The organism is Arthrobacter castelli DSM 16402 (assembly GCF_000430705.1).
Classification (GTDB): domain Bacteria; phylum Actinomycetota; class Actinomycetes; order Actinomycetales; family Micrococcaceae; genus Arthrobacter_C; species Arthrobacter_C castelli.
Window position 1 is genome coordinate 1 of the sequence record NZ_AUMN01000021.1, and the last position, 57,671, is coordinate 57,671.

56 protein-coding genes and 1 pseudogene (1 of these 57 running past the window's edge) are annotated in these 57,671 nt (G+C 60.3%); 32 read left to right on the forward strand and 25 right to left on the reverse strand.

The window, feature by feature from the left end; translation table 11 throughout:
• Positions 1-236: helix-turn-helix domain-containing protein (locus tag H535_RS26410; protein WP_155838764.1), on the reverse strand; the 236-nt coding region annotated here is incomplete at its 3' end.
• A 415-nt stretch (positions 237-651) separates the two neighbouring features.
• Between H535_RS26410 and H535_RS26415 the strand changes: the two genes are divergently transcribed.
• The 8 genes from H535_RS26415 (at position 652) to H535_RS0117855 (ending at position 13,573) form a co-directional block, all read left to right on the forward strand.
• Positions 652-1,674, forward strand: a complete 1,023-nt coding sequence (locus tag H535_RS26415) for a CBASS cGAMP-activated phospholipase (RefSeq protein ID WP_081416786.1) — start codon at positions 652-654, stop codon at positions 1,672-1,674.
• Positions 1,674-2,684 (forward strand): SMODS domain-containing nucleotidyltransferase, encoded by a 1,011-nt coding sequence (locus tag H535_RS0117815; RefSeq protein ID WP_026820617.1) that lies wholly within the window; start codon positions 1,674-1,676, stop codon positions 2,682-2,684. The genes H535_RS26415 and H535_RS0117815 overlap by 1 nt, the downstream gene beginning before the upstream one ends.
• Before the next feature lie 4 nt (positions 2,685-2,688).
• Positions 2,689-4,650: a ThiF family adenylyltransferase gene (locus H535_RS26420; protein ID WP_051299496.1), complete on the forward strand. Its 1,962-nt coding sequence runs from the start codon at positions 2,689-2,691 to the stop codon at positions 4,648-4,650.
• 88 nt (positions 4,651-4,738) lie between these two features.
• Positions 4,739-7,933 (forward strand): type I restriction endonuclease subunit R, encoded by a 3,195-nt coding sequence (locus H535_RS0117825; RefSeq protein ID WP_026820618.1) that lies wholly within the window; start codon positions 4,739-4,741, stop codon positions 7,931-7,933.
• Between the two features lie 21 nt (positions 7,934-7,954).
• Positions 7,955-9,721: an ATP-dependent nuclease gene (locus tag H535_RS26425; protein ID WP_211236628.1), complete on the forward strand. Its 1,767-nt coding sequence runs from the start codon at positions 7,955-7,957 to the stop codon at positions 9,719-9,721.
• On the forward strand, positions 9,705-11,456 hold the full coding sequence (locus H535_RS28620; RefSeq protein WP_162144909.1) for a UvrD-helicase domain-containing protein: 1,752 nt from the start codon (positions 9,705-9,707) through the stop codon (positions 11,454-11,456). Before H535_RS26425 ends, H535_RS28620 begins: the two co-directional genes overlap by 17 nt.
• A 358-nt stretch (positions 11,457-11,814) precedes the next feature.
• Positions 11,815-12,480, forward strand: coding sequence for an SDR family NAD(P)-dependent oxidoreductase (locus H535_RS0117850; RefSeq protein WP_026820620.1), 666 nt, complete (start codon positions 11,815-11,817; stop codon positions 12,478-12,480).
• A gap of 46 nt (positions 12,481-12,526) precedes the next feature.
• On the forward strand, positions 12,527-13,573 hold the full coding sequence (locus H535_RS0117855; RefSeq protein ID WP_026820621.1) for an NAD(P)-dependent alcohol dehydrogenase: 1,047 nt from the start codon (positions 12,527-12,529) through the stop codon (positions 13,571-13,573).
• Positions 13,574-13,642: 69 nt separating this feature from the next.
• On the opposite strand, the gene H535_RS0117860 is transcribed toward H535_RS0117855, so the two are convergent.
• Genes H535_RS0117860 through H535_RS0117875 form a run of 4 tightly spaced genes read right to left on the reverse strand, consistent with a single transcriptional unit; the run spans position 13,643 to position 18,385 of the window.
• Positions 13,643-14,872, reverse strand: coding sequence for a hypothetical protein (locus tag H535_RS0117860; protein WP_026820622.1), 1,230 nt, complete (start codon positions 14,870-14,872; stop codon positions 13,643-13,645).
• A gap of 55 nt (positions 14,873-14,927) precedes the next feature.
• Positions 14,928-16,121, reverse strand: a complete 1,194-nt coding sequence (locus H535_RS0117865) for a M20 metallopeptidase family protein (RefSeq protein ID WP_026820623.1) — start codon at positions 16,119-16,121, stop codon at positions 14,928-14,930.
• Positions 16,122-16,156: 35 nt separating this feature from the next.
• A complete protein-coding gene (locus tag H535_RS0117870) occupies positions 16,157-17,401 on the reverse strand; it encodes a Zn-dependent hydrolase (RefSeq protein ID WP_026820624.1) in 1,245 nt (414 codons plus the stop codon).
• A 30-nt stretch (positions 17,402-17,431) separates the two neighbouring features.
• Positions 17,432-18,385 carry a threonine/serine dehydratase gene (locus H535_RS0117875; RefSeq protein ID WP_026820625.1) on the reverse strand — a complete coding sequence of 318 codons (954 nt, stop codon included), beginning with the start codon at positions 18,383-18,385 and terminating at the stop codon, positions 17,432-17,434.
• Positions 18,386-18,582: 197 nt separating this feature from the next.
• Between H535_RS0117875 and H535_RS0117880 the strand changes: the two genes are divergently transcribed.
• The 6 genes from H535_RS0117880 (at position 18,583) to H535_RS26445 (ending at position 23,418) form a co-directional block, all read left to right on the forward strand.
• Positions 18,583-19,866 carry a Fic family protein gene (locus tag H535_RS0117880; protein ID WP_026820626.1) on the forward strand — a complete coding sequence of 428 codons (1,284 nt, stop codon included), beginning with the start codon at positions 18,583-18,585 and terminating at the stop codon, positions 19,864-19,866.
• A 301-nt stretch (positions 19,867-20,167) separates the two neighbouring features.
• The gene (locus H535_RS30095; protein ID WP_245580371.1) at positions 20,168-20,635 is read left to right on the forward strand and encodes a DUF1016 N-terminal domain-containing protein; all 468 of its coding nucleotides are present in this window, start codon (positions 20,168-20,170) and stop codon (positions 20,633-20,635) included.
• Entirely contained in the window at positions 20,628-21,077 is a 450-nt protein-coding gene (locus H535_RS30100; protein ID WP_245580372.1) for a PDDEXK nuclease domain-containing protein, read from the forward strand. The genes H535_RS30095 and H535_RS30100 overlap by 8 nt, the downstream gene beginning before the upstream one ends.
• Positions 21,078-21,199: 122 nt before the next feature.
• Positions 21,200-21,634 (forward strand): YciI family protein, encoded by a 435-nt coding sequence (locus tag H535_RS26440; protein WP_035770118.1) that lies wholly within the window; start codon positions 21,200-21,202, stop codon positions 21,632-21,634.
• 2 nt (positions 21,635-21,636) lie between these two features.
• Entirely contained in the window at positions 21,637-22,776 is a 1,140-nt protein-coding gene (locus H535_RS0117895; RefSeq protein ID WP_026820627.1) for an RNA polymerase sigma factor, read from the forward strand.
• Between the two features lie 66 nt (positions 22,777-22,842).
• Entirely contained in the window at positions 22,843-23,418 is a 576-nt protein-coding gene (locus tag H535_RS26445; protein ID WP_162144910.1) for a helix-turn-helix transcriptional regulator, read from the forward strand.
• Positions 23,419-23,482: 64 nt separating this feature from the next.
• On the opposite strand, the gene H535_RS0117905 is transcribed toward H535_RS26445, so the two are convergent.
• Entirely contained in the window at positions 23,483-24,556 is a 1,074-nt protein-coding gene (locus H535_RS0117905; RefSeq protein ID WP_026820628.1) for an aldo/keto reductase, read from the reverse strand.
• A gap of 91 nt (positions 24,557-24,647) precedes the next feature.
• On the opposite strand from H535_RS0117905, the gene H535_RS0117910 reads away from it, so the two are divergent.
• The 4 genes from H535_RS0117910 (at position 24,648) to H535_RS28625 (ending at position 28,089) form a co-directional block, all read left to right on the forward strand.
• Entirely contained in the window at positions 24,648-25,442 is a 795-nt protein-coding gene (locus H535_RS0117910; protein WP_026820629.1) for an alpha/beta fold hydrolase, read from the forward strand.
• A gap of 744 nt (positions 25,443-26,186) precedes the next feature.
• Positions 26,187-27,173 (forward strand): type IV toxin-antitoxin system AbiEi family antitoxin domain-containing protein, encoded by a 987-nt coding sequence (locus H535_RS27985; protein WP_051299498.1) that lies wholly within the window; start codon positions 26,187-26,189, stop codon positions 27,171-27,173.
• Positions 27,170-27,577 (forward strand): hypothetical protein, encoded by a 408-nt coding sequence (locus H535_RS30110; RefSeq protein ID WP_051299499.1) that lies wholly within the window; start codon positions 27,170-27,172, stop codon positions 27,575-27,577. Before H535_RS27985 ends, H535_RS30110 begins: the two co-directional genes overlap by 4 nt.
• Positions 27,466-28,089: a nucleotidyl transferase AbiEii/AbiGii toxin family protein gene (locus H535_RS28625; RefSeq protein ID WP_245580373.1), complete on the forward strand. Its 624-nt coding sequence runs from the start codon at positions 27,466-27,468 to the stop codon at positions 28,087-28,089. Before H535_RS30110 ends, H535_RS28625 begins: the two co-directional genes overlap by 112 nt.
• Before the next feature lie 575 nt (positions 28,090-28,664).
• Here the strand turns inward: H535_RS28625 and H535_RS0117925 are convergent.
• The gene (locus tag H535_RS0117925; protein ID WP_026820630.1) at positions 28,665-29,048 is read right to left on the reverse strand and encodes a hypothetical protein; all 384 of its coding nucleotides are present in this window, start codon (positions 29,046-29,048) and stop codon (positions 28,665-28,667) included.
• Positions 29,049-29,558: 510 nt separating this feature from the next.
• Here H535_RS0117925 and H535_RS0117930 point away from each other — a divergent pair.
• Entirely contained in the window at positions 29,559-30,266 is a 708-nt protein-coding gene (locus H535_RS0117930) for a PASTA domain-containing protein (RefSeq protein WP_026820631.1), read from the forward strand.
• Positions 30,267-30,300: 34 nt separating this feature from the next.
• On the opposite strand, the gene H535_RS0117935 is transcribed toward H535_RS0117930, so the two are convergent.
• The 4 genes from H535_RS0117935 to H535_RS26460 form a co-directional block, all read right to left on the reverse strand.
• Positions 30,301-31,206 carry an AAA family ATPase gene (locus H535_RS0117935; protein ID WP_026820632.1) on the reverse strand — a complete coding sequence of 302 codons (906 nt, stop codon included), beginning with the start codon at positions 31,204-31,206 and terminating at the stop codon, positions 30,301-30,303.
• Positions 31,193-32,635 carry a Mu transposase C-terminal domain-containing protein gene (locus H535_RS0117940; protein ID WP_035770120.1) on the reverse strand — a complete coding sequence of 481 codons (1,443 nt, stop codon included), beginning with the start codon at positions 32,633-32,635 and terminating at the stop codon, positions 31,193-31,195. The genes H535_RS0117935 and H535_RS0117940 overlap by 14 nt, the downstream gene beginning before the upstream one ends.
• Before the next feature lie 5 nt (positions 32,636-32,640).
• Complete coding sequence (locus H535_RS0117945; protein WP_026820634.1) at positions 32,641-33,279, reverse strand: recombinase family protein; 639 nt, start codon at positions 33,277-33,279, stop codon at positions 32,641-32,643.
• 292 nt (positions 33,280-33,571) lie between these two features.
• Complete coding sequence (locus H535_RS26460; protein WP_051299501.1) at positions 33,572-34,510, reverse strand: NAD-dependent epimerase/dehydratase family protein; 939 nt, start codon at positions 34,508-34,510, stop codon at positions 33,572-33,574.
• 82 nt (positions 34,511-34,592) lie between these two features.
• On the opposite strand from H535_RS26460, the gene H535_RS26465 reads away from it, so the two are divergent.
• Positions 34,593-35,189, forward strand: coding sequence for a ScbR family autoregulator-binding transcription factor (locus H535_RS26465; protein ID WP_035770109.1), 597 nt, complete (start codon positions 34,593-34,595; stop codon positions 35,187-35,189).
• 1 nt (position 35,190) lies between these two features.
• Here H535_RS26465 and H535_RS28630 read toward each other — a convergent pair whose 3' ends face one another.
• From H535_RS28630 to H535_RS26470, 6 genes and pseudogenes are all read right to left on the reverse strand, one after another.
• Positions 35,191-36,138: a ScbA/BarX family gamma-butyrolactone biosynthesis protein gene (locus H535_RS28630; RefSeq protein WP_081416788.1), complete on the reverse strand. Its 948-nt coding sequence runs from the start codon at positions 36,136-36,138 to the stop codon at positions 35,191-35,193.
• 241 nt (positions 36,139-36,379) lie between these two features.
• A complete protein-coding gene (locus H535_RS0117960) occupies positions 36,380-37,018 on the reverse strand; it encodes an ABC transporter ATP-binding protein (RefSeq protein WP_026820635.1) in 639 nt (212 codons plus the stop codon).
• Position 37,019: 1 nt separating this feature from the next.
• The gene (locus tag H535_RS0117965) at positions 37,020-38,519 is read right to left on the reverse strand and encodes a hypothetical protein (protein ID WP_026820636.1); all 1,500 of its coding nucleotides are present in this window, start codon (positions 38,517-38,519) and stop codon (positions 37,020-37,022) included.
• A 14-nt stretch (positions 38,520-38,533) separates the two neighbouring features.
• On the reverse strand, positions 38,534-39,346 hold the full coding sequence (locus tag H535_RS0117970) for a hypothetical protein (RefSeq protein WP_026820637.1): 813 nt from the start codon (positions 39,344-39,346) through the stop codon (positions 38,534-38,536).
• A gap of 108 nt (positions 39,347-39,454) precedes the next feature.
• A complete protein-coding gene (locus H535_RS0117975; protein ID WP_035770112.1) occupies positions 39,455-39,847 on the reverse strand; it encodes a hypothetical protein in 393 nt (130 codons plus the stop codon).
• A gap of 237 nt (positions 39,848-40,084) precedes the next feature.
• A pseudogene (locus H535_RS26470) lies at positions 40,085-40,383 on the reverse strand (IS110 family transposase); the annotation flags it as partial.
• Positions 40,384-41,167: 784 nt separating this feature from the next.
• On the opposite strand from H535_RS26470, the gene H535_RS29140 reads away from it, so the two are divergent.
• Both H535_RS29140 and H535_RS30435 read left to right on the forward strand, forming a co-directional pair.
• A complete protein-coding gene (locus H535_RS29140) occupies positions 41,168-42,481 on the forward strand; it encodes a hypothetical protein (RefSeq protein WP_155838767.1) in 1,314 nt (437 codons plus the stop codon).
• A gap of 546 nt (positions 42,482-43,027) precedes the next feature.
• On the forward strand, positions 43,028-43,825 hold the full coding sequence (locus H535_RS30435; RefSeq protein ID WP_081416789.1) for a S1 family peptidase: 798 nt from the start codon (positions 43,028-43,030) through the stop codon (positions 43,823-43,825).
• Here H535_RS30435 and H535_RS29145 read toward each other — a convergent pair.
• On the reverse strand, positions 43,778-44,194 hold the full coding sequence (locus tag H535_RS29145; protein WP_155838768.1) for an NADPH-dependent FMN reductase: 417 nt from the start codon (positions 44,192-44,194) through the stop codon (positions 43,778-43,780). The two genes, H535_RS30435 and H535_RS29145, sit on opposite strands and share 48 nt — an antisense overlap.
• A 279-nt stretch (positions 44,195-44,473) precedes the next feature.
• Here H535_RS29145 and H535_RS0117985 point away from each other — a divergent pair, with 279 nt between their 5' ends.
• The 8 genes from H535_RS0117985 (at position 44,474) to H535_RS0118020 (ending at position 48,046) form a co-directional block, all read left to right on the forward strand.
• Positions 44,474-45,310 (forward strand): sigma-70 family RNA polymerase sigma factor, encoded by an 837-nt coding sequence (locus H535_RS0117985; protein ID WP_026820639.1) that lies wholly within the window; start codon positions 44,474-44,476, stop codon positions 45,308-45,310.
• Between the two features lie 76 nt (positions 45,311-45,386).
• Positions 45,387-45,716 (forward strand): ArsR/SmtB family transcription factor, encoded by a 330-nt coding sequence (locus H535_RS0117990; RefSeq protein WP_026820640.1) that lies wholly within the window; start codon positions 45,387-45,389, stop codon positions 45,714-45,716.
• Positions 45,709-46,137, forward strand: a complete 429-nt coding sequence (locus H535_RS0117995) for an SRPBCC family protein (protein WP_026820641.1) — start codon at positions 45,709-45,711, stop codon at positions 46,135-46,137. Before H535_RS0117990 ends, H535_RS0117995 begins: the two co-directional genes overlap by 8 nt.
• 38 nt (positions 46,138-46,175) lie before the next feature.
• On the forward strand, positions 46,176-46,577 hold the full coding sequence (locus H535_RS26475; protein ID WP_051299503.1) for a nuclear transport factor 2 family protein: 402 nt from the start codon (positions 46,176-46,178) through the stop codon (positions 46,575-46,577).
• A complete protein-coding gene (locus H535_RS29150) occupies positions 46,561-46,716 on the forward strand; it encodes a hypothetical protein (RefSeq protein ID WP_155838769.1) in 156 nt (51 codons plus the stop codon). The genes H535_RS26475 and H535_RS29150 overlap by 17 nt, the downstream gene beginning before the upstream one ends.
• Before the next feature lie 139 nt (positions 46,717-46,855).
• Complete coding sequence (locus tag H535_RS0118010; protein WP_026820642.1) at positions 46,856-47,092, forward strand: DUF1059 domain-containing protein; 237 nt, start codon at positions 46,856-46,858, stop codon at positions 47,090-47,092.
• 59 nt (positions 47,093-47,151) lie between these two features.
• Positions 47,152-47,457: a YdeI/OmpD-associated family protein gene (locus H535_RS26480; RefSeq protein ID WP_051299504.1), complete on the forward strand. Its 306-nt coding sequence runs from the start codon at positions 47,152-47,154 to the stop codon at positions 47,455-47,457.
• A gap of 157 nt (positions 47,458-47,614) precedes the next feature.
• Positions 47,615-48,046 carry a PACE efflux transporter gene (locus H535_RS0118020; RefSeq protein WP_035770124.1) on the forward strand — a complete coding sequence of 144 codons (432 nt, stop codon included), beginning with the start codon at positions 47,615-47,617 and terminating at the stop codon, positions 48,044-48,046.
• Positions 48,047-48,259: 213 nt separating this feature from the next.
• Here the strand turns inward: H535_RS0118020 and H535_RS0118025 are convergent, their stop codons facing one another.
• From H535_RS0118025 to H535_RS0118045, 5 genes are all read right to left on the reverse strand, one after another.
• A complete protein-coding gene (locus tag H535_RS0118025; RefSeq protein ID WP_026820644.1) occupies positions 48,260-48,892 on the reverse strand; it encodes a DUF3800 domain-containing protein in 633 nt (210 codons plus the stop codon).
• Positions 48,893-49,069: 177 nt separating this feature from the next.
• Positions 49,070-50,368 carry a DUF6880 family protein gene (locus H535_RS0118030; RefSeq protein ID WP_155838770.1) on the reverse strand — a complete coding sequence of 433 codons (1,299 nt, stop codon included), beginning with the start codon at positions 50,366-50,368 and terminating at the stop codon, positions 49,070-49,072.
• A gap of 111 nt (positions 50,369-50,479) precedes the next feature.
• The gene (locus H535_RS0118035; protein WP_051299506.1) at positions 50,480-51,181 is read right to left on the reverse strand and encodes a YqjF family protein; all 702 of its coding nucleotides are present in this window, start codon (positions 51,179-51,181) and stop codon (positions 50,480-50,482) included.
• Between the two features lie 64 nt (positions 51,182-51,245).
• Positions 51,246-52,625: an FAD-binding oxidoreductase gene (locus H535_RS0118040; RefSeq protein WP_026820647.1), complete on the reverse strand. Its 1,380-nt coding sequence runs from the start codon at positions 52,623-52,625 to the stop codon at positions 51,246-51,248.
• Between the two features lie 168 nt (positions 52,626-52,793).
• The gene (locus tag H535_RS0118045; protein ID WP_035770113.1) at positions 52,794-53,366 is read right to left on the reverse strand and encodes a helix-turn-helix domain-containing protein; all 573 of its coding nucleotides are present in this window, start codon (positions 53,364-53,366) and stop codon (positions 52,794-52,796) included.
• 153 nt (positions 53,367-53,519) lie between these two features.
• Between H535_RS0118045 and H535_RS26485 the strand changes: the two genes are divergently transcribed.
• Positions 53,520-54,701: an aminotransferase gene (locus tag H535_RS26485; protein WP_051299507.1), complete on the forward strand. Its 1,182-nt coding sequence runs from the start codon at positions 53,520-53,522 to the stop codon at positions 54,699-54,701.
• Between the two features lie 43 nt (positions 54,702-54,744).
• On the opposite strand, the gene H535_RS0118055 is transcribed toward H535_RS26485, so the two are convergent.
• Positions 54,745-55,890, reverse strand: coding sequence for a M14 family zinc carboxypeptidase (locus tag H535_RS0118055; protein ID WP_026820649.1), 1,146 nt, complete (start codon positions 55,888-55,890; stop codon positions 54,745-54,747).
• Between the two features lie 207 nt (positions 55,891-56,097).
• Here H535_RS0118055 and H535_RS26490 point away from each other — a divergent pair, with 207 nt between their 5' ends.
• Positions 56,098-57,306, forward strand: a complete 1,209-nt coding sequence (locus H535_RS26490) for an MFS transporter (protein WP_035770127.1) — start codon at positions 56,098-56,100, stop codon at positions 57,304-57,306.
• A gap of 64 nt (positions 57,307-57,370) precedes the next feature.
• Here the strand turns inward: H535_RS26490 and H535_RS26495 are convergent, their stop codons facing one another.
• Positions 57,371-57,671, reverse strand: the final stretch of a protein-coding gene (locus H535_RS26495; protein ID WP_051299508.1) for an MDR family MFS transporter. Its footprint extends 1,205 nt past the window's final position; the window shows 301 of its 1,506 coding nt (coding positions 1,206-1,506); its start codon lies off the right edge, out of view — the gene reads right to left on this strand; it ends in the stop codon at positions 57,371-57,373.

The following is a 57,671-nucleotide window of genomic DNA, read 5'->3' on the forward strand; positions in this document are numbered from 1 at the left end:
ACCTTGCCCCAGTGCTTGAGCCCATCTGCGTCGAACGCGTCCCGCCAGGCACGCACCGTCATCGCGGAGACACCGTGTTCACGGGCGATGGTGCGGTTACCGACACCCTCGGCGGCCGCAAGGAGGACTCCGGCGCGGACCACCTCGCGGTGCGCGGCCGTGCTCGATCGGGCGACCCGCGTGAGGACTTCGCGGTCGGCCGGGGACATCATCAGAGGGGTTGCTGGAGCGGACATACTCCATTCTATCAACTCACGCTCTAACTATTTGCGTGACACACCACTAGTAAAGTTCGAGCTACGGAGCGAAATTGACTGAGCCAGGCCTTTCAATGTTGCAGGCGTCGTCTGCAACATTGCCATGGGGCCACGTTCTGCTTATGGAAAGGCTCTCTGATTCTAGGACCGGGCACTGGGGCGCGATATCCGCAATCACAGATGGCTGCTCTCACAGCGGAAAGTGGCCATTGGGAGTGAGCATGCACACAACCTCGAGAACCCGCAAGGTCGGCGGCAACCGCCACACTAGCTGCGCTGCGCATCGGTTCCCGGCAGATATGCTGGGCAGCAAGACTATCCCGCTGTCGACCCGCGCTAGGTATATCCGTAACAGAGGCTACAGTCCGGGCGGGGACGACGCTAGGAGAAGCTCGTGATAGGCCGGTACTCCTCCAAGGGACCGACTCCTCAGCCATTCGAGGGCGACCGCTTCCAGATCCTATCGCTCGATGGCGGTGGAGCGAAAGCGCTGTTCAGTGCCAGCATCCTCGCTCGTTTCGAGGAGGACCATGGCGTACGAGTCGTCGACCGCTTCGATCTCATCACCGGTACCTCTGCCGGCGGCATCGTGGCGCTGGGTCTTGGGGCAGGGCTATCGCCGGCTGAAATCGCCGATCACTATCTCGAACTAGTCGCCAAGGTCTTCCGCCGCAGCAAACAGCGCAAGTGGCGGCTCGGCCGTCTAGCACGTCCCGGCTACTCGGGCGATGCTCTCCGCGAAGTACTGACCGAAGTGTTTGGTGATCGCTTGCTCGGAGAGAGTAGAAAGCGACTCCTTGTGCCCTCGTGGGATGTTCAGAGCGGTGAGGTCCACATCTTCAAGACACCTCACAGCGATCGGCTAACCCGCGACTGGAACCTCAAGATGGTGGACGTCGCCCTCGCGACATCGGCGGCACCTGCCTATTTCCCGGCAGCGACAGTCGACTCAGCGCGTCTCATCGATGGTGGCGTCTTCGCCAACAATCCGTCCGTCTTCGCCATTGGCGAGGCCAAGAGCATGCTCGGGGTGCCTCTCGACGTGGTCAGGGTCCTCAACATCGGAACGATGTCGCCCTTCACCGATCACTCTGACCGACTCGACAACGCGGGGCTCGGGCGATGGGCCTCGGCCGCCGTGCCCACGATCCTCACCGCAAGTAGCACCAGCAGCACCGGGCTCGCCCAGCATCTAATCGGGTTCGATAACTTTGTCCGCATGGACGCCGCCGTCCCACCAGGCTTGTTCGCACTCGATCGCATCGACGCCGCCAAGGTAGCCGGCTACGCCGCCAGCGTGAGTCGCAATCTCGGTCCTGAGTACGCCGCAAAGTTCATCGACCACACCGCAGCGCCATATTCGCCCCCTCCGGGTCGAGGCGGGACCGTCACACCAAATACTGAGGAGCAGAACTGATGGAACAAGTCACCTACTTCACGACCTTCCTCACCGGCAAAGTCAACCTGCCCCCGCACAAGTTGGACTTCCTCGACGAGCGCGTCGAGAGGATCTTCAATGCCCTCAAGAAGGCTGAACTCGGCGTCCGTGTGCTGGGCATGAAAAAACAAGGCTCCTGGGCACAGCGCACGATCATCAACCCCAAGGAGGACGAGGAGTTCGACGCGGACTTCATGGTCGAGCTTGAAGAGCAGGAAGGCTGGAGCCCGACGGACTACCAGACCCCAGTATTCGACGCCCTCAACGACTATTGCGTGGCGCAGGGGATGACCACGATGCCCGAAGCGAAGAACCGCTGCGTCCGCGTCACCTACGCCAACTACATGCATGTCGACGTCGTTCCGTATGTCGATCGAGCCGCCGGTGACGAGTGCATCGTCAACACCGATACCAACGAGTGGGAAGACACCGACCCCGGCGGGTTGACCCGGTGGATGCGTGACAAGGACGAGATTACCAACGGAAACATGCGCCGGGTTCTGCGCATCCTCAAGTACCTGCGTGATCACCGAGACTACTACGAGGACACCAAATCCATCATCCTTACCACCATCGTTGGGGGTGTCATCAGCCTGGACACGACGCGGATTCACCCTGGCTGCTACGACAACATCCCGAAGACACTCCACCGGATCACCGCCGACCTCGCTGACTGGGTTCGTGACATGGCGAAGCGACCTGGAATCGAGGACCCCTCCCGCGCGGAGGCCACCTTCACCCATCGCTGGCCGCAGTGGGAGTACGACAACTTCCGACGAGACATCCAATACGTCGCCGACCTTGTCGATGACGCCATAAACTGTTCCACCTCCTGGACTGACAGCGCCAACAAGTGGCGCAATCTCCTTGGCGACGAATTCGGACCTGCCGATGTCGGCCATGACAACAAATTTCCAGCAGCCGGCGCAGGAGCTGGGGTAGCAGGAGGGGTGGAAACCACAACGGGACGCAGCGGCCGAGCCGGGTAGCTTCATGATCAAACTGGGGAGCGGACTCACCAACTGGCAACAACAATGCCTGGGGCAGCTCAAAGCGTCCGCCAAACAACTACCTGACACACTGGTTGCCATCGGCACGGGAGACTTCGACGACGAGACCCGGACGCTCCACGTTCCGTTCACCCTCAACACGAGCGAGATCGACGGCCTCCCTCACGGGCTCCCGCTTGAGGGTCAAGAGTCGTTCATCCTCGCTATTGGCCCAGACGACGAGCATCCGCCAGCGGTATATGTCGACCACTTTCGATTTCTGGGGCACCCCCACGTACTTTCCGGTTTCTTGTTCTGTCTCTACCTCGATGAGACCCGAGAATGGGATCCAGAGCACGGGATCAACGGCGTCCCCAACGGCGTTCTCAACCGACTCTGGCGATGGCTGATCAAGGCCGCCGGAGCGAAATTCAACGCCAACGAAGCCTTGTACCACGCGGTCGGTGGGCTCCCGCACCTTAGTCGAACCCGTCTGCCGTTGCCTCCCATCGTGGTGCGAGATCTACCCCGGCAACGTGGCCGCGCCGGTTCCGCATGGCTCACCCGCCGTTCCGACTGGTGCCTGCAACTGCACGCAAGGCCCCCGAACGACGAAGATGCCGAACACATGCCGGTGTTCTTCACCGACCAAGACCTTCCCTTCGGTGCGGGAAACGACTACCTCTACGAGCTCATCAGCCGCCTGGACCTTCACCAAAACGAGGAACTTGCGAACCTGGCCAGACTCCAGGATTCGTCGTTCGCCCATGCGCAGCAGGCTTCCGAGCCTAATTGCGCAATCAGTCGAAACCTCCTCCCTGCGCAGAGCCACGTTCGTTCGGTCTCACTAGAGTTCGACCGCAACCAGTCCTTCGCCATGCTCACTGCCCTCGCCGCGAGCGCAGCACGCAAACCGGATGGGACACCGCAAACGCTCCTGCTCGCTGTGCCTCATCCCAGGGGCGGGCCGCGGCACCTCATCGCCGTCTACTTCGACGCCGAACTCGCGGACCATCTCCGTCGCCTTGTGCGCGAACGAACGGGGCCGTTGCTCACCTTCGATAAGGCAGGGCTGGACCGAAGTACTCCTCTGAGGTGGTGCTACGTATCGGACGAAAGAGATGATGTGAACCGCCGGCGCGATATCGATAGACCTGTCACGAAGTACCAAGGCGCGGAAGTTCTCGTGTGGGGGGTTGGCGGACTTGGCTCTTGGATCGCCGAGTTCATCACACGGGCTGGCGTACGCAAAATAACGGTCTGTGACAACGGGATAATCACCGGGGGGCTCCTTGTCCGGCAAAACTACACAGACCATGACATCGGCGCGTCGAAAGCCGAGCGCCTAGCAGACCGTCTACGCGCCATCGCACCCGGCGTCGAAATCGACAGCCGCTATAGAATCGAAGACGATGAGCTACGGGCCATCGCGACCTCAGCGAACCTGATCGTCGATGCGACGATCAACCGCGTCGTAGCGCGCCGGCTCGACGCGATCGCGTCCGACCCCAATCGAACTGCGGTCATCGCCCAAGTCGCAACCGACGCGGGAACAGGCAGCCTCGGTCTTGCCATGGTCGACGGAACCAAGCGCGGTGGGAGTGTGCTCCAAACCGACGCGCGAACTGGTCACATGGTCGATCGGGAACCGGACCTCGAGTCCTATCGAGTCTTCTGGAAGGATCCCGAGCCGGGAGACGAATTCATCCCGACACGTGGTTGCTCTCTGCCGACCTTTCACGGCTCGGCCGCCGACCTAGCCTCCGTCGCGGCAAACCTAACAACTCTCATCGCGCCGCATCTGGGGGATGGTGAAAGCGGCACCCACCTCATGTCACTACCACACTCAGGTATTACACCGACGTATCGATACATTCCGACGAGTTCCTTAGCCCATGAGAGCGCCACCGGAACCGACCCACACATTGGTACAGAACCATGCAGCAGTGTCGGCGCGGAGGATTAGACGCCGTAGCCGTCGATAGAAGAGACCGACGAAGCCCGGCCGGTAGTATCGACTAATGGGGAGAAACGTCCATGGGGAGGACAAAAGAATGAAGCTAGCAACGACTGCCCTTACCGAGGCCGACTGGGAAGGGCTCGCACTCGACCTTCTTGGTGAACCGCTCGGCTGGGAACCGAAGCAGGGTGAAGAGATCGCTCCCGGCTCAGGCGAGCGCGCCAGTTGGCATGAATTGCTCATCCGCCCGCGGCTCCTGGAAGCGCTCCGCCAACTCAATCGCGACGTTCCCGCCGAGTACCTGCAGCAAGCCCTCGCGGAAATAACCACCCCAAAGTCGAAGGACGCCCTCACCGAAAACCACCGCATCCACGGCTTCCTGGTCGACGGTTTCCGGATGACCTACATCGACGCGGACGGCTCCGAGGTCAACGCCACCATCCGGCTCATCAGCACCGAGCCGTCGGAGAACAACTGGCTCGCCGTCAATCAGGTCACCCTGCAGACCAGCGAGCGCAAGCGGCGTTTCGACGTCGTCCTCTACTGCAACGGCATGCCAGTGAGCATTATCGAGCTCAAGCGCGCCGGCAGCGAAGCCGCCACAGTCACCGGCGCCCACGCCCAGCTGCAGACCTACCTGCGCGAATTCCCGATGGCGTTCCGCTTCTGCGTCTTCACCCTCGCCTCCGACGGTCTCGAGGCAAAGTACGGCACCCCGTTCACCCCGCTGAACCACTTCTCCCCTTGGAACGTCGACGACGACGGCAAGGTGATCCCGCAGGGAACGATGGTCGACGGCGAACCCGTCTCAGGTCTGGAATGCTCCCTGCTCGGCCTCTACAACCAAGACCGCTTCCTCCAACTGCTGCGCAATTTCACTGCCTTTGATGAAGGTGCCGATGGCGTCACGAAGCGGATTGCCAAGCCTCACCAGTACTTCGCGGTTAGCAAGGCCGTCGGCAGTACCGTGCAAGCCGTCGAGACCAATGGCAAGGCCGGCGTCGTGTGGCACACCCAAGGCTCCGGCAAGTCCATGGAGATGGAGCTCTACGCCAATCAGGTGATTCGGCATCCGAAGCTGCGCAACCCCACCATCGTGGTGATCACCGACCGGAACGAACTCGACGGCCAACTCTACGGCACCTTCAAACGCTCGCAACTGCTGCCCGATACGCCCAAGCAGATCCGCAAACGCAGCGAACTGCGCGAGGAACTTTCCCAGCGGGTCACCGGCGGCATCTACTTCACCACCCTGCAGAAGTTCGGACGCTCCAAGGACGAGAAGGATGCCGGCGCCGAGCATCCGCTGCTGTCCGACCGGCGCAACATTATCGTCGTCGTCGATGAAGCTCACCGCAGCCACTACGACGACCTGGACGGCTACGCCCGTCATCTGCGCGACGCCCTGCCGAACGCCACGCTGATCGCGTTCACCGGTACCCCGGTTTCTTTCGACGACCGCAACACCCAGCAGGTCTTCGGCGAGTACATCGACATTTACGACCTGTCCCGGGCGGTCGAGGACGGCGCCACGGTTCCGGTCTACTTCGAGCCCCGGCTGATCCGCGTCTCGCTGGCTGAAGAGCTGACCGAGGAGACCCTCGACACCGCCGCGGATGAGGCCACACTGGGCCTCGACGACGCCGAGCGTGCCCGCATCGAGGCTTCTGTCGCCGTCGTCAATGCTGTTTATGGTGCCCCGGAACGACTGGCCGCACTCGCCGAAGATCTGGTATCGCACTGGGAGAACCGGCGGGATCACATGCGCCAGTTCATCGACGGCCCCGGCAAGGCGATGATCGTCGGTGGCACCCGGGAAATCTGCGCCAACCTGTACAACGCCATTGTGGAACTGCGGCCCCACTGGCACTCGGACGAGCTGAACCAAGGCAAGATCAAGGTGGTCTACTCCGGCTCCGCCACCGACGCACCGCCGGTCTCCGACCACGTCCGCCGCGACTCGGAGAACAACGCCATCAAGGCCCGGCTCAAGGACCCCGGCGACGAGCTTGAACTGGTGATCGTCAAGGATATGATGCTCACCGGCTTCGACGCCCCGCCCCTGCATACCCTGTACTTGGATCGGCCGCTCAAGGGCGCGTTGCTCATGCAGACCCTCGCCCGGGTGAACCGGACCTTCCGCGGCAAAGATGACGGACTGTTGGTGGCCTATGCCCCACTGGCCGAGAACCTCGCGAAGGCGCTGTCCGAGTACACAGAGAACGACCAGAACACCAAGCCTGTCGGCAAGAACATCGACGATGCCATTGCATTGACTCGGGACCTGATCGAAAAACTGCGGGAGATTGTCGCCGGGTACGACTGGAAGGCGGTGCTCAACCGTGGAGGAAGGGCGCCACTGTTCAACGCCGCCACCGGCACGGCCAACTACCTGCGCGACCCCACCACCCCCGGCAATCAGCCCGACGACGGCGAGGAGGCCTTGGGTGCCCGGTTCCGCAAATTGGCCGGTCAGCTCTCCCGCGCCTGGGCATTGTGTTCCGGATCGGAGAACCTGGCCGAGCTGCGGCCTGAGGTGCAGTTCTATGAGGAAACCCGCGTCTACATGGCCAAGTACGACGCTGCCGAACGCCAGTCGCGCGGCGAACCCATTCCCGAGGAAATCCAGCGGCTGCTCGGCAACCTCATCGCCACCGCCACCTCCTCCGGAGAGGTGCTGGACATCTACGAGGCCGCCGGCATGCCCAAACCCTCGCTCGATGACCTGACGCCGGAGTTCATTGCCAAGACCCAGAAGGCACGCAATCCGCATCTGGCCATCGAAGCACTGCGCAAGCTCGTCACCGAGGAATCGGCTCGTACCACCCGACACAACCCCATTCGCCAACGGGCCTTCTCCGAGCGGATCACCGAGTTGATGAACAAGTACACAAACCAGCAGCTCACCTCTGCCGAAGTCATCGCCGAACTCGTGGCCATGGCCAAGGAAGTCGTGGACGAAGCCAACCGCGGTGCTCGGTTTTCGCCACCCTTGGACGAAGATGAACTTGCCTTCTACGACGCAGTCACACAGAACGAGTCTGCCGTCGAACTGCAGGGCGAAGACATCCTCGCCGAAATCGCCCGGCAGCTGGTCGGAGTCATGCGCCGCGACGTCCGCACCGACTGGACCGTGCGCGACGACGTCCGCGCCAAGCTCCGCTCCTCCATCAAACGTCTGCTCGTCGTGAACGGCTACCCGCCGGACAAGCAGCCAGCCGCCATCAAACTGGTGATGGAACAGATGGAGTCCATGGCGCCGCGATTCGTGACCACTCGAAGAATTTAGAAGGGACGGAAAGATATGCATGTGGGGCAGCTATCCATCGCTAATTTTCGCGGCATTTTTTCTTCTTGTATTGGCTTCACGGGTACGACGACATTATTAGGTGATAATAATTCCGGAAAATCGACTATCTTTGAAGCCTTAGAACTAGTTCTCGGCTCGGATCGACTTTACCGAAAGCCTGTTATCGATGAGCATGATTTTTATGGTGGACACTATCTTGATGATGAGAGAACTTCAACCAGTATCCGCATTGAAGCAGTCATCGTCGGTCTAGACGATGAATTACGGTCCCGCTTTCGCAATAATCTGGAGTACTGGGACACTGCCAAACGCGAAGTCCTCGAACATGAGTCGCTAGATACTTCAGAGAATATCGAGCCGTGTGTTCGTATAGTCTTTATAGGACGGTATGACGTCAACGAGGATGACTTTGTCGGACAAACGTGGTTTGCGTCACCTCAGGATGAGGAAGATTTACCAGCGCAACCTTGCTATCCGGCAGACAAACGCGAATTTGGCTTCCTTCACCTCCGTGCGCTCCGCACGGGGACGCGAGCAATGTCAATGGAGCGAGGTTCCCTTTTGGACGTTGTACTTCGTACCTTCGAAGTCGAAATCCAAATGTGGGAGAATCTGCTCAACCAGCTGCGGAACACATCAGTTGCGGGAGATGACGACGATGACTTCGGAAGGGTCTTGCGGAGTATCGATGAAGCAATGAAAAAGATCGTTGCTGCGGAGTGGGCGGAAGCACCGCATCTACGAGTGTCTGAACTAACCAGGGAAGACTTGCGGCACGTCTTGAAGGCATTTATGGCTACCGGCGCCGGAACTCATTCGGCGCCCTTTAACCATCAGGGGTCGGGCACTGTCAATTCGCTCGTGATCGCAATGCTCACCCTCATCGCGGAGCGTCGTGATAAACGGGTAATCTTTGCCATGGAAGAACCGGAGATTTCGATTCCGCCAACAGCCCAAAAGCGGGTTGTCGATTTGGTACGCAACTTGGCTGGTCAAGCACTATTTACGTCACACTCACCTTACGTAATCGAAGAGTTTGAACCATCAGAGCTCTTAGTCGTCCATCGCGATCACAGTTCTGGCCAACTCTCTGGCCGTACGGTCGACCTTGGGCGATCACTAAAGCCAAAAGCGTTTCGTGAAGGCATGCGCACCCGTTTTTGCGAAGCTCTGCTGGCTAGGCGAGTGTTGATAACCGAGGGCAAATCGGAGGCACTCGCCTATCCATTCCTATCCAAGTTAGTTGCTAACGAAATGCCGACTCAGTTCGGCCGCTTAGACACCGCAGGATGGGGCGTTTTCGATGCGCAAGGGGACCAAAATGTTGCGGGGTTCGCCAGTTTCTTCAAAAATTTAGGAAAGCAGGTCGCTACAATCTTCGACGCACAAAACGCCGAAACGACCGCCCGAATTCAAGCAAGTAGTGATGTGGCGATTGAGCAACCCCATGTGGGTTTCGAGGATCTACTAATCGCAGAGATCCCCAAATCGGCCCAACGCAGTTTCGTAGATCAACTAATCGACGATGGTGAGTGGCCTCCGCACATGGATCGTCCAACGCCAACAGAAGATGGGTCCTACGACCGTGCGCTGAAGCAGCTATTGAGTAAATCAAAGGGCGAAACATTTGTGATTCAACTCTTCGAGCATATTCAATATTCGGACTATCCATTGACAATGGTAAACGCATTAACTTCTTTACGGAACTTCACAGTTTCTGACGGGCCAACACATGATGAGGCAGCTCACGATGACAGCCTCATCTAAGGATGAGAGTGAATATGACAGACTCATCCAACGGTTTATCGATCATGAGGGTAACGCATTGGTTTGTGGCGGTGCTGGATGTGGCAAGACCACTGCCGCACTCCGGAAAGCGGCACTCCTCGCGGATAAGGGTCTAAAGTTCAAACATAGCAAAGCACTTTTCCTGAGCTTTGCGAATGCAACTATCGACCGCATTGCACAGCATGCGCCAGGCATCATCGATAGTAGTCAGCACTGGTCGCTAGCGCTTAACACTTACCATGGATTTGCATGGGCGATACTTCGAAATCATGGCTATTTGCTTGGTGCACCCCGTAACGTGACCATCCTCTCGCCTGGTGAGGAGAACGCTTTCCGCGCAAACTTGAACGATCTTGAACCGGCTAACAGTGACGATTTCATAGAATTGTTCATCAATAGTGGTCATGTCAGTTTCGATTACTTTGCCGGACTAGCAAATGAAGTACTGGAGAATAACCCGATATTGCTGAAGGCGTACGCCGATGCGTTCCCGATTATATTTCTCGACGAGTTCCAGGACACAACAGACAGTCAATGGGCGCTGATGAAGACGCTGGGAAAGCATTCTCGCTTAATCGCTTTGGGTGACCCAGATCAACGCATCTATGATCATGTTGTCGGAGCTAGTCCATATCGTTTTGAAGAGTTTGTCGCCGAATACCAATTGGAAAAAATTGATCTATCCGGGTGGAACTGGAGGAGTCCAGAAGGCTCAATCACCAAGTTTGGCCAAGATGTCCTTGCTGGCAGTCTGGAAGAAGAATACGCAGATGTCGATTTCATCCCACTTGACCATCGACCACTTTTTCGTCTCAAGGGGCAAGTACTCAAGGCCATAAAGCGTCTTGACAATGCGGGGAAGGGGAAATCAATCGCCATACTCACGCCAAGCAATGCGCTTTCTGGCCAAGTGTATGACTTCTTCCTTGAAGAGACGCCACCATTGCCAAAGCTGTATCTCGATATCCACGTTGGTAAAGACGAAGCATTCGCGGCATCAATATTTGTTGCAACGGTGATGCAGTCCCCCGACGATTCCAACGCTTCATTAGCATATCTCTCTCGCGCTCTCGCTCACTATACTCGCACTCGGTCTTCCAAATTCTCTAAATCAGGACGAGATGAAGCGGAGAAGCTAGATCGGGAAGCCGTGCGGCTCGATGGTGGTACGACTCGTCGCGAACTCAAATCAACAACCCACCTCCGTAAGCTCCTCATCGAGAGCTTGGCAAAGGCGCGTACTGGGCATCCTTTGGCGGATTTCCTCACTACAGTGTCCGCAGCAACCCGAAGTGAATACGGTCCGCTGGCCTCGCTCGCCCGCAAGACCCGCCTTGTGAACCTGATAACTAGAGGTGGGGAACTCGAATCTCATCTGGCTCATAGTTGGCGACGGGCCGGTAGTTATGAAGATGCTGAGCGCGATATGCGCGATGCTGTTGTGACTTATCAAATGCAAAGTGCTAAAACCGGAAGTCGTGATCTCGTTGTCATGACCATTCATCGCGCAAAGGGCCGAGAATTTGAGGAGGTATTCGTTTACGAAGAGCGCTATCAACCATTCGTACCTGAGAAGGTCGTAGATCTGACCAGCGCTCGTTACGCGATGAATGTGGCCGTTACCCGGGCCAGAAGCAGAGCCACTATTCTCACGCCAAGATCTCGACCATCCCGCTTATTTACCGTCGACACCTCCTCAGATGGTCAACGGTAATCATGAGTATGAGCTAGGAGGGGAGGACGCCTTTTGCATCGTCCGGGGACGCACTGCACCGGCCTGAAACTGACCAGGACGCTGGCGATGACCACGGAGCCGGAGGTCACCGCCTGACTTGGCTCATTCGCTTAGTGCGTGAGTTTGGTGTGCTAGGTGAAGCCGCCAACGAGCATGGGAGGCAGCATGGCATCGGTGAGTTGTTTGCGCTCTGTCTCATCGCGGCCTGCGGAACGGGCGACCTCGCTGGTCAGCAGGCAGTCAGCCGAAAGCCGTACATCGCTGTGAGTGCGACGGACATGGATACCTGAAACTGTCGGTTGGAATAGGCACCGGCGGCGCTGACGTTGGCGCCACCATGACTACGATCGCGATAATTGGAGCAGGCCCCGGACTAGGGGCCGCCGTGGCCCGGCGGTTTGGTGCTGAGGGCTTCGCCGTCGGCCTCATCTCCCGGCATCAAGGACGGGTCGACGCCCTGGCTGATGAGCTGGCTGCTGAAGGCATCGAAGCCAAAGGCTTCGAAGCGAACGTGCGCAACCCTGATTCCATCGCCAAAGCGTTGGAAGAAGTGACAGAGTCACTCGGCCCCATCGAGGTGCTGCAGTACAGCCCGCTGCCGCAGAAGGATTTCATGCGGCCGGTGCTCGAAACCACGCCCGCTGACCTGGAAGGGCCGGTCGAGTTCTCCATCTACGGCCCGGTGGCAGCCGTACACCAGGTCGTGCCGGGAATGCGCTTCCTCGGCGAGAACCGCGGCACCATCCTGTTCGTCAACGGAGGATCGGCGGTCAAGCCCGGCCGTAATGTCACGGGCACCTCGGTCGCTTTCGCCGGGCAGGCCGCGTACGCGCAGTTGCTGCACGAGGCCCTCGGAGAAGAAGGCATTCAGGTATCCCAACTCGTCATCGGCGGCGGAATCATCGCCGGCGATCCGGAGAAGGGCCCGGAGGCGCTGGCCGAACACCTGTGGAACTTGCACACCAAACGCGACCGGTTCCGGGTCCAGGTCAGCGAAGACTGACGATAACCACGTTCTGAATCCAAACCCCCACCAGGAAAAGGAAACTATGACTACCACTGTTAACGCGTACGCATCTCCCTCGGCCACCGAGGACCTCGTTCCCACAACGATCGAACGCCGTGAGGTCGGACCCGAAGATGTACTGATCGACATCAAGTACGCCGGCATCTGTCATACCGACATCCACACTGTGCGCGATGAATGGGGGCCGCAGCCGCACCCGCTTGTTCCGGGCCACGAGATCGCGGGCATTGTCACTGAAGTCGGTTCCAACGTCACCAAGCACGCCGTCGGCGACCGGGTCGGCGTCGGCTGCATGGTCAATTCCTGCGGCGAGTGCGTCAACTGCAAGGCCGGCGATGAACAGTACTGCCTCAACGGCATGGTGGGAACCTATGGCGCGCCAGACCGCGACGGCAGCATCACTCAAGGCGGCTACGCCACCCACGTCGTTGTCACCGAGGACTTTGTGCTCCGGATTCCCGACGGCATCGATCTCGACGTCGCCGCGCCCCTGCTTTGCGCGGGTATCACCACCTACTCGCCGCTTCGCCGCTGGGGCGCCGGACCAGGCAAGAAGGTCGCCGTCGTCGGCCTCGGAGGGCTGGGCCACATGGCCGTCAAGCTCGCCCACGCCATGGGAGCCGAAGTCAGCGTCCTGTCGCAATCGCTCAAAAAGCAGGAAGATGGACTGCGCCTCGGAGCGGAGCGCTACTACGCGACAAGCGACGAGAATACCTTCACCGATCTGGCAGGCTCCTTCGACCTCATCATCAACACCGTCAGCGCAGCCATCGACATCAACTCTTTCCTTGGACTGCTGACCGTGGATGGGGCCCTGGTGAACGTCGGCGCACCCGCAGAGCCGCTGCCGGTCAACGCGTTCTCGCTCATTGGCGGACGCAGGTCCTTCGCCGGTTCCATGATCGGCGGCATCCCTGAAACCCAACAGATGCTGGACTTCTGCGCAGAACACGGGCTCGGGGCCGAAATAGAGGTCATCCCCGCCGACAAAATCAATGAAGCCTACGAACGCGTTCTCGCCTCGGACGTGCGCTACCGCTTTGTCATCGACACCGCCACACTCAGCTGACCGATCGCGCGGAACGGCTGGGGCGGGCCCGTGTGCACGGGCCCGCCTCCAGCCTGCGTAGCCAGAAGCTCAGATAAAGCTGACCAGAACGCTGGCGATGACCACCGAGCCGGAGGTCACCGAGGTGAAACCGCCGACAAGCATCGGCGGCAGCATGGCGTCCGTAAGTTGCTTGCGCTCTGTCTCATCGCGGCCTATGGAACGGGCAACCTCGCTGGTCAGCAGGTAGTCGGCCGGAAAGCCGTACATCGCCGTGAGGGCGACGGACATGCCCAGGCTCGGCTTCCAGCGCAGCAGCTTGGTGGCGATAAAGCCGCCGAGCATGATGCCGCCGAATCCGATGACGAGGATGACGAGCATCGGCACGATGGCTGCGATCACGTCGGAGAGCGAAGCGGTGATGAGCGGCGCCATGACGATCGCGATCACGCCGGCCATGGCGATGCCGAACGAGTTGGAGCGTTCCAGCGTACGCTCCGGCGTCAGGCCGATGGCGGTCGACGCGATGCCGAGCAGGAGCGCCAGGATCGAGGCCGGGATGTGGGTGGGCCCCGCCAGCAATTGGGCCATGGAACCGCCGACCAGGACCATGAAGAGAATGAAGAGCTGGTTGTTGGCGAGCATGTCCGGCAGCGTGACGAGCTTTTTCTTGGTGTCTGCCTTCTGCTTTGTGCCTACCGTCCCTCCCGGACCGTTTTCAGCATCGTCGTGCCCGGCCTGGGCGCCTTCTTCCTGGGCATTCTCGGCGAGCCTGGCGAGCTCGCCGCTGTCCCTCAGGTTGATGGCGAACCGGCGCAGCAGGAAGTTCGTCATCGGCATCGCGGGCAGCGACTGCATCATCAGCACGAGCGAGGGCAGGACGACGATCATGGACGCGACTCCGGCTGCTTCGAGCCCGTCGGTTGTCAGGCTGGTCGCAACAATTCCACCGGCCAGCGGACCGGCTCCGGCAACAAAATAGTCGAAGCCGAACAGCGGAAGCACGACGAGTGCCAGCGTACCCACTGCCACCAGCATTCCCGAGAATGCGATGATCACCGAGCGCCATTGCTGCAGCAGTGTGGGAAGGGGAATCAGCGAGCCCATGTGGAAGAGCAGGGGCAGGACGAGGATCGTATAGGCCTGTGGCAGCAGGGAATCTTCGACGACCGTGTCAGGTACGAGACCGAGCTGGGCGACGACGAAGATGCCCAGCATTGCGACCAGCAGGCTGGGCACGCGGGCCTTGGTCTTGAGCGAGATGAGTTCGCCGAGTGCGATGAATGCCAGCACGATGGCCGCGCTGTAGATCGGTTCCATGAGTGAGCCTTTCTGCCTTCTTCACTGCGCCGTCAGGTGCAGCAAGTGTGCGTGCTTATTGCTCGGGCGTGTTGTGGGCAAATGCGAGGGTAGCGAGGGATGCCGCTTGATCGGGGAGGACGGCGTCGTCGAACTGGACGTGCGGGGAGTGGTTGACCGCCGCCGTCTCCGGATCGATGCCCTTGGGGGTGGCATGGAGCATGTAGAAGGCGCCGGGAACTTCCTCGAGGACGCAGGAGAAGTCCTCCGAGCCCATGATGGGATTGTCCGCTTCGACCACCCGGTCCGCGCCGAACACGTCGGTGAGGGTGCGCAGCAGGTATGCGGCCTCGGCGTCGTCGTTAACGGTCGGCCGGTACGTATTGCTCCAGTCGATTTCTGCGGTGCATCCATGGGCCTTCGCAATCGATTCGGCAAGTTCGGTGGCGTAGATCGGGAAGTCCCGGGTGGTCTCCGGCGAGAGGGTTCGGACCGAGGCGCCCATTGAGGCCGACGGCGGGATGACGTTGATTGCCTCCCCTGCTGAGAGGTTGGTGATGGAGGCGACGACCGGATCGAATACGCTGAAGCGCCGGGTCACCATGACTTGGAGGGCCTGGCAGAACTCGACGAGAGCCGGCACCGGATCGAGGGCGTTCTCCGGCTGCGAACCGTGCCCTCCGGCACCGTGGAACACAACGCGTAGCACGTTGGCTCCTGCCATCATGGTCCCAGGCCGGGTAGTGAAGATTCCCTGTTCGCCGGGCATCACGTGCACGCCGAAAGCGGCGTCGACGCGGGTTCCTGCTGCGTCGAGGACGCCCTCATTGATCATTGGCTCCGCACCGCCGGGGCCCTCTTCGCCGGGCTGGAACATGAAGACGACGTTGCCGCGCAGTTCGTCCTGGTGGGCGGACAGCAGCTTGGCTGCGCCCACCAGCCCCGCGGTGTGAAGGTCGTGGCCGCAGGCGTGCATGTATCCGTTATTCGAGGCATATTCGAGGTCGTTTTCCTCTGCCACCGGCAGTGCGTCCATGTCTCCGCGGAGCAGCACTGTTGGACCCGGAAGTGCTCCGCGCAGCACGGCGACGACGGACGTGAGCGACTCGCCCGTGGTGATTTCGAGGGGCAGATTCTGCAGCGCCGCGAGGACCTGTGCCTGGGTTTTCGGCAGTTCATTGCCCAGTTCCGGGTTCTGATGAAGCTCCCGGCGCAGGGCGATGAGTTCTTCGGCGATATCCTGTGCCTCGCGGGCAAAGTCGACAGTCATGTTTTAGCGTCCTTTCGTCTTTGAATAGGTTTGAATTACCGGTTTGCCAGGCCGATGATGGTGTCCAGCAGGATTTGTCCGCCGTTGGCGACGTCGTCCCAATCGGTGTTTTCTTCGGGGCAGTGGCTGCGGCCGCCGATGCTGGGCACAAAGATCATTCCGGTCGGAGCCACGGTCGCGATGTTCTGCGAGTCGTGTCCGGCGCCGGAATGGATCGGGACCTGGCTGAGCCCGCGCTCTTCGGCCGCGGCGGTGATGATGCTTTGCACCTGCTCGTCCAGCGGTGCTGGCGGCACCGATTGTTCAAAGTCGATGTCGACGTCGAGCCCGTACTCGGCGGCGATCTCTTTGGCCCGGGCGATGAGCGATGATTCCAGCGCAGCGATGCCCTCGGCGGTGGGCTCACGGAAATCGACGGTCACGTGTGCGGCCTGAGGGATTACGTTTGCACCGCCGGGGGCGAATGTGACGATCCCCGAGGTGATCACGGCGCGTTCACTGATACCGGCGGCGACGTCGGGCAGTGAGGCAAGCAAGGCACCGGCTGCCACGCCTGCGTCCTTCCGCGCGTTCATCGGGGTCGTCCCTGCATGGTCGGATCGGCCACGCAGAGTGATTGTGCCTCCGCCGACTGCCACAATGCCGGTCACCACGCCAATATCGATTCCCCGCGCCTCGAGGGTGGGACCTTGCTCAATGTGGAGTTCGACCGAAGAGTCAATGGTGCCCTCGGGCAGGACGGTATTCGCGGCGCGGTCAACATCACCGCCGGCGGCTGTGAAGGTGTCGACGAAACGGTCGCCGTCACGGCCGGTCAGTGCTTCGAGCTCGCTACGCGGGAAGCCCCGGGTGATGGCCCGCGAGCCGAACAGATGCGCGTAGTTGCCTTCCTCGTCGGCGTACACGATGCACCGGACGGGGCGGGCAAGGGCCATACCCTCCTCGTGGATGCGCCGCAGGCACTCCAGCGCGGCGATGGATCCGAGGGCACCGTCGAAAGCACCGCCGTCGGGCACTGTGTCGATGTGGGAACCGGACCAGACGGCGGGACGTGTGGGATCGGTGAGCTCATCCGCCACGGGCGAGGACACGATGAGATTGCCGATGCCGTCGACCGTGACCTCCAATCCCGCCTCGGCGCAGCGGTCGAAGTACCACTGCCGCGCGGCAGCGTCTTCGGCGGAGAACGAGGTCCGCCCCAGCCCTCCCGACGGACGGCGTCCGATATTGCCGAGGTTGATCAAATCTGTCTTCAGCCGCTGTGCATCGATCGAGGTCATCGAATCCTCCAGGATTAAGGGGTCAGGTTTTCACAGGTCCGAAACGTCCGTGTTGGCGCCGCACAGAATGAGGCCAACTTTCTCGTCTTTGCGCGGGGCGTAATCACCAGCGCCACGTGCAGCCGCCAGGGTGGTGGCAGCGGCATGCTCAACCCCGAGTCGGTACTGGTTCCAGAGGTCATGCCGCGCCTGGATAATCGCCTGGTCAGGTACAAGAATCGAGCGCGAGTCTGTGTGCTGGGCTGCATCCAGAGCGAGGGCGGATGCGCGGCGCGCTCCGAGCGAATCGGCAGCAACCGAATCGACCGGAACATCAACCGGAGCGTCCGCCTCCACCGCAGCGTTGAGGGCTCTGCAGTTCTCCGGCTCCACTGCGACCGTCCGGATTCCATGGTGACGGGCGACGGCGGCAACGCCGGCAAACAGCCCTCCTCCCCCAACTGCGACGACGACGGTGTCCAGCTGGGGTTGTTGGGAGAGGAATTCGGCCATCACCGTGCCCGCGCCGGCGGCGATCAATGGATGGTCGTAGGCATGGGACGCCAGCGCGCCGCTGTCGGCGGCGAATTCATCGCAGGCAATACGCGCCTCGGCGTACTCCGCGCCGATCAGGCGGACATCGGCACCATACGTCCGCAGCCGGTCAACTTTGACCTGAGGGGCGGTGGTCGGGAGGAAGACGGTGGCCGGAATACCTTCGTGTTGGGCCGCCCAGGCACACGCCAGCCCTGCATTGCCGCCCGATGCAATGGTGACCCCAGCTTCGGGAAGTGTTCCCGCCTCACGGTTTGCCCGGATGAAGTTCTGTGCGCCTCTGGCTTTGAACGAGCCTGTGTGTTGCATGAACTCCAAGGCGAAATAAGTCTCGAACGGATCGCCGTCGGAATTCGTCCCGGTGCCTGCCCGTGCGACCGGCACAGACCGGACGTGGCCACGGATCCGGATCGCCGCGGCCTGCACGTCCTCGAATGTCACCTGTGACATAGCCCACCGTCCTTGTTGGAACGCATCGGACTCTACCCCATCGACCTATATCCAATTGGAAATTTTACGTCAGTGTTGCGCCCCTCCATCCGTGGGTCGCAAATCCACCGAATCATAAGACGGAACCGAACCAAATCACGGCTAAGTGGTCTAAAGTTGATTAACGGGCTACTGAGGTGAGGTTAGGAAGTGTCGGCATGGCTTACTATGGTGAGCGTCTGTGGCGACCAGAAGATGCCGCACACCTGAGCAGACGGGACCGCCAGCCGGGTGCCTTCCAGGCATATGTGCCCGACGAATTGGGCGACAAGCTTCCGCCGCTCGGTGAAGAAGCGCAGCAAGCTGCGGAGGATGCGCTTCGAGTACTGACCCGCGCCGATGAACGAGTTGGAGCAAATGGCCAATACCTGAATCATTTGTTGATTCGTTCGGAGAGCATCTCCTCGTCCTGGATCGAGGGCAACCGTGTGACTCCGAAAAAATTGGCGGTGGCCGAACTTCTGCAGCAGGGCAGCCGACTCGCACTCGACGTCGTTGCCAATGTCCGCGCGACCGAGGAGTCAATAACTGAACTCGCTGACCTGAACCGTATCGTCACAAGTGCCGACATCGAGCACCTCCAGCATGTCATCGAATCCTCCCTTGGACACGGGCTTCGTACCGAGCAGAACTGGGTGGGTGGTTCCGGCTGGAGTCCTCTCCGCTCCGATTTTGTGCCGCCACCGGAATCTGAGGTCGGCAGGCTGGTTGAAGATCTGGCACAGTTCATTTCTGCCACTGAAGGAAACCCTGTGGTGCGGGCCGCCATCGCGCATGCCCAGTTTGAGACTATTCACCCATTCATCGACGGCAACGGCCGAACGGGACGGGCCCTCATCCACACAGTGCTGCGCCGAACCGACGCGGTACGCAACACGCTGATCCCGATCAGCACCGTCTTCGCTGGAAACACCGACACCTACATTGCCGGTCTCAGTGCATTCAGGGCTGCGCCATCACGCCTGGATGAATGGATCATAGGGTTCGCCCATGCTGCCGAACTGGCCGCAGGAAACGCAGTGCGCTTGGCCACGGACATCGCCAGCCTGAGAGAAGAGCTCTTGGAGCAACTTGTTCAACATCGTGAAGCCCGCGGCGCCGCACCCGCGCGACCTCGACGGGATGCCGTGGTGCTGCGAATTCTTGAATCGCTTCCCGGCGAACCAGTATTGACCGTGGACACAGTCGCGGCGAAGCACGAGGTTTCGTCCGCAGCTGCCCACCGTGCACTCGTCGAACTGGGCGAAGCCCGAATCCTGGGCCGGAACAAGGACCACAAAGGTCGCCTGATCTGCTGGACCGCTGACCGGTACCTCGATCTCGTCAGCTTTACCGAGCGAAGCAACCGCGTCGGGGCAGGCGACACAGCGCAAAATCGCCCACCATTGGCTCCTCCCCTCCCGGACGCTCGACAGGCAGGCAAGCTACAGTCGTCGCCATAACGATTCGAGATGCGCGCGCTCGTACGTCACTCCATCAAAAGTGTCGGAACTGCCGGATAAGTTCGAACCAATCATAAAGTTCGAGCAACGGAGCCGACAATGACTGATCACAACCATGACCGCCAGCCTGACGAGGACACGGCGCCTTCCGCGTTGCCCAACGCCCCCTCCCACGCCTCAATGCCAGAGTGGTATCCAAACCTCTTGGATTCCGTCACGCAACGCATTTCGCTGGGCAGGTTAAGCGCGACGGCCGCAATCACGCGGGAACTCATCGCTACGAAACTGGACAATTGGTAATTTGATCCTTCAACGACAGGATTCTGAAGGGTGGGGAACTAAGGTTATCGATCGTCTAGCCGAAGACTTAAAATCAGAGTTCCCGGACACCAAGGGGCTTTCACCCCGAAATCTGAAGTACATGCGGTCCTTCGCCGAAGCATGGCCAGACTTCGGATTTGTGCAACGCGTTGCACAATTGCCGTGGCGGCACCACATCGCTTTGGTCCAGAAGCTCACAGCCCAGGAAACTCGCCTTTGGTATGCCTTAGCCTCGATTGAGAACGGCTGGTCACATGACGTCCTCGTCCACCAGATAGAAACCCGGCTGCATGAGCGGGCTGGGAAAGCGATATCAAACTTCGAGGCGACAATGCCGCCGTCGGACTCTGACCTCGCCCAACAGGCAACCAAGGATCCGTATATCTTCGATTTCGTTGCCATGACTGACCGCCGCAAACGAACGGGATCTCGAAACCCAGTTGATTGACCATGTCCGGAAATTCCTCCTGGAGCTCGGTCAGGGTTTCGCTTTCGTCGGCCAACAGGTACGCCTCGCCATCGGCGATGACGAGTTCTACGCCGACCTGTTGTTCTACCACCTCAAACTGCGGGCATACATCGTCATCGAACTGAAAGGTGGAAAATTTGACCCCGGGCACCTCGGCCAGCTCGGAATGTACATGGCTGCCGTAGATGACCTGCTTGCTCATTACGACGACAAACCGACCATCGGCCTGCTGCTGTGCAAGAGCAAGGACAGCGTCGTCGCCGAGTACGCGCTCCGCGGCTACAGCACACCAATCAGTGTCGCCGAGTGGAAGACTGAAATCGTCGAGTCCCTCCCAGAGGAATTCGCATCCAGCCTGCCGAGCATCGAAGAGCTCGAAGCGGAGCTGATCGAAGGCCGCCCTGGTTTTTGCCGACAATAACGCGGCCGAGCAGGAAACCAGAGCGACAATCTTTCGCAAGGGTGATGTCGAGAAACGCCCATTGGCTCCGTCCCTGAAATACGCGCGGCTAAAATGAGCCGCATCACATGGAGGAGAAGACAATGGCCAAGTACTTGATGCTCAAGCACTACCGTCACACCCCTGCTACAGAGGACGGCGTGCCCATGACGCAGTGGACTCCGGACGAGGTTTCGGCCCACATGCAATTCATGAACGACTTCGCCGCCCGGCTGCAGGAATCCGGTGAGTTCGTCGACAGCCAGGCAGTCTCTCCGGAGGGGACGTTCGTCCGGTACGACGGCGAGGGCCGCCCGCCGGTTACTGATGGCCCGTTTGCCGAGACCAAGGACCTCATTGCCGGATGGATAGTGATCGACGTCGACAGCTACGACCGGGCCGTCGAAGTCGCCGGAGAACTCTCGGGCGCACCTGGTGCGGGCGGCGAACCGATCCACGAGTGGCTCGAACTGCGCCCGTTCCTGACCGACCAGCCCACCACGGAGGAATGGGATGCGATCCGCCGGGTCCAGCAGTGACCTTGGACGAGGTCCTGCTGCGTGACCTCACGCCGGGCGTGCTGGCGATCCTGTGCCGCCGCGGAGCTGATTTCGCGGCGGCAGAGGACGCCGTACAGGATGCGCTGCTCGACGCTGTTCGCCTCTGGCCCGATGATCCTCCGCGGGATCCGAAGGGCTGGCTGGTCACCGTGGCCTGGCGGCGGTTCATCGACGCCACCCGGGCGGATGCCAGCCGCCGTCGTCGTGAAGAACGTATCGAAGAAGAGCCGGCACCCGGGCCGGCCGCCGGAGCGGACGACACGCTGCAGCTCTATTTCCTGTGCGCCCACCCGTCGCTGACGCCGTCGTCAGCCGTCGCGCTGACGCTGCGCGCGGTGGGCGGGCTGACCACCCGCCAGATTGCGCAGGCTTATCTGGTGCCCGAGGCGACGATGGCACAACGTATCAGCCGGGCCAAGCGGACCGTCTCCGGTGTCCGGTTCGGCCAGCCCGGCGACGTCGCCACCGTGCTGCGGGTGCTCTACCTGATCTTCAACGAGGGCTACTCCGGCGACGTCGATCTTGCTGGCGAAGCCATCCGGCTGGCCCGGCAGCTCGCGGCGTCGTTCGATCATCCCGAGGTGGCCGGGTTGCTGGCGCTGATGCTGCTCCATCATGCGCGGCGAGACGCCCGGACCGCCGACGACGGCGCACTGGTGCCACTGGCTGACCAGGAGCGGAGCCGATGGGACACCCAGCTGATCGCCGAGGGGGACGGGATCCTGCAGGCAGCGCTCGCCCGCGACCGGCTCGGCGAGTTCCAGGCCCAGGCCGCCATCGCCGCGCTCCACGCTGACGCCCCCACCGCCGGCGAGACCGACTGGGTGCAGATCGTCGAGTGGTACGACGAACTGGCCCGGCTGACCGACAACCCGGTGGTGCTGCTCAATCGGGCCGTCGCCGTCGGAGAGGCCGACGGTCCGCGTGCCGGTCTGGCCGCACTCGCGGCGCTGGATGAATCGCTGCCCCGATACGCCGCGGTGGCAGCCTACCTTCATGAGCGTGACGGGGACCTTCCGACGTCGGCCCGCCTGTATGCCGACGCGGCGCACAAAGCGGCCAACCTCGCCGAACGCGACCACCTCACCCGCCAGGCCGCCCGGCTTAACAACCTCATATGATGAATATAAACAACATTCTGAGAAAGTAACATGATTCGTATTCGGGACCCTCGTCGCCTGGGACAGGTGGTGAAGCAGGCACGCACCGAAAAACATCTCACGCAGGCGGAGCTGGCCGAGCGGGTTGGCCTCAGCAGGTCTACTATCGTCGACCTTGAGCATGGGCGGAATACGACCCTGCAAGCAACGCTGAAAGTCCTCAGTTGTCTCGCACTCGATCTGTCGGTCAGCAGTGCGCAGCCATCATTTGAACTTCAATGGACTGCCGACACCACAGCCCGGGCGATCCGCCGTGAGCTTCGTGCAGGCGACCGCGATTTCGCAATGCGATCCCTCATCCAAGCGGCGACGTACTTTGATCGTCTGGACGATAAGGCACGCAGCGTTTTCCTGAACGCCCCGTCGTCGACCGGCAGCAAACGCTGGGACGCTTTGCTGGCTCGTACGTTTGCCTACAAGTGCCGCCAACACGACATAGAAGAGCCTCAATGGACGCAGATCGATCCGTTGACGAGGACTTGGTTTGCGACCAGTCGTCCGTCGATTTCGTCCGCTTGGAAGCGGCGAATGGCGCAGCACACTCCGGATGAATTCCTGGAGGCAAATATCAGGTTTGATGCCCGTGACCTCATTGCCGCATGAGAAATCGGTTGATCGGGTACACGTCTGAGCAAATTCTGCATCTTCTCAGAGACTGCGCCCGGGGCTACTGCTGATCGCCGAACACGTTCGCTTGTTGTTCTTCGTAGAATTCAGCCTCGGCTGGCTCGGGGCGGTCGCTGCCTGTCATCATTCGGTGCCACTGCGGGTAGTAGGCCGGCAACTGTGAGGCTGCGGTGATGCGATCGCGGGCGTTCTGCGGCAACGACAGTTCAGCAGCGTCGAGGTCGTCCTTCAGATGCTGGAAGCTGCGTGCCGCAATCACGGTCCCGTTGATCCCCGGGCGGCCCAGGATCCACGAAATGACCACCTGCGGAATCGACCACCCCAAATCAGCGGCGATCTCGTCGAACAGTTCGATGAGGTTGTAGGCCCGCTCCCAGTCAGTCACGTGCGGTTCCGGCCAATCTGTCCCCTGCCGGGTATCGGACGGTGTCTCGACGCCGCGGCGCACCTTGCCATTGAGCAGCCCTTCCCCGAGCGGACTCCATCCATAGGTCGCCACACCGAGGTCACGTGCTGCCGGGATCACCTCGTATTCAATCTCCCGGGCCTCCGGGGTGTAATAGACCTGTTGGGAGATTGGACCTTCCAAGCCGGCAAGCTTCGCTTCGTACACGGTCTTCGCCAGTTGCCATCCGTTGAAGTTGGAAACGCCCCAGTAGCGGATCTTGCCGGCACGGATCAGCTCGTTGGCGGTGGCGATCGTCTCCGTGATCGGCGTCGCTCCATCCCACTGGTGGATGTAGAACAGGTCAAGGTGGTCGGTGTTCAACCGGGTGAGGCTGTCTTCGACGGCGCGGGTCAGGTGGTAGCGGCTGGCACCTGAATCATTGGGCCCATTACCCGTAGGCATCCGTGCCTTCGAGGTGAGAATGACGTCGTCGCGCTTACTGCCCAACACCTCACCCAGCACACGCTCAGCGTCCCCTGCAGAGTACAGGTTGGCGGTATCGATGAAGTTGACGCCATGGTCCAACGCCTCACGAATTTGTCGTTCGGCGTCCTGGCCGCGGACACCCGCGATTTTTTCGAAGCCTCCACCTGAGCCAAAGGGGATTGTGCCCAAGGCGAGCCTGGAGACGTACAGTCCTGAGTTTCCCAAACGCGTGTATTCCATGAGGAACCTCCTCTCCAGCGGGGCCAGATATGTGCGACTCTACTGCGGCTTTGCGTCCGAGGCACAGGGCGGCAGGCGATATGTTGGACAGATGCCCCGCCTCAGCTCTCCCACCGACGGCACCACCATCGCCTACGACGTCGCCGGTTCCGGCCCGCCCGTTGTCATGCTGCACGGTTCGGCCCTGTCCAAGGCGATCTGGCGCGGGCTCGGCTACGTCGCTGCCCTGCAGGACGAGTTCACCGTGGTGCGCGTGGATCTGCGCGGACACGGGACCAGCGGCAAGCCGCACGACGCCGGCGCCTACCGGATGGAGACCCTGACCGGAGACGTGGTGTCCGTGATGGACGATCTGGAGCTGCCGGAAGCCCACCTGGTCGGGTACTCGATGGGAGCCCGGGTCGGGTTCGCCCTCGCCGCGGCAGCACCTGAACGCGCAACGTCACTGACCTCGCTCGGCGGCACCTATCGGTCCCAGGCCGGGCAAATCGAGAAGGTGTTCTTCCCCGGATACCTGCACGCCCTCCGCACCGGTGGCATGCAGGCCTTCATCGACGGGCAGCAACGCGACGGCTCCGACCTGGGGTCAGCGACGCGTACTGCATTCCTCGCCAACGATCCGGAGGCGATGGCTGCCTACTTTGAGCAGTCCGAGACCGAACCCGGCCTCGGCGAGGACATTCTCGAATCGATGACGCTGCCGACCCTGCTGATGGCCGGCACCGCGGACCGGCCCCGGCACGACGACTCCGAGCGTGCCTCGAAGCTGATGCCGAACGCCCACTTCGTCCCGCTGCCCGAACGCGGCCACGGCAACACCCTGTTCCCGGCCGGGCCGGTGCTGGCCGAACTGCTGCCGTTCCTGCGGCACGGCGGGCGCGAATAGCCACCCGCCGCCGCCGGGTATCAGCCACCACGCCGGGTTCGCATTATCCTCGCGTCAGGTTGTAAAAAGCACGCAGGCAGCGGCTGATGTCTGCATTCCAGAAACACTCGTTCACCTGCTGCCCTAATGCTGGCACTTTGAGGCTACCGAGGAGCCTATGCGGATGTCTTCGAGATTAGGCGTGGCTCCCTATCGCCTGAGATTGCCCGCCATAGCCGGCCGCGGCAGTCTCTGACTTTGGAACTGATCTCTTTGCCGTGGGCCTCGACCCGCGCAGCGGCGACGATCGCCGGTAACGGCCTGGCCAAGGCGACAACGGGCACCATCCGGCGCAAACTCATCAACATCCCCGAGCCGCGACCTCAGTCCGCCGCCTCATCCTCCATCTGCCCCATGACTGGCCGTGGGAGTCCGCTTGGACGAACCTGTTCATCAGCATCAATGCGCCACCACGGCAAATAATAGTCTGACCGACCAGCCGAGACCGGTACGATACGAGGACTCACCAGTGGAGCATACCGAGCAGCGAGGCCCTGCCACCACCCCTGCCCGAAAGCCGCCAGCACAGCCAAAATCAGATCAGACACTCACTCCAAACCTCATTGGCGGATCGACGCTAAGGGTGTGCCCTGGTTGCCCGCACTCCTACGTTGACTTCGTATCTGCATCGTGTGCTAAACAACTAGCGGGCACCTTTTACGGAAGTGATACTGACTTTGTATCCATGGGTGATACAATCTAAGCATGTCTTCTGAAGTGCTGACGACGATCAGCGACCTGGCGGCAGGCCAGTGGGGCCTGCTCACCACAAAACAGGCCGCCGAGCTGGGCGTAAGCCGTGTACAGCTCGCGCGGCTTGCTGATGCCGGCGTGCTCGAACGCATGCAGCAGGGTGTCTACGCGATGGCCTCCAGCACAGACGATTCCCGGGACCTTCGCGCTGCCTGGCTCAGCCTTGACCCGGGTTTCACCGCAGAGCAGCGGATCGCCGACGACCGCGGGGCCATCGTTGCATCCCATACCTCGGCAGCCCACCTGCACGGCATGGGGGACCTACTCTACGACGCACCTGAGTTCAACACCCGCCGCCGCAAGCAAACGGTGCGGGGAATACGCCTGCACCGACTCCAACTGTCCCCTGAGGATGTCGTGCTTGTTGACGGTCTTCCGACCACTTCCCCGGAACGCACCATTGCCGACCTGGTCCGCGGCCGCCACGACCTCACCCACGTCGCCTATGCCATCAGGGACGGGCACCGTTCCGGGGTCCTGGACATCGGAGCCCTCGGCGGGCAACTGGAGCAGGTCGCAGGCCGCACCGGTCACCGCGATGGGACGGAACTTCTGGACCAACTGCTGGACCTCGCAGGACTCAGCATCGCTGCCGTAATGAAATCCACCTTCGGATCGCCTGTCGGCCAGCTTATCGCAGCCTCCGCAATCCGGCAGTACCAGGACTTCATCCGAAAACAGCTCGACATGCCCCGAATCAACTCGAGCCTGTTTCGGGCGGCCAGAGACGCCGGCGTAATCGGCTCAACCCCTCCCGGGGCTTCCCGGGCGGCTGCAGACGTGGCGGCGCTTCTCAAAGACCACATCGATCTTCCGACAGTGCAGAACACGGCCCTGCAGGCCGCAATACGGGACATCTCACCAAGACTCGACCTGGCGCAGATACTGAGCGATTCGAAGGAAATCACCTCAGCTGCGCATGGAAAGACGAGTCAATGAGGGCTCCGGATACCTTCAGGACCAGTCAGGCCTTCTGGCGGGCGATCACCGATCAGGCTAAAGCTGTCGCGAAGGACGGAGGCCGTCCCGTCAATGAAGTCCTGCGCCGGTTCATCCATGAGAGGTTTCTCCTCAGGGTCTTCAGCGGTGAAAGCCGATGGGTGCTGAAGGGCGGCAACGCCGTTCTGGCAAGGGTAGCCGACGCGCGCACCACCCTGGACGTCGACTTGCTGGGGAACTCGAAGATCTGGACCGTGCCGTCGAAGACTTGGTCGCTGCCGCGAAGCAGGAGATGGGCGACCACCTTCGCTTCGAACCGGCACGAGGCGCCGACGGCGGCCAGGGCGCGGATCAACCGGGAGTCGACGGCCGGCGTGTTGTGTTCGATACATACTGCGGCGTGAAGAAGCTGCCTCCCGTCAAGGTCGATTTGGTGGTCGGCTCCCTCATGACCACTTCCCCAGAGGAATTGTCGAGTTCCGTGTTCGATTTCGACGGAGTGGAACCGGTGCGGATGAAGCTCTATCCCGTCGTGGACCACATTGCCGACAAGGTGTGTGCCACGCAGGCCCGGTACGGCTCTGACGGTAGCCAGTCCAGCCGGGTACGCGATCTGGTCGACCTCGTAGTGTTTGCCCGCACTCAGAATCTCGATGGTTCAGCCCTAACGATCGCTCTTGAGCAGGAATGGGCGGCGCGCAGGCTTGAAGGCAGTTTGGCCTTCAAGCCGCCTTCAAGCTGGGCAACCCAGTATCCATCCCTGGCCCGCGGGGTGCGGGCATGCGATGGGTTCACCACGTTTGATTCCGCAACGGCACTGATAGTCCGGCTGCTGGAGCCGGTCCGCAACGGAAAAGCGGATGGCCAACGCTGGGAAAGGTCCACACTTCAATGGACAACCGTTGATGACGATTAGGGCCGTATCACCAAGACTTCGAACCCCAGGCCCCGGGACTTGGGTGAAAAGGGCGGCCCACCAGCTTCGGAAGAGAGGCCACCCTTTCCAACTCGGGATCCTACCGATTCATGACGCGGGCTACGTGATCTAAGCAATACGCTCATCTTCGAGCGGTGCGAGTAATGACACAGGGGAGATGGTCTATATCAGAGTTCGGCTCCCTCCGGTAGGCAGTGGAAAGGATCCCCAGTCGCATCCGCTGCTTACCGGCCTTTCTTACAAAGCCAGTTTGCGAATTTGCTTGGGCCACTGTCTATTCCCCGCTCCTAGGCACCCCGCACGGTTAGTCGAAATCTGGCTCTTTCGCTACGGTGCTCCCAGTATCTGCTTGTATCTGGATTATTCAATCGCTTTCAATGATACTTCTGCTTATGAGCGATGGGGGGCGCGAAGCGGTTGGGGTTCGGCGAACTGGCGTTGGCGCCTGTGATTCTGGGTATCTAGGAATCGCTCGGCCTTTCGTAGCCACGGTGCGCGCTAAACCATGAACGAATGCTCCGCGCCCTTATCCGGTAACTCGTAGTCGCCAGTTCCTACTTTTCGACGTAGGTGCCGCCCATCTTCTCGGCCACAGCTTCCAGGTCCGAGCCGTTGATCGCCCAGTTCTCCCCCACGAAGGTTCCCACGCCCAGCTCGGCGTGGGTGAACTTGAGCAGTTCAAAGTTTTCTTCGTTCTCGAAGATGCTCAGTGCAGCCTCATCGCCGCATGAGCCGGACTCAGCAGAGAGCCCACCGTCATTATGTTCGTCCCAGTCGTCACATTGACCGCCCGCGTCGACGAAGGCCTGCTTGAGCTCTTGAACCGACTCGAAGCTGCCGCCACCCTCAGGTGGTCCCCCACAGCCGGCCAGCAGCGCAATAGTGGCAACAGCCGGGACGATGATTCCGATCCGGCGACGTGCTTTGGTGGTCCCCATGTGTTTTATCCGTTCTCTCCAGCCGTTTCCGACCCCCGTGGAGATAGTGTTCCCTATGGTGCGGTGATAAACATTCTTTCCGCAGCCCCTGCAGCCAGTTGCGGAGCAGGAGCGTGGAGCGGTAGCGGTACTCATTTTAAGCAAGGATTGAGCTAAGGATCTCATCAGCCTCACCAGTCTCGTCTGCTGGGGACGCCGCCCAATCCTGGATGTGTCCTAGGTGATGGATTCCACCACCTGATCTCACCGTCGTGGGCGTCCGGCATGTACAGCAGCTTCGAGGGGCCGTGATGCTTGGCGACCTGACCGAAATCCGCGGCCATTCTTGCCGTTGTCCAGATGCCGGTGCTCGCACTTGCCCTGCTGCGGGTTGTCTCTGCTCGCGGCAGGCGTCTCCTCGACAGGAACTGAACAGGAGACGGCGCCAGCGGCAAAAAGGCCGGCACCAAGTACGGCCAGTTCACCAAACAGGCGGCAGAGCAACCAGCTGCTGAACAGGCGCCTGAGACAATGCCGCTTGTTTCCGATGCCACACTCGCCGAGACCAGGGCTGAGTTGGACGCCGCCGGCGTGGGAGACTTCAGCATCAACACCGGATCCGAGGATCAAGCCGACGGCGGATGGATGGTTACCGAGCAGTCACCCATGAGCGGCATGTCCATCGATGCCAACACAACCGTCGAGTTGACCGTGCATTCGGCCAAGTTCATTGAAGAAGCCCAGGCAAAACGCGAAGCCGAGCAGCGCGAAGCCGCAGAAGCCGAAAAGGCCGCGAAGATGAAGGCAGCTACGGAACGCCCCAAAGCGGCCGAGAAAAAGGCCGAGCAGGAGGCAAAAGAGGCGGCAGCCAAAAAGAAGGCGGAAGAGGCAGCAGCGAAGAAGAAGGCCGCTGCCCAGGCCAAGAAAGCCAAGCGGACTGCGGTGTCCTCCGGTACCGGGGATGAACGCGTCGTGCGGTACTTCCTCGAATCTGACGCTCCGATCGACATCATCACCTGCACCAGCATGATCAACGGCGAAACAAGCCAGGAACAGGATACGACCGGCGCCCGGTCCAGCGTCGTGAAGGGCTATGTATTCGATGAGTTCGAATTCGGCGGCAGCTACTCGATGTACTCGTTTGGAGTGTCGGGACAGGCCGGCGCTGGCGCCAGCTACATCACCTGCCGTATCGAAGTCGAGGGACGACAAGTCGCCAAGCAAACCTCAACGGTGTGAGTCGCAACGGTAAGTAGCGTGCTTCTCGCTTCGTTTAATGGCCGATGAGTAGTGCCTGTCGTGCGGCTTCGACGACCTCGGGTGTGAGCGCGTCGAGATCGTTCACTCTTTGCACGCGTTCGATTTGGGTGAGCAGTCGGTCGACGAGGCGGAAGTTGCCTGCGGTGATCCGCACGATGGTCGCGACGGCTGTCGCGTGAGCGACGCCGCCGTCGGTCGCGTCGCCGGCTGCAGGCAGCCGTGTGGCCAGGACCGCGGTGAGTTCGTCCGGGGTGAGTTGGCGGTATTCGTGGGCGAAGCCGATGCGGCTGTAGAGCTGTGGGTAACGGGCGAGGCGTTTCTCGATTCCGGGCATGCCGATGAGGATGACGCCCATGTGGTGACGGTCGAAGTAGTCGCGGACTTGTTCGAGGCCGGTGGCTTTAAGGCGGTCGGCTTCGTCGATGATGAGCAGTTCGGTGCGTCCGCTGGAGCGGGATTCGGTGTGGACGTAGGGGTCTACGACGCCGTGTTCGGCAAAGTCAATGGCGAAGGAGATTTGTTGGCAGGCCCGCGGCAGTCCTTGGTCGATCTGCCGGGTGGTCGCGGCGACGGTGGGGGTGAAGAACGCGGTGCGGGCATCGAGCACACGTTGCGGAACGGGACCGAGGTCGTCGGGGAATATGGACTCCCATTGTTCCCATTCGTCGGCTCCGGCGTAGTGCCGGACGGAGAGGGTCTTGCCGACCCCGGGGGGCCCCCAGCAGAGGCCAATGTAGCGGTGGGCTCGGACGGTGTCGGCGAATTCGGTGAACCGGCGATGCTCGTGAGTCGTCTGGAACGGTGGAAGCTCGGGTCGCGGCGGGGCGCTGGCGTTGACTTCCCCGAACTCACCGGTGAGGAACCGGCGGCCGTCGTCACCCTTGCCGAGGAGGCTGTGTTCGCGCTTAATCGGTGGCATAGAGGCGCAATCCATGTGGTGGCGGAGCGTCTTCGATGATTGCCGGCGCCGCGTCGACAGGTTCCGGGGGAACATACCGAGTGTCGGTGGGCAGCGCGTCGGCGAGGCTGCGGCGTTGCCGTAACTGTTGCTTAAGGTCACGCCGACGCCGTAACCGGGCGGCTCGGAGTTCTTCGAACGAGATGGATTCGGCGGCGAGCTCGGGAGCGATTGCGCGGCAGAGGTACGCGTCGTTGAAGTAGACGCGGATCTCGCCGACGTCGCGCGGGTCGAACCGTACTGTCACGTGTTCGCCGACGTACGCGGCGAGAACGGGTGAGACGTACCGGGTGGAGGCGAACTGGATGCCGTCGCGTTGGACCTTCCGCGTCGCAGCCGCGGTCAGCAGCAGCAGGTCGAGATCCTCGGGATGCGCTGGTGCACGCGGGATGAACCCCGAGGTGCCCCAGCGGTGGGCAGGGACTTCACCGGTTTCCGAGTGCGGACGCTGGTTGTACTCGGTGACGATGAACTGTTCCATAATCGCGTCGAGCTGTTCGATGGTCAGCGCCGCAGGTGTGATGGGTGTTCCGTTCGTGCCGTGCGGGATGTGTCCGGGCAGGTGCGGCAGAAGCTCGGTGGTGATGGTGCCGTAGAGGCGCTCAATTTTCCCGCGACCTTGCGGGATGCCGATCCGGGAGTGGATGAGTTGGATGTGCGTGTCCAGGCACACTCGCTCGAGGCGGGCGGAGGTGAAGTCTGAGCCATGGTCGCTGTAGAGCACATCAGGCAGCCCGCACATGGTCCAGTCCGGATTGGTCTTGCGATTAACAGCTTGGTGCAGCGCAAGTGCTGTCTGCTCCGCTGTCGGGGCACCGGAGAAAAGGGTGTAGCCGGCAGCAGCGCGGGAATAGTCATCGAACACCACTGTCAGCCAGGGTCGCGCCGGGATACCGGTCTTGTCGAGGACCGCGACGTCGAGGAGCGTGTGGTCGGCTTGCCACTGCTCGTTCGGGCGCGTGGCGGTTCGGCGGAGAACCAGTTCGAATCGATCCCGGTACGCGGCATCGCCGTGTTGGGCGAGCGTGCGCAGGCCCGGGTCGATGGCGCCAATGACCGCCCGCACGCTGGAGTAGCTCGGCGCGGCGAGCCCCCGGTCGTGCGCGATGTCGCTCACGCGGCGATGAACGAACGCGGCCGTGGGCTCGGGCTGACGAAGTGCCAGCGCTTCAATCACCTCGATGAGCTCGCCCGGAATGCGTCTCGTTCCGCGGTCGGCCCGCCGGGAGCGGCCCAAGCCACGGGATGTCGGGTCAGCGCGGTACTTCGCGGACCAGCGCGTAAGTGTTCGCAGTGGCACGCCTGATTCCGCGGAGATGCGCGTCCATGGGACACCGTCCTCATGCTGGCGCAGCAGAGCGACCTTATTTTCCGGAGTCAGCTGCGCCATGGCCATCACCTGCGGAGGTCAGATCTCGGGGCCGGGTCAGCCGCGGTGCCCGGTCCGGCGGTCACCCGTTCGGCAGGCCGCGGTGGCAGGTGGCGGTACAGGCTGGTGCGGGTGATCCCCGTCTTGGACACGATCTCAGCAATAGTGTGCCCGACATCGCGCAGGTGCGTGGCGTAGGCCAGCTTGTCCGGATCCACCACTGAGGGCCGGCCAACCCGCCGGCCCTTCGCCGTCGCCACCGCCCGGGCATGAGCGGCACGCTCAAGGGTGTAGGTCCGTTCCATCTGCCCGAACAACGCCAGCAGCACCACCGACAGCTGGGCCATCGGATCCTCCGGGTTGGACGAATCGACCTTGATCGGATCAGCCAGGTTCCGTACCCCGATGCCGCGCTCAGAGAGGTCATGGATCAGGTTCAACGTGTCGCGCACCGTGCGCCCCAGACGGTCCAAGGTGTGCACCACGATCACATCGCCCTCGCGGGCGTACTCCAAGATTGCACGCAGACCGGGACGGTCAACCGTAGACCCGGACTTCTTGTCCACGTAGATTCGTCCGGCCGAGATGCCGACCCCGCCCAGGGCAACGATCTGTCGATCCAGGTCCTGCTTGACTGTCGAAACTCGCGCGTACCCCAATTCCATACGCTCAGCGTACCAATAGCTGGATCTGTACGGAACGCGCGAGACGCTAATCTAGGCCCTACCTTTGGGACGAATATTGCTGGCTAGTACCGATCGATGCGATTAGTCGTTCCGAGCGTTCCACAACCAAGGTTGTGGATGGGGAATGGGCGGTTGTAGGAATACAACAACTGCCAGGTGGGAAGACGATGTTGCCTGACAGTAGCTGAGCCCTTGCAACAGGACCGATGTAGCAGATTCCATGTAGATGCAGAGCAATACCTCTTCGCGGCGGCGGAATAGCCGAACCGGATCATTTAGTGCGGTTTCGATACCAAGCGACGTCTTCGGGCGGCAACAGCGGGCCACGTGTTGGCGGAAGGGTCTGAGTCGCCTGCCACAATCGCGTTGCGCTATACCAGTTATCTTGGGCGATCATCGATACCTGATGCCTGGTAAATCCGAATGGTGCAGCTCTTGATACCGCTTCTTCGAAGGAGCAGTTTGTCTCGCCAGGTAGAGGCACGATTTCGTGGTCGATTGCTTTTACAAGGCACCGCATAGTCACGGGTTCAGGGTAGGCAGCGTGAAACACCTTCTGTTTGTGAAGACGCTCTGATGGGGTTTTGGCCAGTGCTGCAACCAGCCGGCCGAGGTCCTTGACGGAAATCATCGAGACTCGGGCTTGACCGTTCTCGATGTACCCGCCGCACAAATTCGTTAGAGCGACGATGCTTGGTATTACCCACCTGTCACCCGCGCCATAGATCAGGGCGGGGCGGATGACGATGCCGCCAGCATCAAGGACGGCTCTTTCCGCCTTTACTCTGCTCCGACTGGTTTCGGATTGCGGGCGTACACCGCTATGTTCTTCGACGCGATGGTGTGGCCCGTTGCCGTAAACAGAGACGCTGCTGATGTAGATCAATCGTTTCTTCCCTGTAGCCTGCACAGAATCGACGAGGTGCTGAGTTCCTTGGATGTTGACGTCCCTGTTCCGGTCGACATCCGGCCCGATGTATGAAGCCGCATGAATGATAGTGTCTGCTTGGGAACAGAGCTGTTGCATTCGCGCACGGTCGGTAATGTCGCCGCGCACGGGCGTTACCCCGTCGGGCAAAAACCTGCTGGCACTGCGGGTTACAGCTAGGGTATGGGCTTTGGTTCGACCCAAAGCATCGGCGATCGAAGTCCCGACGAATCCGGTCGATCCCGTAAGAAGCGTATCGGGTGTGAAGTTTGTTTTTGTCATTGTGCGGTCCTTTGTGCTGGCGGTATTTGGCGCCACTAGAGTGGTCGCAAATTAGCAGTCGTCCCTTTGAGGAGTGGATCGGGTGGTCAAGCAGCAGCGTGCACACTTGACGCGTCAGATGATCATCCGCGGCGCAGCTGAGATATTTGAAAAGTACGGGTTCGGAACTGCGAGTCTCCAAGACATACTGAGGACCTGTGGAGCCACCAAGGGATCCTTGTATTTTCATTTCTCGTCAAAGGAGGATCTTGCCCATGCAGTAATCGAAGAACAACATGCAAGGTCTTTTGAATCTCGACAGGAGGTCAGCCGCTCCTCGGCTTCCGCTCTCGAAACGATGATTGCCATGTCTCGGCGGTTTGGCGAGCAACTGCAGACGGATCCGATCGTTCGGGCCGGGATTAGACTGACCCTGGAAGCGTCCAATTTTGAGAGGCCGGTCATCAGCCCATACACGGCGTGGATGTCAGAATATGAGGCGTTAATCCGCGTTGGCATTGAGCGGGGCGAAATCAACGATTCAGTGGATCCGCAAGACTTGGCACGGTTCATCATTCCAGCGTTCACCGGAGTGCAGATGGTTTCGGAAATATTGACCGGACGTTCGGATGTGGTGCAGCGGATCGAGGATATGTGGAAGTTCTTGCTTCCTTGCCTGAAAACAGGGCAGTGCACGTAGCTCATTTGTCGTGTTGCCTGAGGGGTGGCAGTGGCTGTTTTTCAGGAGTGTGGTCGATAGTGGCCGGCGTCAACCGTCCGTTTAGCTTTGCGGCTTCTCCACCCTGTTGAGTTATACGCGCGGAAACTTCCACGGCCGCGGTGCTCCTTGGTCGCAACGAGTCGAGACGAACTTCTGCGGGGGTTGCAAGTTCGACTACGCGCGAAAAACTTCCTTCAAAAGTCGAGAAATCGAGTTCCGGGACGCCCAACTCGGCTCTTACTGCTTGCCGAATGGATTCGATCAACAGCATGCCGGGGACGTGGTCGAGCGGATGATCGAAGAGGATTGGGTTAGATACATCCACACGTACGGGGCACACCCCTGCTCCGTACGATGGTCCGATAACGACATTTTCCGCTCGGACATGGCCGACGCTTCCGGGGATCTGCATTTCTGAACCGGGTACCGGATGCTCTCCGGCCGTTGTGGATGCGCGCATGCGCTGATATACGCACGGCTTCACTATCCGTGCTCCACCGGTACCGGAGGCAAATGGCCCGTCCTCACCCAAGAATGTTGCTCTGGCCTGCAGGGATGAGACGACGGGTCCGGAGTGTTCCACACTGTCGACGTCTACGTCGATGTAGCCCTGTCGGGGTGCTTGTTGGTGTAGATTGTCGAGATACCTGCCGTGGTTGACTGATACATTGAGACCGCTCATGAGGAAGCGGTGTGTCAGCGGCACCCCGAACATTGCGTGGGCAACAAGAATCGTCACTTGGCGGATGGTTTCGGCCACCAGCAGACTGTCCGGTAGTCCGCTTGATCGATAAAAGGTGTGCCGACGGGGCCACTGCATGCCGCACCGGAAGGTGTTCTGCTGGGTTCGGCGGATCCCGGTCAGGAATACTTCCGATAGTGAAGCACGATGGACAAGTCGCCTGTCGACAGTCGAATTGAAGTCCATCTCATTTATCCGTACAGCATCGCGCACTTAAACTCACCCCATCCCCCGAATGACCACGACCACATAGAATACCGTCCAGTCGGTATTTCACAAAGTCGGATGATCGGCGCGTGTGATGGGTGTCGGGATGGACGCAGCCACGTGAATGGGATTGCCTTGGCTACGGTTTAGCCAAGCGGGTTGCATGAAGCAAGTCCCAGATAGACGGAGAGGTTAGCAATCATACGAATTGCCCGGCCCCTTAGGCAACTGGCTCAAGATTCTCTGCCCGTATGCGGTAGGTTTGGTCAGCCAACAGGTCCATATCGGTGTGGTTATGGCTTGTGAAGATGACTGTTCGGCCTTGGCGCCTGTACTCCAGGAGCAAAGCCCTGACCCGCTCGACACTGTCAACGTCAAGGGCATTGAACGGCTCGTCGAGCAGTAGTGCTTGGGGTTGTTCCATGATGGCCTGGGCGAGGGCAAGCTTTTGCTTCATGCCGAGCGAGTAGTTCCGCATCTTCTGCCTGGTCCCGGGCGCCAGCCCTACCCTCTCCATCGATTCGATGATTTCTCGATCGCCGATGACGCCCCGTATCCGGGCCAGCTCGCGCAGATTCTCCAGACCGGTTCTGTTTGGCAGGTATCCGGGACGATCAATGATAACTCCAAAGTTTTCGGGAAACGTCCGGTTGCCGGACATGAACTGCGGATCGATGTAGATCTGACCGGCGTCGGGTTTCAAGAATCCGCAGATCAATTTGAATAAGACCGACTTTCCCGAGCCGTTGTGCCCGACAATGCCGTATATCTGTCCTGGTTTAAAAGACATGGATACGTTCTCGAAGAGGGTGATGCCTTTGAACGCTTTGCTCATGTTCTCGATTTCAATGATTGACATGTCATGCCCTTTCGGAGAAGAAAAACTTCGGATTACGTACAATAAGCAAAGCGGAGATCAGCAGGACCGCCAGGTACAGAATCAGTACCATCGTTATCCGTACCAGTCCTTCCCACCCTAGGTCGACGTAACCGAGACTGTTGAGCGCGGCGGGGAAGATCAAAGCGCCGTTGACGATCGGCATGCCAGCTATAAGCAGCCCGCCCAGCGCGAATAATCCCGCCATTGGCCTGCCGCTCAACCAGGCGACCACGAACACGATAAGGAGGTAACAGCCCACTTGCAGCACGCCATTTACAAAGAACTGGTAGAGCATCTGAGCGTGCTCGCCCGGAATACGTGCAGGCGGAGCGCTGGTCGGCTGGCCGCGCCCCAGCAACGACACCAAGTAGGCCGCAGATACAAGGCCCACAAGGAGTAAACCGAGGCGGGAAGCAAACGGCCGCATAAATCGAAGGAACCATTGCTGTCCGGTTCCATGGCGTAGAGCGACGTAGTAGATCCTACCGCTCAGCTCGTTGTCCAGTGCCAACAGGAACAGGTAGGTAAATCCAAGGAACACAATGGCCTGATAGAGGTATAAGTTCCATTCAAATCCCTCCTGTGATACCCCGAAAAACGCTGCGTAGAGCACGTCAGTCAGGGTGTCAGCACGGGACTGCAGCTGAAAGACCAGCGCGTAGAACAGGCCAACAACGCAGAGTCCGAGATAAATCAAGGCCTGCACCGGCACTCTGGATCCGCCCCCGGTAAAACGTTCCCTTCTCCGCACCACGACAAAGCAAACAATGATCAGCACAATCATTGGAACGTAGGTCAGCCATAATGGCTCATAGGCTTCAAATGCGCGGTGCAGTAAGAGAAAATTAGCCGGGTCAAGGAACGGAGCGGTGGTAATGGATCGCCGGAACGAAACCACCCCGGTGATGAAAAAGCCAGCGGCGACGGTATAGACGGTAATCTGTCGCTGCCAGATACAGTACGAGGCAGCCATGACAAGATAGCAGGCCAGAAGGGTCACGCCGACGAGCAGGATCTGCATCGCAAGCACCAGCATTGGGCCCAGCCCATAGTTGCTAACCACACTCAAGACTTGGTTCGTCATCGAGTCGGATCGGCTGGCCGTACTCCATCCCCACGCCGCGTGTAGACCAGTACTGGAGACGAAGGCCGAAGCGAGCCATATGCCCATCAGTACGGAGGTCTGACTAAACATGCGCACGGCTGAGCCACGAAGCCAGGCACTGAAAGTCCCATACCTGATGAGAGCTGTCGAAGTAAAATGCATTCGTATCTCAGAAGCCGAACTAAAGAGCCACACCGGCAGTAAGAAGTAGCAAATGTAGTACGGGTCCAGCATGAATCCAATGATCTGGTCCCAAACGTTTCTGCTTGTCTCCATATCCGGCACGACGATGGCGGACCGGCGGCGAAGGTAGATGCCATAGAGCAGCGATACGCCGAGAAAACCCAGGTGCCATGGTTTTACTGCCCACTTCATTGGACGGACGCACATTACAGGAGGACGTCCAAACGTCTCGTGTTCTGCCACACGTAGATAGCCAGCAGCCCTGTCAGGGCGAGCAAAATACCAAACGGCATAAACGGGACCCAAATCGGAAATTGCACCACGTTGAAGGGGAAGACCGACGCTGGAGAATATTGAGGAATACCGGCAACGGCTGTCGCGAAATTCAGAATGTGGTATCCCAGAAACGGCAGGGACAGAGCGACGAACCGGTTGGGCACGACAAAAAGCAGCAGCAACCCTATCGTGGCGTAAAGCGCACCGTTGAGTGCCAGCCACAGAGAATAGCCAATTCCGTAGGCCCACGGTCCGGCGCTGAGTAACTGTGAGAACGTGTGCAGGGTTGTCGCGTAGTCGCCCATCTCCGATGGTGAAAGCCCGACGACGGTCGACCGGTACGGACCTATTAGACCGAGCGCGGGGTCAACGAAGAACGCCCACAGGAAGGGTATGAAAGCTACGAAGAAGAAGAAGACCGCTGCCATCGCCGCATTGGCGAGGAGTTTGTTCGCGATGTAACGCCCGATGTCTGAGCGGGTGCGAGTATAGAAAATATAGCGTTGACTTAGCTCGTTCGAGAACGGCAAGGCGTATATGGACACCGCGAGCAGCGGGAATACCAGGGCGATGCCTGAGGACATGATCAGGGTAAAAACATCGGCTTCGCCGAAAAGCGCGTAGTCGCTGCTGATCGCTGTGGTATAGGCCGAAGGAAGTATTAGGACGGCCGCCACGAGCAGGAAAAATTGCCACGACAACGCCGGCCGTATATCCGCTACAGCTGATCTCAGCAATGTCACAGACTCCTCAATTGATTGATTGTGTCAATTGTATTTATATCCACACGCTTGGGTGGCCGATCCCTGCGGACCGGCCACCCAAGATCTGTACTTGCCCTGGAGCTTCAGTTACTCGCTCGCCCACGCTCCGACGACCTGGACATTTACTGGTGTAGTAATGTCGTTGCTGAATTGCAGACGTGTGGAGTTGCCGCCCGGGATGTCGTTGTACAGGTAGTAAAGCGTGTAGTCGGTGACGTTACGGGTCCAAGCACCGTCGTTTGACCCCTTATGGATCATGCGGACGTCGACAACATAATTACCGCCCACCCTGGAAGACTCCAGCTCCCCAGTCGCGCCGGGGATGGACTTCTTCTGGAAGCCTGTGTAGCCCGAGCCATTGAATTTTCCAACAGTGGTGTTGTAGCCCTGCAGCGATCCCCCGGCATTGGCTGCAGCGGCGCCGGTGAAAATTAGCGCCGTAGCTGCGAGACCCGTGATGATGTGGGATTTCCTTCTCATGAGATGCTCCGATCTTGGACAGTTGCGGACATGCCAATCTATAGACTATCAAGCCGACCGGTTGGTTTGTTTAATCTATGTCGAGCCGTCTCACGTGTCAACACAATCTGACTGATTATCGATTAGCGAAGGCCACGTGGAACAAGCTGACGGTCACATGGGCGCCAAAGGCGGTATCAGACATGGATCCTGGGCGTTCCAAATCTAATTTCACTTGGGATGACGGACGTTTGGCGTGATGTAGTCGTCTCTGGAGTCCGTTTTGGACTCACTGGGATGCAGGTCGTCGATGCGGGTCATCGCCAGCCCGGGCAGGTATCCCACCACGAAGCCGACGGCTTCGGCGACGACGACCGGCGGGGCGCCAATCGTCGCGGGCTGATCGACCACCAGCAGGGCCGTGCCGTGGCTGGTGAGCTTGTCGATGATGGCCCGCAGCTTCGCCTCGTCTTGGGGCAGAGCCTTGTGTCCGGCAGTTTCTTGCCGTGGCGGTTCAGGGCGACGGCGTAGTGGAAGGTCTGGGCGACTCCCTCCACTCCCTTTGGACATACGGGGGATGGAGCCGGGACGCAGCCGGGACGCTGCGAGTCTCAAAAGCCAATTTTGTGCGCGGCTCTAAGGAGTTCCAAATCTAACCCGACCTGCGTCGGCAAACATTTGACGGTTACCATCTTGGGACGTCTCACTTCCAAGGAACTGGAACGCCCTGTATAGAACCCGTTCCATCTGTCATCCGGTCCCGTGCCTGACATGGGGCGTTGCTTTCAAGCCTCGAGCCGACGTTCCGGTTTTGGCGTCACTTTCCTACAATTGATGCCAAATCTCTGGCAGCCACCGGAAGGTCTGTCCCTGTAGAGACTCCTCGAATTATTCGGTCCGGGCCGTTCTTCAATTCCAATAGCTCAGCCGAGTCCTCGCCCAGAGGCGGCCCAGCATATGGGGCAGCCTGTGGTGGGACTATAACGACGCCCGTCGTGCGATTCGGAAACTCTAATTGCATCTCGGTCTCGAACCGTACGCCGATATGACCGTGCTCGTCGCGTGACCTATCCAATCCCACATGCCCGCTCACTCCAACCGCGACCATTTGGCCGGAGAGGCCGACTTGGAAACGAGCACCGACACGGTGCACCCTAGGCGTCCACCGCCTCACGGGAGCACTCGTTCAAAGACCTCCGAACGATACCTGAACGACGACAAGCACAATAAATCACAATCATGTAACGACAAGAGTTGGCTATCAGAGCATCCCTTGCTACTTGTTCGCAAACATGATGCACTCCACAGCGGGGGTAAAGTAACCACAGAGAAAGCAGAAGAATGGTCTCGCACCGGAACGAATCCCAAGGCATAGCTCTACACCGTTTATCAAGTTTGCGCTGGCATCGCTATGTCACAGGCCTTGCCACACTTGCCCTTGTGGCCATAGGGATAACTCCCGCTTCAGCGGGAGCCGACCAAGGAGACAGTACAAAGTTTCTCCCTCGAATCACCGCTTCACAGAATCTTCCGACCGACCCGATTGCAGTTGGTTCAGTAAGGGACGATCGCGGAAATCTGGTAGATAAGGGACAAACTTTGGTCTTATACGCTTGGCCGAGCGCGAAAATACTGGCTGGCCTGCAAGACGGCGAATCCGTCAAACTTGTCCCCGTCGCTAAAACACGCACACTGGCGAATGGAACATTCAAGTTGCGGATTGGCGACACGTCAAAGTTGCACGCTTTGAAGGCAGCATCTGGCCAAATAGATTTTACAATCATTTCTGAGAGTGCGGGCCTGCAGTATTCGTACAGTTTTGCCCGTCAGCTGGTTGATGATGGCGATCATCCTGCGTTCGCGCCGGCAGGATCGAATACCCGGCTGCAATCGGATTCTGATATGCACACCGCAGTTGATACCAAGCCACTAGAGCTGTCTCTTGCCCCCTTGGAATCAGGGCAGAGCCAGAAGAAGGACAGCAGCAAGGAGCCGCACAGGATCCCCCGTAAGGGCTACGCGCCAAAGACCTGCCAGAGTTACAAGATGGAGACGTTCGATCCTAGTTGGGTGACAGTCGGCAGGGCGGTAATAAATACGGACGGAGTGACCGCAAAATTTGAGTACTCCGAAGGTGCCTCAAGTTCACTCGGAATCGGAGTATCTACTTCAGGACAAAACGGAAGTTTCTCCGCGGGCGGAACGACGTCCGTCTCTTCGACCACGACTATCGGATTCCCAAAGCAAGGAAGCCACGATATGAAAGAATTTCGTACACAATTTGTTTACGCGAAATTTTTTGTGCGTTGCTACCATGACAGCACAGGAGCAATTTACAGCGAACGATACCATATAAGGCCGGTCAGTTACGCTAGCGGCATCAAGGTAGTCGACTACAGATATTATTCATACCTGTATCCAGGTCACTGCGTCCAATTCCCCGCCGGAAGTTATTTCATTAAAGATCAGACACAAGCTTCAACATGGACCTACGGCGCCAATCTTGAAACACCGATTGGAATGTGGCTGAGCGCAAGTACTGGATACTCAACTCAAGCCAAAGTCCGGTATGACTTTTCGAAGAAGAGGAAACTCTGCGGTGAAACCGATTACCCAGGAGGCACTCCATCAGGACTTTATGCGGAATCGCTTTGATCTGGCGGATTTGTCTAAAACAATTGGCTGGTGGCGCACTAGCATCATTGTTCTAATCACATTAAGTCTTGCGGGCTGCTCTAATCCCATAGCCACTGACGGACCGTTGGCTATGGGAGGGCGACCTGGGCAGGTTTGCATCCCTGACCCAACAGAGGGTTTAGCCGTGGTAGGAGCGGTCATCAGGAATACAGGAGATACTAATGTCGCCCTCGACCGCACGTCACTTATTGATCCTGTTGGCTTATCTGCTGTCGAAGCTTATGCAATTTCAATGGATTACGGTGATACGGCAGTTGGTGCAACGTCAACGAGACCAGAAACGCAGGCGGCGAAACGGTTATGGCGGTCCAAGTCCCATTTGAATTCGGTAGTTCTAAAGCCTGGGGAGGCGGCTAATATTTTGGTATCGCTAAGGTTAGAGAACGAACATCACAAGGGTCGGGCCGCCGCAATAGAATTGACTTATGCATTTCAGGGCACTGCCTACATCGCACAATCATCTACACGCATACTTTTGGCTCCCGAGAGTTGTTTTTAGTCCCAATGAACGATACATCAAGGTCAAACGTTGTCCACTGGTTCGCCATAATCATAGCATCGCTGTGCGCTGTGGCTGTTACGGGGTGCACGGTTCAAAGCAAATCAAATATTCCTGCTGCGGGGCGGGTCGCTTTGGTAAACCACTCGGCGCCTTCTAATGATCTGTATAGTGGACAATTTTGCGGTGCCGTTCTAGTGGCTCCCAGTCTCTTGGCGACTGCCGCCCACTGCGTGGAGACCAGAACAGCAAAACTGATCGATGCCGTCATGGGTGCAGATAATCTATGCAAGACAGCCCCTGTTCCTGGGAGACGAGTACGTGTCACAGACATTATGGTTCAGCCTGCGCCCAACGACGAGATCGCGTTGCTCAAGACTCAAGGAACATCCGACGTGGAGCCGATGCCCATTTCCCGCCGAACCGATAGTGAAACATTGGTCGTGCCGGGATGGGGACGGATGCATGATGGGGGAGTTCCGCCATGTAGGGTCAAACACGTTCAAATTCAAAAGGTTGGTTTGCGAAAGTGCGGTAACTATTTGCATGTTCTACACATCGATGACGCTACTAAGCGATTGTTTATGTGTGCTGTGCCAGCAAGCAAAACGGGTCTAAATACATGTCAAGGAGACAGTGGAAGCCCTGTCCTCAAACAGAAAGGGGGGCACTGGACAGTTTCCGGACTCACATTGGGAGGAAAGTCTTGTCTTTCGGGTTCCCCTGGTCTCTACATCTCATCGAAAGCACTCCGATCAGTGTTGCCCAACGAGGTGCGTCCATCGTACCAACCAAACTCGTAGCGCGAAGCGGACAACAGATGAAGAAACCTGCCCCTGTTTCAGCATTACTATCATAAACAGTAATGAAGATGGCGTATATCCCTCCGCATTGGGGTTTGCGTTCCATGACCGACCGAGAGCGTGCTGACCGACCGATTCATTCGCTTCTGCATTCTCGAAGGCCGGAAGCGGCGTCTGTCGAGGGTCGACAAGCTCAACAGATACACCTCGCCCTTCGAGGCGCCGGGCCGCATTGAAGGCCAGAAATCGACTTTGGCTCTGTGGATCAAGGCTGGTGGAAACAATAGGAACTGAAATCGGACAATGCGGCGAGGATTCGACGGAGCCATTCTCATTCTCCGGCATCTGAATATCAGCACCAGAACTCATCTGAGACAGACTACGTCCTCCGGCCATGGACCCCGTCCCGGTCAGGATGGGGCTGCACGACTGGGCGATTCGGACATAAAGCGCTACGAGAAACGCGCCATTAATCGCTGCGACTCACACCTCAACGGGACCGTACTCCATTGCTATGTGCCACAGTGGCGGGTACTGACACGAAAATTGGGTGGCCACGATGGGCGATCCCGATCGGTCACACGTAGTGCATCCCATTCGTCAATGAGGCAAAGAGGGGAAGATGGAACTGACGGAAGGGTGAGCACCGTGGACCAGACGGAGATTTTCGAGGCGGAGCGGCCCCGGCTGCTGCGCATTGCCGGCCAGGTGCTGGACGACCATTCCGAGGCCGAGGACATTGTGCAGCAGGCCTGGCTGCGCCTGGATCGGACAGACTCCAGCATCGAGAGCCTGCCCGCGTGGCTGACCACGGTCACCACCCGGCTGTGTCTTGACCGGCTGCGCGCCCGCACCCCCGTCCCAGTCGACGAGATCCAGCCGCCGGAGGCCGCGCCTGACCCGGCCGACGACGTCGTACTCGCTGACACCGTAGGCGTCGCCCTGCAGTACGTGCTCGACCGGCTCTCTCCAGCCGAACGCGTCGCCTTTGTGCTGCACGACAGTTTCGGCTTCGAGTTCCCTACCATCGCGTCGGTCCTCGACATCACCCCGGCGGCCGCGCGCAAGCTCGCTTCCCGGGCACGAGCCAAGGTCAGCCAGCCTGCCGCAGAAGGTCCGCTTGCCGAGTGGGAAGTGGTCGACGCATTCATGGCGGCGGCGAGGAATGGCGAATTTGAGCGCCTGCTGCAGCTGCTGGCACCGGATGCTTCTGTGACGGCCGACGACGCCGCGATCCTGGCGGGCACCCCGCAGCGGATCGACGGCCGGCAGGAGGTGGCGACGTTCTTCAATGGCAGCGCCAAGGCCGCACTGTCGGTGTTCGTCGGCGAGCGCCCCGCTGCCGCATGGTTCCACCGGGGCGAAGCGAGGGTGCTGTTCGACTTCACCGTCGTCGACGGCCTGGTCTCCGGCATCACCTTCCGGGCCGAACCGGAGGTACTGGAGCAGGTGGCCCGGCGCGACGGCGGTCAGCCGCGCAACTGATTTGCGTTCTACTCACGCGTATAAGTACAAATGATTGCTTGTGCTATAGTCGGAGCACCCGTCGCGAAGGAGTGCCATGGCCGGCATAGCGGACCCGGACCGTGCGTGGAAGGCGCTGGCAGACCCGAACCGGCGTGCGATCCTCAGCGTCGTGCAGTCCGGGCCGGCTCCGGTGGGCCGAATCGCTGAGCAGGTCGAGCTGTCCCAGCAAACGACGTCGCATCATCTGCGTGTGTTGCGTGATGCCGGCCTGACCCACAGCGCCCAGCAGGGCACGCGCCACCTGTACGCGGTCAATACTGACGGATTGGCAGCCATCCAGTCGTATCTCGATGGTTTCTGGCCCGAGCGACTGAGCGCGTTGAAAGCCGCCGTCGAATCCCAAGGGCGGGTCAGCGATGGGTGAGTTCAGCACGTCAATCGAAATCGATGCGGCACCGGAGGTGGTATTTGAGTATCTGGTGACCGACGCCGGCATGACCGCTTGGATGGGTCAGTGGGCCCAGCTGGACGCGCGCCCAGGTGGCAGTTTCGCCGTGAACATCGCCGGTTACCCGATCCGCGGCGAGTATCTCGAAGTTGATCGGCCGCACCGCGTGGTTGTCTCGTGGGGCGCCGTCGGCAATCCTGACCTGCCGCCCGGCACATCGATCGTGGAGTTCAGCCTGACGCCTGCGGGAAGCGGCACCCGCGTCGACCTCACCCACAAGGCACTGCCCGACGTCGACATGCCGGGTCATGCCGATGGCTGGGCCCACTTCCTGCCGCGGCTGAAAATCGCTGCCACCGGCGGGGACGCCGGCAGCGACACCTGGACGCCAACCTAGAACCCAGAAGATGTATCTGATCTGAAAGGAACAAACCAATGACGCAGAGTTCCGCAACAACGCCGCTGGACACCGTCCTTGCCTACCACGAGGCCTGGACCGGCGGGGATCTGGACGGCGCGTTCGCCCTGGTCGCCCCGGACATTACCTGCCAGGCTCCCGGGCAGAAACTGGCGGGGATCGAAGCATACAGCGATTACATCGGCGGCTTCGCGCCCATGCTGACGGGCATCAAGGACATAGCGACGTTCACCGACGGCCACCGTGTGGCACTGTTCTACTACCCGCAGACCGAAGTCACCGCCACAACTCCGGCGGCCGAGTGCTTCACTGTTCACGACGGCGTAATCACCGAGTCCGTGCTGATCTTCGACCGGCTCTCCTACGCCCCCGCGGATCAGCAAAGCCGGGCAGGTGAGGCTGATGACGGCGGAGCGTGAGCACCTGACTGCACGCATCCGGGAAGTGTTGAGGGACGCGCCCCGCTTGCGTGAGGTTTCGATGTTCGGCGGCATCTCGTTCATGGTCAACGAGAAGATGGTGGTGGCAGCGACCAAGAGCAGCTTTCCTTCTGGATAGAGCAAGGCTTGCAGCACAATCGCGGAAGCTGACAGGCAGAGCGGGCAACTGATCCGCGCCCCCGGTCACACTTGCCGTGCGCGAATCGTCAACCAAGTGAACATCAAAATAACGAATCACCTCACAAGAAGGAATCGCTATGAAAACCATGACCTGCCGCCAGCTGGGCGGACCGTGCGACCTCGAGCATCGGGGTGAGAGCGCCGACGACGTCATCAATGCCCAGGACCGTCACCTCAAGGAAGCCGTAAAAGCGGGGGATGCCTCCCACCAGGAGGCGCGGGAGGCGATGAAGGGCCGCTGGCGCCGGCCGAAGAAGTCGTTGGACTGGTACCGCGACACCAAGCAGGCGTTCGCCGAACTTCCCGAAGGCTGACCCGCCGCAGCGCGGGGCAGCGCGGCCAGCACGACCAGCGACACGAAAGCGAGAATCCCATGAAAACCATCGACATCCCCGGTGGCTTAGTGCACGAACTGCCCGCGGATCTGGCCGATGCGCTGATGGCCAACACCACGGCACGGGATATCTGGACGAGCCTCACACCGTTGGCGCGCAACGAGTTCCTCTGCTGGGTTGAGGATGCAAAGCAGCAGCAGACCCGCGAGCGCCGGATCCGGCGGACCCAGGAGGAACTGGATGAGGGCAAGCGCCGGCCGTGCTGCTGGGCCGGATGCAAACACCGTGAACCCGGCACGGGTAAAAGCCGACAATTCCAGCTCCGGTTCGACGTCGTTGTTTAAAGGGTGGTTACGGCCAATGTCATGGGCCGGTGGCTTGGTTGCTATGTTGGACTGGAAGCAGCCGTTGTCAGTGACCAGTAAGCGCTGCTGAAATCTTGACCGTCATGGATGCGAACCTTCAAGGACTTCCCATGACTGACTTTCCTTGGAGGATCTGGTGTCACCGGTTGTTCGGCGGATCATTTACGTCATCAGCTACGAACTCATCGCTATCCTGCTCACCACCCTGGGCCTCGTTGTCCTGGGGTTTGGTGGCGACAGTTCCGGCATCGTGGCTGTGGCAGCATCGACGATCGCTGTTGTGTGGAACTTCATCTGGACCACCTTGTTCGAGGCGTGGGAGGAGCGGCAGGAATCCCAGACCCGCACACTTCCACGGCGGATCGTATATGCCATCGGTTTCGAAGGCGGACTGGTTTTATGGCTGCTGCCGATCGTGGCCTGGATACTGCAGGTGTCACTGCTCCAGGCATTCAGCCTCGAGGTCGGCTTGCTGGCATTCTTCCTCGTCTACACGTTCGTCTACGCGTGGCTGTTCGATAAAGTGCTGCCGCCCGTGAGGCAAGAGCGGACCTCACGAGTGAACTGACCGGTTCCTGCTCCGCTCCCAACATGCTTGTGGGACGAATCCGCCCCGGTTGATACACCGCGGCTCTGCCGATTCAGAATACGCATGCTTGCCTGCCCACGCGCGTTGCCAAGCCTTCTCGGCCAACTGTAGACTGGAAGCAGGTCGTGAGTCGCTTTGGATTTCCGAGGCGCATCGATCCGGCAAGGTCCACCTTCGGGTGGACCTACTGCTTTAAGGCGGCCACCGGTCACGGTATGTTCGAATCAACGGTGACACATGTTCAGCGAGTATCCGGCGCATTTCCTGGTCACCCCGGTTGGGGGTGGGACCCATTCTCGCGACGCGATGCAAACCATAAATAACGAGGTCCGCAAGCTGTACTCCTCGATTGGTTTCACACCTCACGAAGTGAACGGTATCGACTACGTTTCGAATTGCGCCGTAAGCCCCAACTCCAATTGTTTCCTGCCTTTGCATACCTGCCACGAGGTTGATGGCAAAAGCATCGTGCTCAGTCGTTTCGTCCGCTACCAAAAGGACTCGTTGTAGCAATGGGTCCCGCTGGCGCTTAGCAAATGAGTTGATCTTTTCGACCAGGAGCTGAAAAGCCATCAAGTGCGGCGACGTCGCAACGGAGTCTGTAACGCTTAGCTTTGTTTTATCTATCGAAGAATGAGCTATGACGCAGTTGTGCTCGGCAAGCAGCGCCACGGACATCTCAAAAGCACGAACCCGCACCTCGACCGGAACATGAAGCCAAGCGCCCTTACCACGAAACATCTCTGTACCGTGGAACTCCACGTCAGCGCTAACGCCCGCAACGCCGCTCAGAATACCGTCGACGGCAAGGGAAAGTGCCAGCACCTGGTCTTCCGGACAAGTACCGCGCCCATCCAGTGCGTAGGTTGGGCCGGATCATCCAGCCGCATCCCAGTATTTCCGCTCTCGTCGATGTAACAAAGCCACATGTCGCCAGCGTAGGTGCAAGGTCAGACAAAACCGCTGCCCCTTCGCCCCGTCATTCCTCCCGACGACGTCTCCCTACAGAAGCCCTGCGCGATCGACTTCCCGTACGAACCTGGGCCGGTTGCGGTGCTCCTCAAGCAGACTCAAGATGTATTCCCGGCACATCTCGGGCTGGCCTGCAGCGGCGCTGAACTTTCTCAACTTCCGCATCCTTTTCACAGCGGATCGATAGTTGCGGGCATCGGCAACCGCGAGGTCTGATTCGATGAGTTCGCGCAGGGTTGGGATGACCGCGCCCGGGTCGACTTCGCCGTAGGCGTCAACAACCCGGGTCAATACGTCAATGTCGGCGGGGGCCAGCCGCTGAGCAGCGTCCCACGCTCGTTGAGGGTCGTCGAGATCGAGGAGCAGGAACAAGACCAGGTCGCGCGGCCGCGACTCCAACGCCGCCAACACCTCTGGCTCCGCCTGTGGCCATTCACTTCCCATTGCCTTCCGCAACCGGCTGGCTGCCGATGAGGTCGGCCGGTGGTCGAAGACCTCGCGGTGGGCTGGAGCGAGCTCATCCGGGCGATGCTCGGCGACCAGGGTGCACCACAATTCGGCCGCCTGATCGGCCTGATGCCAAGGTTCCATGGCGGCCCCGCGCCGCGCAAACGTCAGCGCCTGCTCAATATGCCCGATTTCGGCCAGCGCTGCGGCAGTCTCACGCATTTGATACGCCATGTTCTGGTCGCCGCCATACCGTGCAATCACCGCATCAGCATCCCCGTCCACGACAGCGAGCCGTTGCGCATTGAAATTAAGCAGAAACCGGTTATGACGGGCAGTGATCATTTCCTCATAAGCGTCGCTGTTGCCGAAGACCGGCCGGATGGCGTGCTCTTCCTCACGGGTCGGCTCCGGCGGCAGCGACTCCGCAATTTTGTGCAGCTCATCCCGGTACTTCGCCATGCCCTTGTTACCCAGCGCTCCGGCATAGCGCACGATGTCGATCGTGAAGAAATCCTGGGTCCCATCGAACTGGAACTTGATCAACCATGCGACGAGTTTTGACGCCGGTGGAGGAGCGATACTTGCCACTTCGGCGTGCAACTCCAGCAAATTGCCGATGATGCCGCCGATAGAACCATCGGAGTCGTCTGCCCGCAGCACAACACGCACCATAGAGCTAATTGCTTTCTGCACATACGGCAACACTGCAGCGGCATCACCGGCAGTTGCCGCCAGGCGGAGAGCACGGGCGCCTTCATTGGCGTGCCAAGCGTACTCGTTTGCAGCGCTCCGCCAGTGCAAGTCACGCCGCGTCCGGAACAACGGCATGACATCGGCTTTCAGGTAGGCGACGACGTCGCCGTGTCCGGTCTCAGCCACCAGCAACCATCTCCCTTCAACTGTGATGAAGATGCGTTGCCGCAATCGGGCCGCATCGCTCCACCGCTGCGCACTTTACGCGACGCAGGGACAGCACATTTCGCACTCGTCTTATCCATTTTGGGACAGTAGATGCGCCGGTGGCTTTTCCAGCACTCGCGGTCGGCCGAATTGCGTGCGTACACCGGGCGAATACAGGACAGATTCGGGAGGGCCTTCGACCTCGAAGCCGGCCGCTTTGAGCAAGCTGTCGTCCAGTTCAGTCAGTTGTGCCGGATGAAGCGGCCAGGAAGTGTGGGCGTTGGGGATGTAGTAGGTTTCGCCGCGGAACCGGCTGTGCAGGCCAAACCGTGCGGTGAGGAAGACCGATAGTGCATCGTCGGCAATGCGCTCTGTATCTGCTGCCACGGCGAACGAGGTTCCTGCCGTGCCACGGCGTCGTTGAACGGTGTATCCGTGCCCCACCGGGCCCTCCTGGGAGTAGCGGCAGCGCGACCAGACGTAGGGAATACCGGCGGCCCTGGCGGCGAGAACCGCGGCCAACCGGGAAGCATCGAGGGTCAAGAACACTACCCCCCGGGTACCATCACGCTCCCGTGAGTATACGCGGACATTGATTTCGTTGAAGCTGTCGAAATGGGGAGCCGGCCGACCACTTCCCAAGCCCGCGTTGCGCATCCGGAACCCGATCAGTCCGACCCATGCACTGCCGTCGTATATGTCTGGTTCTACGCCGACAGGTAATCGCGCCGCACAGATATCGGCCAGGATACGCCAGGGCAGAAAGACGGCATCTTCCCAAGATTGATCCATGATGGCCGGCTGAGGTAACGGCGGGGCTAAAGGCCAGGAGTCAGTCACGTTAATACCGGCCTGCTCAGATTGCCTTCCCGGGATTCAGGATGCCTTTGGGGTCCAATGCATCCTTGATGGCGTGTTGAACCTCGAGTGAAACTTCACCGAGTTCGGGAAGGAGCCAATCACGCTTGAGCAGTCCAACTCCGTGCTCCCCGGTCAGGGTTCCGCCGAGCCTCTTGGCCAGGTAAAACATCTCCCCCAACGCGGCTTTTGCCGGTCCTTCTGTCACTGAATCCTCCTCGTCCATGACGATCATCGGGTGGAGGTTTCCGTCGGATGCGTGGGCCACTGTGAAGATCCTGGCACCGGTCGTGCGGGAGATTTCCCCAAGTCCCAGTGCGGCATCCGCGAGCCGCCCCCGCGGCACGGCAATATCGCCGATGGAGACCCGTCCAAGCTGCTCCAGCGAAGGAATCGCTTCGCGTCTGGCTCTGACCAATTCTTCGGCATGCTCGGAATCTGCGGCCTTTTCACACGAGCTTGCAAGGGGTTCGATGGCTTCCAGGACGACGTCCTGCTCCAAAAATGCGCCGTATCCGTCCGTCTGTGCCAGCAGGAAGGCGCCGCCCCTGGACCGGTAGTCCGTGCCCAATGCCGAATCGACGGCTTCGAGGGTTTGGCCGTCCATGAGTTCAAGCAGGGAAGGCTGCACCTGTGCTGCTATGACCGCTGAAGCGGCTTGAGCCGCGGTTGCGAAATCCGGGAAGAACGCCGCAACTGTCGCCGTCGCCGTCGGCAGCGGACGGAGTCGCAAGGTCGCTTCAACAACGATTCCAAGCGTTCCCTCGGAGCCGGTGAACAGCGCGTTGAGGTCGTAACCCGCGACGCCCTTGAGCGTTTCCCTTCCGGTTCTCAGTTCCCGGCCATCGGCCAGCACGACGTGCAGGGCCAGCACGGCTTCACGTGTCACACCATATTTGGCGCATCTCATGCCGCCGGCATTCGTACTGACGTTTCCGCCGATGGAACAGATCGCCGTGCTGGCCGGGTCCGGGGCGTAGAAGAGCCCGTGTTCTGCCACCGCGGCATTCAATTCGCCATTGAGAACGCCAGGCTCGACGACTGCCAGATGCTCGACGGGGTCAATTCGGAGGATGCGGTTCATGCTGGACACGTCGAGGACCACTTCACCGGCCTGCCCCACCCCGCCGGCGGCGAGTCCAGTACCGGCACCTCGGGTTACCAGCGATACATCGTTGGCGGAGGCAAGCTGCACGGTGCGCACCACGTCGTCAACCGAATGAGCGAATACGACGCCGTCGGGCAGTGTCGTTGAGGCGTAGCCGGAGCGGTCCCTGCCGGCGTTCAGTCTGTCCTCGTACGAGGTGGAGGATGTTTGGACCGCCTCCAGCACAGATGCGGCGGGGCTTGAAAGGACGGATGCGTTGTCGCTATTCACGCCAACTCCCTTGTTAGTGAATCGTGCCAGTCGGGGCCCATCGCACACTGCCAGCCAAAAATTGAACATTCCACTATGTGAAAATCAGTTTCTGCTGCTTGGGATCGACTCTAGATCTCTTCGATATGACGGTCAATGGCGCGGCAGAACACGCTGGCCCTCGCCCTGTCAGGCGCCGGTGACGACTCGCATGAAAACAACAGGTTCAGCTTCTTCATTCCGGTAGGCGTACTCCTGATCACTTCCAATGACGGCGCTTTGCCCGGCACTCAATACCTGCACTGCCGCACTCGTCGCCAGGGTCAAATATCCGGCAAGAACATGGTGGATCTCCTGGCTGCCGGGCCGGTCGGGACTGGCCACATAGCGCCCCCTGGGAGCCAGTACCCAACGCCATAGTTCAGCCCGCGGATTCTCAGTTGCGCCCAGCAGGAAGGCGCAACTGCCGTCCGGATCCGCCCAGACCAGCGTTCCTTCCACCTGCTCATCCTTCGAAGCGCTGTCGGGCAGCGCCAGGGCGGCGAAGTCGGTTCCGAGGGCGCTGGCGATGCGGTCGACGCTTGCCAGACTTGGGTTTGCCTGGCCAAGTTCTATGCCGGTGAGCATTCTGCGGCTGAGCCCGCTGGCTTCTGCAAGTTGCTGCACGCTCCAGTGGCGCTGTTGGCGCAGCAAACGAATGCGCTTGCCGACGCGGGTGACGAAATGTTGTGTGGCACGGCTGCCGGCGGTCTCACTGCCCATAATGAGCAGTATAGTGCCCAAAAAATTTGTCAACAGGTTTTGGTGAGCAATATAGTGCTCACTAAACCACAGAACTTGGTGCGCGGTGCCCGTCCCCGAAGACTGGGAAGAACCCGTGCTTGGACAGGCTTGAGGTACGAAAGGGCAAAACTGATGCAGATCCGTGAATTCGCAGTCGAGCAATGGATGAACGAGTACGAAGAGACCTGCCGATACAACTTGGCGGAGACATGTGTCAGTTCACTAACCACCGGGGAACTGTTGGACTTGTCCGGCCGGCGTGAGCAGGTACTATCCGAGCTCGAAACCACGCCGCTCACCTACGGGCCGATTCCGGGCAGCCCCCGCCTGCGCACTCTGGTCGCGGAACTCTATAGGAACCAGCGCCCCGACAATGTCCTGATCACACATGGAGCGATCGGAGCCAACGCCCTGGTGCATGCCGCTCTTGTCGAGCCGGGCGATCACGTCGTGACCGTCGTACCCACATATCAGCAGCATTACTCCATCCCGGCCAGTTACGGAGCCCGTGTCGATCACCTGCCGCTGCAGGAGGAGCACGGCTGGCAGCCCGAGCTGGACGAACTCGACCGCCTGGTGACGCCCAAGACCCGGCTTATTACAATCAACAACCCCAACAATCCCACCGGTGCGCTGATCGATGCAGAAGGCCTTTCCCGCATAGCCGACATCGCCCGCCGCTCCGGGGCATGGGTATTGTGCGACGAGGTCTATCGCGGCGTGGACCAAGCAGGCGACGGATTCACCGCCTCGATTGCCGATTTGTATGAGCGGGGCATCTCCACTGGCAGCATGTCCAAGCCCTTCTCCCTGGCTGGACTGCGCTTGGGATGGATCGTGGCCCCGAACGATCTCCTGAAGGAGGTTGCCACACACCGGGATTACACCACGATCAGCGTTGGACGAGTGGATGACCTGCTGGCCTGCGTGGCCTTGGAATGCAGGGACACCATCCTGGCCCGCTCACAGCGGATCACCCGCACCAACCTGGCCATTGTTGATGAGTGGATCAGCAGTCGCGACGACGTGACGTACGTGAAGCCGCTCTCGGGGACCACCGCCCTGCTCCGCTACGACGCTCCCGTCGGCTCCTACGAATTGTGCACCCGGCTGTTGGAACACAGCGGAGTGATGTTCACTCCCGGCGCCGCATTCGACATCGAGAATACTGTGCGCATCGGCTTCGCCGACGACGCCAACACCTTGCGCACCGGACTGCACCTGTTCGGCCAGTTCCTCGACCAGCTTTCCCATACACCCCTCAACAACGACCACGAGAGCCCTGCAATCCAACCCATTAACTCGCGGAGCTAAGCGGCAGCGCCCCGAGGGACGCTGCCGCTTTCACGTTGAACGCTTACGGCTCGATCGGGATGATGCCCGCGTAGTCCGTGGCGTAGCCAACCGTTTCGTAGTGCGGGATTTCATCCCAGATCTCAGGATCGACTTCCTGCACGGCCCCGGTCGCCATGCCGAGCAGCAGTTCCTTCATCGCCAGCACGTTCTGGCGGATGCTCTTGCCCCGGGCCTTCTGCCCCAGGCTGTAATCGGAGGAGTTGCCCGAGGTCTCGAAGAACACCACCGGGTTGCTGTGCCCGTCGTCGTTCATGCCCTGGTAGTTCAGCCCCAGCATCATGGCCGAGACGACGCCGCCTTTGATGTCGATTTCCAGGTTGTTGTTCTCACCCACCTGGTAGCGGTCCATATTGATGGAGCCGTACTTCGACAGTTCCTGGTAGACGTAGCCCTGCATCTGGCGGGTGAGCACGTCGTAGGCGCCGTCCTCGATGTAGGGCAGTGTTGGTCCGCCGGGGGCGAGTGAGATGCCGAGCGACAGTGTGACGTCGTCGCCGGTTCCTGCCTCCTGCTTCAGGCCCTGGTGGTGGATGTCGATGCCGAAGGCCGGGTCGATCATGGTCCAGTACTCGTAGAAAGCGAGTGATTCGCTGGCGTGGAAGCCGCCCTCAACCCAGCCCCGGTTCAGGTCCACGCGAGTACCATCTTCGGTGATGGTGTGGCGGATGTTCAGCTCGCTGCCATCCGGGTTGTACATCGGGATGAAGTGGATGGTGTACGCGTCGCGGATCTGCTGGTACGCCTGTGCGCCGTTATTGCCCAGCTTCTTCAGGATGGCCAGGATCGACTCGGTTCCGTATGGCTCGTTGCCGTGGATGCGGCCCTGGATCCAGACGTCCTCCTCGCCGGTGCCAACGGTTGCCACATACAGGTCGCGGCCCTGTTCGCTCTTGTTGACCTCGGTTCCGGCCTCTTCGAGGGTGAAGACGTCCACACCGTAGCGGGCGTTGTCCTCGAGCCTGTTCAGCACCTCAATCATGCCGTCATAGGTCTGAATGCTGGCGGTGTTGGTGTTTCCCTCAGGAGATGGGAAGTTTGCGTCTGCCTGCGCGGGCGCCGTCGCCAGCAGGGGCAGCGATAATAAGGCTGCCGCGCCCAGTGCCAGTGACTTCGTTCTGTGGACACGGTGTTGTTCCTTGAGTTTCAAGAGGAAACCTCCGGTGATTGATGGGTACGAACATGCACGCCGGCCGTGAGCCGCTTCACGCACACGCATCTCAAGCTATGTACGGCCGCCGGCATGGTCAACGCTTTAGTTCAGGAACCAGACATTCGGCGATGAGTGAGCAGTATCAAGCGCACAACGTCCACAATGCGGCACCGTTTGAGTGCCGACGTCGATAGACTGCACCTGATGGCGTCCCGCAATTCCCCTGCAACCAGAGGCAGCACAGCTGTCACCTTGCTGCAGGCCATCTCTTCGACGACCATCGGCGTGTTGCCGGCCTATCTGGTCGGTGCCTTGGCCGTCCAGATTCGGGACGACCTGGATGTCAGCCCGGCCGAAATCGGCATCGGCGCCGCCATCCTCTTTGGTGTCACCGCCATACTGTCGACGCCGATGGGCACCGTCGTGCAGCGGCGGGGCACCGCGTGGGGCATCATCAATGCTTCGATTCTGGCGATGCTCGCGATGCTTGGCATCGCGTGGGCGCCGTCCTTGCCCGTGCTTTACTGTGCGCTCGTTGTCGGCGGGGTCGGCAATGCCATGGCGCAGCCCGCCGCGAACCTGGGTGTCTCCGCCGCCGTCGGACGTTCCCGTCTTGGCCTGGCTTTCGGTATCAAACAAACAGCCGTGCCTGCGGCGACGCTGCTCTCCGGCCTGGCCGTGCCGGGGATTGCGCTGATTCTGGGGTGGCGATGGGTGCTGCTGTTCGCCGCCGTCGCCGCTGCGGCGCTGCTGCTCTGGGCCGCCGTGACGCGCGGCAGGCGGGCTCAGCCGGCGTCGGAATCCGAGGGTTCAGCGCCCGACCGCGGGACCCCGCGGGCCGGCCTGGTGGTGATCACCATTGGTGTGGGGATCGCGGCGGCGGCTGCCACCTCGCTGGGGATCTTCCTGATTGACTCCGCCGTCCGGGCCGGCCTCTCCCCGACCGCCGCCGGCCTGATGTTCGCCGTCTCCGCGTTCATCGGCCTGCTGATCCGGATCGCCCTCGGCGCATTCATGGACCGGGGCACCGGGCGCAGCCCCTACGTCCTGGTGGCCTACCTGCTCCTTGGGGGCGCCGCGGGATTTGTGCTGCTGGCGGTGGGGCAAGGGCCCTGGTTCGTCGTCGGATCGCTGCTGGCCTACGGGGCCGGCTGGACGTGGCCGGGACTTGTCCATTTCGCCGTCGTCCGCGACAACCGCAGGGCCGCGGCAGCCGCGACCGGGATACTCCAGACCGGCGTCGGGTTTGGCGGTGCGGCGGGCCCGCTGCTGTTCGGATTTCTGGTCCAGGCCACGTCCTACGGGACGGGCTGGATCACTGCCGCCTGCGCGGCCGTGGTCGCGGCCGTCATTTTCCGCATCGGCCGGCGCATGATCCTCAGATCGCGGCAGCTGGCAGCACGCGCTGCCTGACAGCCCCGCACGCCGAGTCCGGCATGGCCGTTGGCGCGCGTCGCGCACGGCGCACCGCCGGCCCTCAGTCCGCCGTCGGTGCCTTCTCGCGCGGCTCGGGACGGCTGGTACCGCTGCCTCCGGGCCGGGACTCCCGGATGAAGAACGTGGCGACGAGACCGACGACGCCGAGGGACCCGGCCACGAAGAAGGAGACGTTCGCGCCGTGCACCAGCCCCGCCGCGCCGTACTCCTCCGGGTCGCGGGCGGCTCCGGTCATCACGGTGACCAGGACGGCTGTGCCGATGGAGGCGGCGACCTGGCGCATGGTGTTGTTCAGCGCCGTCCCGTGCGGAATCAGCCGCTGGGGGAGCTGGTTGAGCGCC

Excerpts from the sequence above, each read along its gene's own strand:
- H535_RS30435 (WP_081416789.1), top strand. The coding sequence starts at position 43,028 with ATGAACGATACATCAAGGTCAAACGTTGTCCACTGGTTCGCCATAATC.
- H535_RS0117925 (WP_026820630.1), bottom strand. The coding sequence starts at position 29,048 with ATGGGGACCACCAAAGCACGTCGCCGGATCGGAATCATCGTCCCGGCT.
- H535_RS26475 (WP_051299503.1), top strand. The coding sequence starts at position 46,176 with ATGACGCAGAGTTCCGCAACAACGCCGCTGGACACCGTCCTTGCCTAC.
- H535_RS0117930 (WP_026820631.1), top strand. The coding sequence starts at position 29,559 with ATGCCGCTTGTTTCCGATGCCACACTCGCCGAGACCAGGGCTGAGTTG.
- H535_RS0118045 (WP_035770113.1), bottom strand. The coding sequence starts at position 53,366 with ATGGGCAGTGAGACCGCCGGCAGCCGTGCCACACAACATTTCGTCACC.
- H535_RS0117965 (WP_026820636.1), bottom strand. The coding sequence starts at position 38,519 with ATGAAGTGGGCAGTAAAACCATGGCACCTGGGTTTTCTCGGCGTATCG.
- H535_RS0117960 (WP_026820635.1), bottom strand. The coding sequence starts at position 37,018 with ATGTCAATCATTGAAATCGAGAACATGAGCAAAGCGTTCAAAGGCATC.
- H535_RS27985 (WP_051299498.1), top strand. The coding sequence starts at position 26,187 with ATGTCTTCTGAAGTGCTGACGACGATCAGCGACCTGGCGGCAGGCCAG.
- H535_RS0117870 (WP_026820624.1), bottom strand. The coding sequence starts at position 17,401 with ATGACCTCGATCGATGCACAGCGGCTGAAGACAGATTTGATCAACCTC.
- H535_RS0117910 (WP_026820629.1), top strand. The coding sequence starts at position 24,648 with ATGCCCCGCCTCAGCTCTCCCACCGACGGCACCACCATCGCCTACGAC.
- H535_RS26485 (WP_051299507.1), top strand. The coding sequence starts at position 53,520 with ATGCAGATCCGTGAATTCGCAGTCGAGCAATGGATGAACGAGTACGAA.
- H535_RS26480 (WP_051299504.1), top strand. The coding sequence starts at position 47,152 with ATGAAAACCATCGACATCCCCGGTGGCTTAGTGCACGAACTGCCCGCG.
- H535_RS0117855 (WP_026820621.1), top strand. The coding sequence starts at position 12,527 with ATGACTACCACTGTTAACGCGTACGCATCTCCCTCGGCCACCGAGGAC.
- H535_RS0117945 (WP_026820634.1), bottom strand. The coding sequence starts at position 33,279 with ATGGAATTGGGGTACGCGCGAGTTTCGACAGTCAAGCAGGACCTGGAT.
- H535_RS0117825 (WP_026820618.1), top strand. The coding sequence starts at position 4,739 with ATGAAGCTAGCAACGACTGCCCTTACCGAGGCCGACTGGGAAGGGCTC.
- H535_RS26420 (WP_051299496.1), top strand. The coding sequence starts at position 2,689 with ATGATCAAACTGGGGAGCGGACTCACCAACTGGCAACAACAATGCCTG.
- H535_RS30110 (WP_051299499.1), top strand. The coding sequence starts at position 27,170 with ATGAGGGCTCCGGATACCTTCAGGACCAGTCAGGCCTTCTGGCGGGCG.
- H535_RS0117880 (WP_026820626.1), top strand. The coding sequence starts at position 18,583 with ATGGCTTACTATGGTGAGCGTCTGTGGCGACCAGAAGATGCCGCACAC.
- H535_RS0117875 (WP_026820625.1), bottom strand. The coding sequence starts at position 18,385 with ATGTCACAGGTGACATTCGAGGACGTGCAGGCCGCGGCGATCCGGATC.
- H535_RS0117865 (WP_026820623.1), bottom strand. The coding sequence starts at position 16,121 with ATGACTGTCGACTTTGCCCGCGAGGCACAGGATATCGCCGAAGAACTC.
- H535_RS29145 (WP_155838768.1), bottom strand. The coding sequence starts at position 44,194 with ATGAGTTCTGGTGCTGATATTCAGATGCCGGAGAATGAGAATGGCTCC.
- H535_RS29150 (WP_155838769.1), top strand. The coding sequence starts at position 46,561 with ATGACGGCGGAGCGTGAGCACCTGACTGCACGCATCCGGGAAGTGTTG.
- H535_RS0117815 (WP_026820617.1), top strand. The coding sequence starts at position 1,674 with ATGGAACAAGTCACCTACTTCACGACCTTCCTCACCGGCAAAGTCAAC.
- H535_RS0117940 (WP_035770120.1), bottom strand. The coding sequence starts at position 32,635 with ATGGCGCAGCTGACTCCGGAAAATAAGGTCGCTCTGCTGCGCCAGCAT.
- H535_RS26460 (WP_051299501.1), bottom strand. The coding sequence starts at position 34,510 with ATGACAAAAACAAACTTCACACCCGATACGCTTCTTACGGGATCGACC.
- H535_RS0117935 (WP_026820632.1), bottom strand. The coding sequence starts at position 31,206 with ATGCCACCGATTAAGCGCGAACACAGCCTCCTCGGCAAGGGTGACGAC.
- H535_RS0117905 (WP_026820628.1), bottom strand. The coding sequence starts at position 24,556 with ATGGAATACACGCGTTTGGGAAACTCAGGACTGTACGTCTCCAGGCTC.
- H535_RS0118010 (WP_026820642.1), top strand. The coding sequence starts at position 46,856 with ATGAAAACCATGACCTGCCGCCAGCTGGGCGGACCGTGCGACCTCGAG.
- H535_RS26490 (WP_035770127.1), top strand. The coding sequence starts at position 56,098 with ATGGCGTCCCGCAATTCCCCTGCAACCAGAGGCAGCACAGCTGTCACC.
- H535_RS0117850 (WP_026820620.1), top strand. The coding sequence starts at position 11,815 with ATGACTACGATCGCGATAATTGGAGCAGGCCCCGGACTAGGGGCCGCC.
- H535_RS0118035 (WP_051299506.1), bottom strand. The coding sequence starts at position 51,181 with ATGGATCAATCTTGGGAAGATGCCGTCTTTCTGCCCTGGCGTATCCTG.
- H535_RS26440 (WP_035770118.1), top strand. The coding sequence starts at position 21,200 with ATGGCCAAGTACTTGATGCTCAAGCACTACCGTCACACCCCTGCTACA.
- H535_RS0117860 (WP_026820622.1), bottom strand. The coding sequence starts at position 14,872 with ATGGAACCGATCTACAGCGCGGCCATCGTGCTGGCATTCATCGCACTC.
- H535_RS0117990 (WP_026820640.1), top strand. The coding sequence starts at position 45,387 with ATGGCCGGCATAGCGGACCCGGACCGTGCGTGGAAGGCGCTGGCAGAC.
- H535_RS0117995 (WP_026820641.1), top strand. The coding sequence starts at position 45,709 with ATGGGTGAGTTCAGCACGTCAATCGAAATCGATGCGGCACCGGAGGTG.
- H535_RS29140 (WP_155838767.1), top strand. The coding sequence starts at position 41,168 with ATGGTCTCGCACCGGAACGAATCCCAAGGCATAGCTCTACACCGTTTA.
- H535_RS0117975 (WP_035770112.1), bottom strand. The coding sequence starts at position 39,847 with ATGAGAAGGAAATCCCACATCATCACGGGTCTCGCAGCTACGGCGCTA.
- H535_RS28630 (WP_081416788.1), bottom strand. The coding sequence starts at position 36,138 with ATGGACTTCAATTCGACTGTCGACAGGCGACTTGTCCATCGTGCTTCA.
- H535_RS28620 (WP_162144909.1), top strand. The coding sequence starts at position 9,705 with ATGACAGCCTCATCTAAGGATGAGAGTGAATATGACAGACTCATCCAA.
- H535_RS28625 (WP_245580373.1), top strand. The coding sequence starts at position 27,466 with ATGGGCGACCACCTTCGCTTCGAACCGGCACGAGGCGCCGACGGCGGC.